This window comes from Cohnella cellulosilytica, assembly GCF_042431195.1.
GTDB classification, from domain to species: Bacteria; Bacillota; Bacilli; order Paenibacillales; family Paenibacillaceae; genus Cohnella; species Cohnella cellulosilytica.
On the sequence record NZ_JBHMDN010000030.1, the window covers coordinates 1 to 57,671 of the forward strand.

Genomic DNA, 57,671 nt, shown 5'->3' on the forward strand with positions numbered 1-57,671 from the left:
CCTGTCACAGCCCCATACTCCGCGTCCCACGCGGTCTTCCCGCTCTTACTCTTCCCCCGTCGCAATCGGATTCTCCTCATACGTAATCCAGTCGCTCCAGCTCCCCGCATAAAGCTTCACCTTCCCGAAGCCCGCCTCCTGCAGGGCGAGCACGTTCGGGGTGGCGGTGACGCCGGAGCCGCAGTAGACGACAATCTCGTCGTCCGGGGACAAGCCCGCGCCGGCGAAGCGCTCAAGCTGCTCGTCGGCGTTCTTCCAGCTGCCGTCCCCGCGACGGCCTTCCGCCCAGAACAGATTTTTGGCGCCGGGGATATGACCGGCCACCGGATCGAGCGGCTCGACTTCGCCGCGATAGCGAGGAGCTTCGCGGGAGTCGATCAGGACGTAATGCCCCGTTTCCAGCGATTCGCGAACCTCCTCGACCTCGACCAGCATGTTGTGCTGAACCGTCGCCAGGAATTGCGCGGGTACAGTCACCTGCTGCTCCACGGACACCGGGCATCCGGCCGCCTTCCAGGCCGAGAAGCCGCCGTCCATCACGAATACGTTCTCGTGACCCAAGTATTTCAGCAGCCACCACAGGCGAGAAGCCATTGCCCCGCCCTGATCGTCGTAAGCGACGACGCGAGTATCGTTGCCGATGCCCGCCTTTCCGAACGCAGCGGCCAGCTCGGCCGCGTCCGGAAGCGGATGACGGCCCCCGTGCTCGCCGATCGGCCCGGACAGATCCTTCTCCAAGTCCATGTAGATCGCGCCCGGAATATGCGACTCCTCGTACGCCGATCTCCCGGCTTCCGGCTGCCCCAGCTGGAAACGGCAATCGACCACGACCAAATCCGGCTCGAACAATCGCGCCAATACCCATCTTACGGAAACGATATTTTTCATCCTAACGACCGCCTTTCGTTCCTTATTCGATTCCTACAACTTGCCCACCGCGACCGCAGCAGCGGAACGAGCCCGTCCCAACGCTTTCGCGGACAGCAGCGCCCATACGATTATCGCGAGCATGAGAACGGCAAAACCCGCGAACAGCCAGCGAGTCGCTTCCTCTCCGTTCTCGTCCAGGAACCAGCCCGTCAGCTTCGGCATCAGCGCGCCGCCGATTCCCCCGAACGCCATCAGCAGGCTTGTCGTCCGTTCGGTCATCCCCGGTACGGCGCGGTTGGCGAAGACGAGCGCAATCGCGAACATCCCCGACATTGCCAATCCCGCAAGGAACGTCAAGGCGAAGGTGCTCCATGTGCCGCCTACCCCGCCCAGCAGCGTGAAGATCAGAGCCGCGGCGACGCAGGTCACCAGCATGTAGACGCCCCCGCCCCAACGGTCCGCCGCTTGCCCTGACACCATTCTCCCGATCGTCATCGCCCCCCAGAACAAGCTAAGCGACAAAGAAGCCGTCGACTCCGAAAGCCCGTTCTGGTTAACGAGTAGGGACGGAAGATAATGCACAAAGCTCATCTCCAAGCCGACATAGACGGCGAAGAACGCGGAGCAGGCGGCCAGCACGACCAATGCCAGCCCCCGGTGGGGCATGCGCCGCAGTCCGGCTTCCGAATGGACCGTATGTTCAACCGGACGATCCAGAATCGTCGGCCAGAAGATCAGCCAGGCCACCAGCGTAACCGCGGCCAATCCTCCGACAAGCCCGAACGCCGAATCCCAGTACCCGCCCGAGATAAGAGCCGCGCCCGCGAACGGCATAAGCAGCGCGCCTACGCCGAAGAAAATCTCAACCCGGCTCATCGCCACGTTCGCGTTGCCCAGGGCCGACCCGATAATGAATGAACCTACGACCGCTTCCGTCGTTCCGAAGCCGAATCCGGCGAACGGCGCCGTCGTCAGCATGACGCTCCACTTCGGATGCAACGTGTATATGAACTCGGCCGCGGCCATGATCCCAAGCGCGCCCAACAGTAAAGGCTTCTTGCCGATTTTCCCCATCAGCCAGGGGGCAAGCGCGATTCCGATCAAGCCGCCCAGAAATTGATTCATGACCAGTTGTCCGCCGTCGCCGTATTTGATGCCGTACGACGCGACCATCGGTTCCATGACCGTGCCTACAACCAACTGTCCGATTCCCACTACCAAGTAGGCGATACACCCCAAGAGGACCAGTCTACCCACGATACGCTATCTCCTTTTTCTCCATTCAACTCCCCTATCATACCACGTTCCTCGTCATCTATAATAGAACGTAGAATCGTCGCGAAATCCAATGCGAATTCGGAAAGGAGAGAAATAATGAGCGTCAATGCAGTACCCTCGCTCAGGCTGGAGCCGATGACCGAGCAGGATGGACGGGCGATATGCGACTGGCGTTACCCGGAGCCCTACCATCTGTTCAGATGGCCCGCCTGGGAGGACATGGTCAAGCAAGAGAAGGAGTTTGGAGATCCCCTGATTCGCGACCGCCAATATTTGGCCGCCCGGAAGGACGGGCAGCTGGTCGGGTACGTGCAGCTGTTCCCGATGGAACGGACGGTCCGGATCGGGATGGGCTTGCGCCCCGACTGCTGCGACCGCGGCTGGGGAACCCATCTGACCCGGCTGGTCGTCCAGGAGGCTTCCCGGAGGCAGCCCTCCGCCGAGATCGACCTCGAAGTGGAGAAATGGAATCGCAGGGCGATCCGCACCTATGAGAAAGCGGGATTCGTCGTCGCCGATCAATACGACCGGAGAGCCGTGCACGGCATCGTCAGCGTATATTGCATGGTGCATCGGGGGATGGCATAACCGCCAAGCTCCCTTCATAAAACTATAGAGTACAACCAAGAATGAGTTTGCTCCTGTCATGCAGTTTCACCAGAAAAGGGCGTTAAACCCCCATTAAGGAGGCTGTAACTGAATGAAGGCGCTAAACGTCATTAGCCTGATCCTTGTGATCCTGGGAGGGTTGAACTGGCTGTCGGTCGGCTTGTTCGAATACGACGTCGTCAGCGAGCTCTTCGGAGGCGCGGATGAGGTCGGTTCGAAGATCGTGTACATCATCGTCGGCATTGCGGCGCTGTACGCGATCGCCCTCTTCCCGAAGGTCGCCAAAGACGACTAGATGGGAGCAAACCGGGCTGCGGAATTCTCCTTCGGCTTGCCGCCGGAGGAGACCGCAGTCCCTTTGTTTTTTAAAGGCGGTCGTAAGCTTGCGCCGATTCGACGTCCAGCGAGGTCAATCCCCCCGAATGCCACGTCGTCAGCCGCAGCGTGACCCGTTTGTAATCGATGCCGATCAACGGGTGATGGTTCATCTCCTCCGCGACGACCGCAACCTTGTCTACGAACGCGATCGCCTCCATGAAGGTCGGGAATACCCGGCTGCGGACGAGCCATTTGCCCTCCTCTTCGAGCCTCCACCCTTCCAATGCCGGCCATGCGTCCTCCAACTCTTTTTCCGTTAACAACGGATATTTCGCCATCTTCGGCCTCCTTCCCAGTCTCCCTTTCTTCCCTCTCGTTCGCCTCGAATTCGGCTTGCTTTCAGGCTTGTCCCTGCGACGAATTTGCGAAAAAGGGGGCTTATCTCTAAAGCTTTCGACCTGATCTGTCGATAAACCTATTATCGTGTCGGTTGCAAATGCATTTTCCTGTCGCGTACATAACATTCTTCCATATGCCGGGGTGTACGATGAAAAACTCAACGATTATTGGTTTGGTTCTAGGTCTGGTAGCTCTTATTTTCGGAATGTACCTGAAAGGCGCTCCGATCGTAAGCTTGGTCAACAATCCGGCTGCATACGTCATCATTCTCGTCGGGACCGCGGCTTCCGTCTTCATGGCTTTCCCGATGTCCGAGCTCTCCAAGGTGCCGAAATTGTTCAAGCTGGTATTCTCCGAGCCGAAGCTCCTGCCCCGTCAGGATCTGATCGGCATGTTCATGGAATGGGCGACGATTACGCGCCGCGAAGGCTTGCTTGCTCTGGAAGCCCGCGTAGACGAGATCGAGGACCCTTTCCTGAAAAACGGCATGCGCATGATCATCGACGGCAACGAGCAAGACTTCGTCCGGGACGTTCTGCTGGAAGATATTTCGGCCACGGAAGAACGCCATCGCGGCGGCGCCCAGATTTTCTCCCAGGCGGGCATGTACGCTCCGACCCTCGGGGTATTAGGCGCCGTTATCGGACTTGTCGCCGCTCTCGGAAACCTGGAGGAGATGTCCAAGCTGGCCCACGCCGTAGCCGCCGCGTTCATCGCGACGCTGCTCGGTATTTTTACGGGTTACGTGCTCTGGCACCCGATCGCCAATAAATTGAAGCGGCTTTCCAAGCGCGAGATCGACTTGAAGCTGATGATGGTCGAAGGACTGCTCTCGATTCAATCCGGCGTATCCACGATCGCCATTCAGCAGAAGCTTCTGGTGTTCCTGACTCCTACGGAGCGTCTGGCGTTCGCCGAGAAGGAGGAAGAAGAGCGTGAGCAAAAAACGGCATGAGCCTCACGAGGAACACGCGGACGAATCCTGGCTCCTTCCCTATTCCGACCTGATGACCTTGCTGTTGGCGCTGTTCATCGTCCTGTATGCGGCCAGCTCGGCCAATACGTCGAAGTTCGAAGAATTGAGCAAAGCCTTCAAGTCCGCTCTGAACTCCGGAATCGGGATTCTGGACGCCGGAGGCGTTACCGAAGACAACCAGTTGAAGCGGCGTACCGACGATACCCAGGACCGCCTCGACAACGGGCGGAAGAGCAAAACCCGCGAAGCCTTGAAGCAGGAAGAACAGCAGAATCTGGAGAAGCTGAAGCAGGACCTGGACAAGTACATCCAGAAGAACGGATTGTCCACGCAGCTGGAGACGCAGCTTAACCAGTCGCAGCTCCTGATCACGATCCGGGATAACGCGTTGTTCGCTTCCGGCAGCGCCACCGTCAAGACCGAGTCGCAGAAGCTGGCCGTCGCCATCGGCAACATGCTGCAGCAGTATCCGGATTACGAGATTCTGGTTACCGGACATACCGACAATCAGCCGATCAATACGTACGAATTCCCGTCCAACTGGGAGCTCAGCTCCAAACGTGCCATCAACTTTATGAAAATATTGCTCCAGAACGAAGCCTTCGATCCGAAGCGGTTCAGCGCGATCGGCTACGGGGAATTCCGTCCCCTGGAGAGCAACGATACCGAAGCCGGCAGAGCCGTGAATCGCAGAGTCGAAGTCTCCATTCTGCGCAATTACGTTGAACCGGCCGAAGGCGGCCAGGAGCTCGCGCTGAACGCGATAGCGGGCGAAGGCCATGCCGCGAATTGACTTTTCGGAACGCCCGGAGCTTCTCTCCGCGGCGTTCTTCTTCTTTTCAAGCGGATATTCGTCTGCTTCGTATACGGATACGAATACTTCGAGCTCCCACCCGGTATTTACCCGACTCCGGCCGAATCCGTCTTCTGCTTCCGGATGGCTTGCTCTCTCATTTCTTCTTTCTCGAGGGACATCTCCTTCTCCTCCATTGTATCGGCAATGGCCCGATCTTCCCATTGTCGGAGCAGGACGGCCAGCTCTTCCCACGTCACCTTGCGTTCCGGGTGCGGCGCCGGATCGGGCAGGAGACGGCGGTTGTGAAGCCATTTCATCTGGTCGCTGAAGAAGGAGGACCAGTCTACCAGGCCGGGCTTCCGCGCAGCCGCCCGGACAGAGGGCTCCTGCTCCTGACGATAGACGGGCAGCTTGGCCGGGACGCCGATCCCGTTCCACTCCAGTACGCCGCGCCACATCGCCACAATGTACTGTCCGTAACGAGAGTTGCCGTAATGCGACCATTTGCCGTTCAGGTCCTCCCAGCAAGGCGCTTTGCCTCTCCAGCCGGCGCGTTCGATATGAACGATCGGCCTGTCGTCCGACAGCTTCGTCTCGGCCGGCCACGGCTGCGCCGCCGCGAAGGCGTACAGCATCTGGATGCGCGAGGCAATCGCGGCTTCCTCCTCCCACTGCGCCCGCACCTGCGGCGCCCAGTCCGGACCGGAAAGCTCGGCGGTCCACCATCTCGTATCGTACGCCGCCTGACAATAAGCCACGTCCCCGCGAACGCCGTATTGTCGTCCAAGCCGAATATAGCTCTCCGCCACGTCCGGCGCCTGCGGATTTCTTCTCCTCGCATACGCGAGCAAACGATCCGCGGAACAGGTCGGCTCCCCGAGCACGGTCAGCTTGCCCGTCGGTTCAAACTCGGGATGTCTTCGAAAGACCGAATCCACCGTTTCCATCCGAGATGCCCTCCTCGATTTCCCGGACAGATTGTCCGAGTTGTTCCCTCATCTATATTCGGGAGAACCGCGAATTTGAACTTATTTGCCAACCTGATACAATTATATTCAGTTATTCACACCGTTATAAACATAATCTGTGTATAAGTCTGTGGGTAACTAGGGGTTTATCCACAGACTTGTGCACAGCATGTTAACATCGAATACACGTTCGTGGAGTAAGGGGAATGGACATGAGTACGGTTGAGGATGAAATTTGGATGAAGGAAGCGATCCGGCAAGCCCGGTATGCCGAGTCGTTGGGAGAGGTTCCGATCGGCGCCGTGGTTGTTCGCGACGGGGTCGTCGTAGGCGCGGGCTATAACTTAAGGGAGCGCGACCGCGACCCGACCGCGCATGCGGAGATGATCGCCATTCGACAGGCCAGCGAGCATCTCCAAGCTTGGCGGCTGCTGGGGTGCACGTTGTACGTCACCCTTGAGCCGTGCCCGATGTGTGCGGGAGCGATTCTGCAATCCCGCGTGGAGCGCGTCGTATACGGAGCCTCCGATCCGAAAGCCGGCTGCGCGGGCACCTTAATGGATCTGCTGCAGGATTCCCGCTTTAATCACGCTTCTCCCTGGACGTCAGGAGTGCTTCAAGAGGAATGTTCGGCTTTGCTCACCGATTTCTTCCGGAGGCTGCGCAGCCGGTAGCAAGGAAACCGTGCAGGCGTTATTCCGCTTCCGCACGTCCGCCTCCTGCTTGCGCAGACGTTGAAGCTGAACAATCAAGCGATCGGCCTCCTCGCTGACCGCTACGATCTCCGGATCGGTCAGATTGCCGAGGTCGTTCGCCATTTCGCACAATCGGCTCTGCAGCAGTTGGAGGCGCCTTATTAATTCGGTAGTCTCCAATGTCGTCATCTGGCCGCACCTTTCCGCAATCGTTATCGTCGTTGAAATTTGTCATACTTCGTCGCTAACGTTAGGATAATCGAACTATTCTTATTATAGGACAAAAATATCCATTTTTTTGTAGAATGCTGTCGAGCTCAAACGCTCATTTCCACTTAAATTTTCGACAAACCTGGGACTATCAAGCTAGGACCGAAGAATTGCAATTCACGGAAAGGGGCGCTTAAACCTTGAGCCTCCGCATCTTGCTCGTCGAAGACGACGACTCCTTGCATCGCGGCATCGAATTTACCTTGCGCCAGGAGGGCTTCGAGGTCCTCGGCGCGCGCAGCTTGAACGAAGCGAGAACCGCCTTCGCCCTGCACGGCGCCGAGATTCATCTGCTCCTTCTCGACGTCCAGCTTCCCGACGGCAACGGCTTCGACTTCTGCGAGGAAGTCCGCAGGGAACGCGACCTCCCGCTTATTTTCCTGACGGCGAGCGATCAGGAATTCGACATTGTCCGCGGGCTGGACCTGGGCGGCGACGATTACATCACGAAGCCGTTCCGGCTGCGCGAATTCCTCTCGCGTATCCAGGCCGTGCTTCGCCGCAGAGGTCCTGCCGAACGGAAGGAGGATATTGTCGCTTCCGGACCACTGGCGCTCCACGTCGGCGAAATGCGTCTGGAGAAGCTCGGACGGGATATTCCGTTAAGCCTGACGGAATTCCGCCTGCTGCTGCTGTTCATGACGCATCCCCGCGCGGTGCTGTCCAAGGATCAAATTCTTCGCCACGCGTGGCCAGACGGCGCCGAGGTGCTGGATGACAATACGGTGGCGGTCAACATTCGCAGGCTGCGGGAGAAGATCGAAGAAGATCCCCAGAACCCACAATGCATTGTGACCGTCCGAGGAGCCGGATATCGATGGAACGTCTAGACAACGACAAAGCCGAATGGGCCAGGCAGTGGCGCAACCCTCCGAATCGGAGGCTTGCTTTGATATTGTCCGCGCTCCTCCTGCTGTTCCTTGGTTCCTCCCTGCTCTACAGCCATCATTCCGCCGAGAAGCTGAAGAAGGAATGGCTGGACCGCGAAGCCGCTCTGCTCGGCAGCCTGGCGGAGGAGCGCCCGGAATGGGCGGAGGAATGGTTCGCGCTGCTGGCGGCCTCCGAAGAAGCTTCCCCGAGCCTGACGGCGCAGGGTCGACGGCTGCTCGAACGCTACGGCATGAGCGCGGAGACCGACGCCCGCTGGCTTCCCGCAATCGGCGATTATCGCAGCCGAACGACTCGGACCCTGCTGATCGGCGGCGGTCTCTTCTTCGCGCTGGCCGCAGTGCTGCTCTACCGCGAGAACGTGCGCCAATCCCGCGTCCTTCGCAAGCTGGCGGTCGCCATGGAAGACGCGGTGAAACGCAACGAACCGATCTCCTATCGTCTTTACGAGGAAGGAGATATCGGCTTGTTGGCCAGCGGAGCCCAAGAGCTCTCCCAGCGGCTGAAGGAGACGATCGACCAGCTTCGCCGGGAGAAGCTGTTCCTGAAAGAAACCGTGGCGGACATTTCCCATCAATTGAAAACGCCTCTGGCCTCGCTGATGATCTACACCGATCTGCTTCAGGAGACCCAACTCGACGAGCTTCATGCCGCCGAGTTTATCGGCAGGTGCCGCCGCGAGCTCGATCGCATGGAGTGGTTGACTCAGACCTTGCTCAAGCTGGCCCGGCTGGAAGCCGACGCGCTGGAGCTGAACGTGAAGACGGCCCCGCTAATCGATACCGTGAAGCAATCGATCCATTCCGTGCAGAGGCTCGCGGAAGATAAGAGCATTCGCATCCTCGTCGGAGACTCCGACCTTTCGCTCTCAATCCCTCATGACGCCCATTGGCTGGGGGAGGCGCTGTCCAATCTGCTTAAGAATGCGATCGAGCACGGGCCGCCCGGTAGCGACATCGTCGTCGAGTGGGAGCAGACGCTGACGTTCACCCATCTTCAAGTCAAGGATCAGGGGCCGGGAATCGACCCGCTCCACCTTCCCCATATTTTCAAGAAATTTTACCGGACGTCCGGCGAAGGCAGCGGAGTCGGCCTGGGACTGCCTCTCGCCCGCCTGATTCTGGAGAAGCACGGAGGCGTCTTGTCCGCGACCTCCGGCGCAGCGGGGGGCACCATTTTCCACGCGACGCTGCCGCTTCACCCTTTTCCGTCGAAGACGGCGAATCTTACGAAACTGTAAGCGGGCTCCCCTTCAGCCTGTAAGACGGCGTCGCTATACTGGATTCACAGTCGGGAAGCCGGCCAGGCTTCGCGCGAATCCAACACCGGAGGAGCAGAAACATGAACGTCATCAGCGTAGACGGTTTAAGCAAGAGCTACGGCAAAGGAACGATGCAGGTCGACGCGCTTCAACAGGTTTCCTTCCAGATCAATCAGGGGGAATTCGTGGCCGTGGTGGGCGCGAGCGGCTCGGGCAAGAGCACCCTGCTGCACCTGCTCGGCGGCTTGGACAAGCCCAGCGGCGGTTACGTGCACATCGACGGGGAAGATCTCTATTCTTTAAAAGAGAAGGAGCGGGCGGTGTTCCGGCGGCGCAAAATCGGGTTTATTTTTCAATCGTACAATCTGATTCCCGTGCTGAACGTGGAGGAAAATATTCGGCTCCCGCTTCTTCTCGATCACCGGCAGCCCGACAGAGCGTACATTGACGATCTGATCCACACGCTCGGCCTTCACGAGAGACGGAAGCATCTGCCCTCCGAGCTGTCCGGCGGCCAGCAGCAGAGGGTCGCCATCGGGAGAGCGCTCGCTTACCGGCCCGCGATCATCCTTGCGGACGAGCCTACCGGCAATCTGGACACCGCGAACGGCCGGGAAGTGATCGAGCTGCTGAAGCTGGCGGTGCGGCAGTATCATCAGACCGTCGTTATCATCACCCACGACATGAACATCGCCTCCGAAGCCGATCGGGTGCTTCATCTTCAAGACGGCAAGCTCCTGAGCGACACGCAAGGTCGCGGGAGGGACGCATGAGAAGCTACGGCGCGATGGCGGGAAAATATTTAAGACAGCAGCGCAAGCGGACGATTCTGACGATCGTCGGCATCGTCTTGTCCGCGGCCTTGATCAGCGCGCTCGGGACGATGGGACAGACGCTTAAAGACAACTCGATCCGGAACGTGAAATACGAAGAAGGCGCTTTTCATTTCGCCTACAGCGAGCCGACCTCCGAGCTTTACGCCTCCTTGCGGAAGCATGTGCTCGTAGACCAATTAGGGTATTACCGCCATGGGGAGAGCAGTCCGCTGGAGGATTCGGTTGCCGTCACGGTCGAAGAAGCGGATAGCGAAGCCCTGCAGCTGCTGCCTATCCATCTGAATAAAGGGCGGCTTCCGGCGTCGCCCGACGAGCTTGCGGTAGAGCAATGGATCCTGGAACGACTCCCGGGAAATCCCGGTCTGGACGGCTCGGCGCAATTGACCGATCCGAACGGAAACCAGCGGAATTACCGCATCGTGGGGATTCTCAACAACAAGAAAAACAGTCAGGTTAACGGCAATTCCAGTGCGTTTACGTTGGCGGATTCCGCGAGCCGGACGATCGACGAGAGGGCGATGCTCCTTCTGACGTTCAAGTCCGGAGTGGATATCAGCGCGCAGATCGACGACTTTACCGGACTGAATTCCAGTCTGTTCACGAATAACACCCTGCTCGCCTATCTCGGAGAATCGGAAGACGACAGTCTGAACACGGCGCTCGCCGTCATTTTCGGCATCTTGATCGGTCTTGTCGTACTGTCGACCGTCGCCGTAATCTATAACGCCTTCCATATCGCCGTTCTGGAACGCGTCCGCCAGTTCGGCCTGCTCCGCACGCTGGGCGCCACGCCGGCGCAAATCCGCAGCCTGGTCCTGCGCGAAGCGACCGTTCTCTCCACGATCGGCGTTCCCGCCGGCCTGCTGATCGGAGGGTTCGGACTTTGGTTGGCGTTATGGCTGATGATGCAGGCCGGATTGAAAATTCTGATGATGGAGACGTTCGAGCTGACGTTCCATTGGTGGATTTTCGCAGGCAGCCTCGCGATCGGCTACATCGCCGTCTATCTGGCCGCTTGGCTCCCGGCGCGCAAGGCATCCGGCGTCTCGCCGGTCGACGCGGCCAAAGGCGCGGGAGGGATCGTTCGGGAAACGTATCGCAAGCTGCGGATTCCTTCGCTCCTGAATCTGGCCGGAATCGAAGGCCGCATGGCGTCAAACAACATTCGGCGCAATCGGACGAAATTTCGGATTACTACCTTCTCGATCGTGATCAGCATCCTGTTGTTTATCGTGTTCCACTATTTTACGCAGCAGGCCTTGACCCTAACGACAACGACGAACGAGGACGATAGAATCGCCTTCCGGTTGACCAGGACCGCGCTCCCGGACAAGAGCGGAAACGTTCCTGCGCCCGGCGAACGGATTCCCGATGCGCTGATGGAAGAGATCGCCGCATTGCCCGGAGTCGAAGCCGTCTACGGCGTCTACGACAGAATGAGCCTGTTCTCTCTCGTGCCGGAGCCGAAGTTGGGCGGCGGCATCCGAACGATCACAGAAACGGATTACGAGAAAACGAATGTCGGAGGCGAAGAAAACAGCCGAATTCCGACCCGGGTGCTGGTTTACGACGAGGCAAGGCTGAAGCAGGCTTCCAAATACTTGCGTTCGGGGACGACGGATCCGGCACGGCTGGCGGAAGGCGACAACGTGCTGCTCCTCCAGACGATCAAGCCCTTCACGAACAATGGCAAAAAAGCGATTATGGACTTGACCCGCTACCGGGTCGGAGATCGAATCGCCGTCTGGGCCAACGCCGGTTCGGCCGAAGAGGACCCGGACATCCGGGAGGTGACGGTAGCGGGCATACTGACGGAATCGCCGTTCGATGCGTCCTACTCCAGCAGCATGTTAACGATTATCGGGACGCGATCGACATTCGCCGAGCTGCTGGAAGGGGCGGCCGGGGAATATCCTCCCTCCGATTACGACGCCGAGCGGCGCGGCTTGGAGGTTGCGCTTCGAGACGGAGCGGACGCGGAGCCGATTCGCGCGAAGCTGCGGGAAATTGCGCGCTCGCATCCCGGCAGCCAACTGATCGATTATGCCGAAGCCCAGAAGCAGACGCGCAACTTCAACTTGCAAATGCGAATCTTCGTCTACGGCTTCCTGGCTGTCATCGGCGTCATCGGCAGTCTCAACATTATCAACACCGTACAGACGAATCTGCTGCTTCGCCGCCGGGAGATCGGTCTGCTGCAGGCCGTCGGCATGACGATGGGGCAGATTCGCAAGATGGCGACCGCGGAAGGCGTCTGGTTCGGCGTCATCGGCAGCTTCTGGGGCATCCTGCTCGGAGCCGGATTGTGCTACCTGCTTTATGGGCAGCTGAGCGGCAGCGTTCAAGACTTCCCGTTCGAATTCCCTTGGAGAGCGTCGTTGATCGCTTGCGGGGCCGCCCTGCTTGTCGGCGTAATCTCGGTTCAAGGACCGCTCAGAAGAATGGAGAAGGCGAACCTGCTCGAGGAATTGCGCGAGGAAGCTTAGTCGCGACTATTCTGCCTTCGGCGTTCTTGCGAATAGGATCCTTACGTTGCCGCCCTAACAAAAAGGCGATCCCCCGACCGCTCTCCGCACATGGAGACGCTGGGGGATCGCCTTATTCGCCTAATCTAATCGGCTTTGGCCGGACCGCACGAATCGCGCACGACCAGCTCCGTCTGTACGATCGCCGCGGGAGGGTCAAGCGTCTCGTCGGTAATGAGCGCGTCCAGTTGCTCGATCACCTTCCGGCCGATCGCGATCATATCCTGGCGCACCGTCGTCAGCGCCGGCCTCACGTATCCGGCCAGCTCGATATCGTCGAATCCGAGCACCGAGAAGTCCTCCGGCACGGACATCCCCGCCTCCCGGATCGCTTCGATCGCCCCGATCGCGCTCATGTCCGAGCAGCAGACGACAGCCGTCGGCGGCTCCGGCAGGGCCAGCAAGCGCTGCATCGCCGCATATCCCGCCTCCTGGGTGAAATCCCCTTCCGCCGTGTACTCCTGACGATAGGGAATGCCGGCTTGCTCCAATCCCGCCCGGAACCCTGCGAACCGATGGATATCCACGTAGGAATCCTTGTTGCCGCTTATGTACGCCAATCTGCGATGCCGCAGCTTGGCCAAGTAAGCGACAGCCCGCTCCGTCGCTTCCCGGTTGTCCGAGCTGATGAATCCGGCGCGCCCTTCCCGAATGTCCAGATCGATGAACATGGCGGGAATGTCGGATTCGATCAGCTCTCCGAAATCCGTAACCTCATGCTGGAAGCCGAAGACGACAACCCCTTCGACATTGCGGCTCTGACAATGCCGAACAAAGCTGTACTCCTTGCCCCAGGACATCTGGGCCAGATAGATCAGATCGTAGCCTTTCGCCTGCAGAGCTTGCTCCATTCCCACCAGAATCCGGGCGAAGAACGGGTGGGCCAATCCCGTCGTCAGGAAAATCCCGATCGTCATCGAACGGCGGCCGACCAGGGACCTGGCCGCCTGGTTCGGCCGGAACTGCAGCTCCTTCACGTATTTCAACACTTTCTCTTTCGTCTGCTCGTTAACCGTCGTATAGCCGTTCAATACTTTGGACACGGTCGCCACCGACACGCCGGCCGCTTTCGCCACATCCCGTATGTTGGTCGCCATTCTCCGTCCCCCCGCTTTATCCGCCGCTCTCTTCCCTTGATGTTACCACAAGGGTTGCCGATGTTTCCACAGGCAGCAGAGAACCTCCCGGATCGCATGCGCGAGCGTATCCTGCGAACCGGCCGGCCTAGGGGGAGCGGCTGCAGCCGGCGATGTCCGGATCAAGGCCGAACGTAAGCTTTGATCGTGGCAATCTTCTTGCCTTCGCTCGGGCCGCTGGGACGGATCGTATAGCTGGCAATAGAAGCCGGGATGATGAAGGTTTCCGCAAACCGGACGACGAAGGGCTCGAAATCTCCGTTCGGGCTTTCCACGACCGCCTCTTCGCCTTCGATGAGATTCAGCATATGAACGCTTCCGTTCGACTCGTGCAGGACCGGTTCGGAAAACCAGTGGCGCCGGGTTTCAATGAACTGAAATTCGTGCATCCCCGTTCTTTCCTCGCTCCAGCCCGCACCCTCTCCGACTTGATCGACCCGGTTGATAAGCTGCTCTTCGACCCACGACGTCGTACGGTCCCACTGTAAAACCTTCTCGCCATGCTCGAGATGAACGGGACGAGGCTTGCCGTCCAGGCCGATCTGGCCCCAGTCCCACAGCTTAAAGGTGAAAATGTAAGGCGTCGCGCTGATCTCCAGCACCATGCAATCCGCCGCCGAACAGTGAATCGTTCCCGCCGGAATGAGGAAGTGGTCGTGCTTGTTGGCCGGATAGGTATTCACGTATCGTTCGGCCGGGAACGACAGCTCTCCGGCCTGCGCGCGCCGCAAGTCCCGCATCATCTCCTCGGGGTTGACGTCCTCCTTCAAGCCAAGGTACACAAGCGCTCCCGGCTTGGAGTCGAGAATATAGTAGCTCTCATCCTGCGTATAGGGCATTCCGAACGTCTGGCGGATATAGTCCGTCGTCGGGTGAACCTGCAGGCTCAGGTTGCCGCCCCCGATCGTATCCAGGAAGTCGAACCGGATCGGGAACTCCGCTCCGAAGCGGGCGTACACCCGGTCTCCGAGAAGCTCGCGAGGCTGGAAAAACACCAGATTGAGGGACGGCAGCTCCACGCGAACCGGGCCGTATTGGAAATACAGGCTGTTCTCCTCGGGGACGCCGTCGAAGCCCCATGCGTACGGCTTCTCTTTCGGCGGCAGATCGATATGCTCCTCCAGCCATGTGCCTCCCCATACGCCGGGGTCAAAATAGGGAACCAGACGGAACGGCTGGGAAGCCGTCTGCCGAAGCCCGGCCGTCAACGCCTCCCGGGTGACCATCTTCGGATCGTCTTTCACATTCGTGTCCAGGTAATAATCGATTCGGGAGAAAAGCTTGCGTTTCAGACGGTCCGCCATTCGCCATTCGAAGAAGAAGCCGGCTTTATATTTGCGAAGCGTGTCCTCCTCCCGGTTGTCCATACGCCAATTGCCGAACTCCTTGGACCGATAGCGCTGCTGAATTTCCCAGCGGGCAATGTCGGCGTAGACGAGAATATCTCCCTCCGCGACCAAGGAAGCGCCGAAGCCGATCACGACCACGAGTCCGTCCGTAACCGAGCTTACTTCGCCTCTTAGCTCCTCCAGCCGATCCTGCGGATAAAACTCATCGATCGTATACGGCGACAGATGGCCGAATACCCGATCGTCCGTCAAATAACGCTGAACTCGCGCTTTGATTTGTTCCCCGGTCATCGCCGCCTCATCGGAACGGACGATCTTCGCGGGGTTCAGCCGCGAGCGGATCGCCTGCACAATCTCCTCCTGGCGCACGGTCGGATAACATTCGATTACGAGAACCGCAGCGCGATGCGACAAGCCGTCGATCCGAGCTTGAAGCTCTTTCGCAATCGAGTCGTAGCCCTGCCACGCATAGGAGTCCATATGTTTGACTTGTACGGCCGGCGCCAAGTTATAATTTTTCTTTTTTGCGTTCTCTGTTAACATTTGTGTGGTTTCCTCCTTATAATCAAATCCATCCGATCACATTGTAACACATATTATCATTTTATAACATCGTTATTCAAATAAAAACGCCTTCGTCGTCTTTAGGACGGTGAACGCGTTCTTATCGGAGATAATTCAGACAAGACCCCTCTATACGAGATGCAGAGGAATGCCGCGGCGATTGAAATACTCTGCGAGGTCAGCCGGGATGCCGCTATCCGTAATCACCGCGGACACCTCCGGCGCCATGACGGTCGTCGTGAACGATCTGGCCCCGAATTTGGACGAGTCCAGCACCATGACGGTTTGCCGGGCGGAACGAATCATCGCCTGCTTCACCCGGGTATCCAGCAAATTCGGGTCCGTAAAGCCGGTCTCCGGCGTGAACCCCAATCCGGACAGGAACACGGTGTCGGCATGGAATTGATCGAAGAACGATTCCGCGACGGGACCGACGAACGTCCCGGACTGCTCCCGAAGCGTTCCTCCGCAGCACAGCACGACATGCCGTCCGGCTTCCTCCCTTAGCGAGTTCAGCGTGCTTAATCCGTTCGTCAGCACGGTTAACTGGGAGAACCCCCCCAGATACGAAGCCATTCGGGAGACAGTTGTCCCCCCTTCGAGAACAAGCACGTCCCCGTCTTTCACGAAATGCTCTACGGCATAAGAAGCCAACCGTTCCTTGACGTCCCGATTCCGGTTTTCTTTATCGAGCGCCTTCGGTTCCTTCACATAATCCGGAGCGAGCACAGCCCCGCCGTGCGACAGAATCACGCTGCCGCCGGCTTCCAGCTGCTTCAGGTCCCGGCGAATCGTCATCTCCGACACGTTCAAGATCCCGCTAAGCTGCTTAATCGTACAGCCGCCTTCATTGGACAAATATTCGATAATCGCGGATTTGCGTTGAATGGGAAGCAAGTCATGCACCTCGACTTTCAATTTCAATCATAATATAACATGTTATTTCATGCGTATGAAAGCAAAAAAGAGGAAATAAGAGCAAAATGGATCACATTGCTCTTCCCCATTATAGCAAATCGTTCCAATTGCCGGCTTCTTCCGCCTGACGCTTGCCCGCCCTTGTTTTGATCGCTTATACTTAACTTTATAACTCGGATTAGTAGGCTATAAAAGGAGACGATCACCTGTGACAGAACATCTGATTGGCCAATGGCATCGGGAAATCGAGGACAGGCTCGGCAGCCGGATTGTGAGCTGGCGCAGATATTTGCACCAGCGGCCCGAGCTGTCCTTCGAGGAAAAGCACACCCCCGCCTTTATCGCCGCGGAGCTGGAGAAGCTCGGGCTTGAGGTGCGGACGGGAGTCGGCGGAGGCGGCGTAGTTGGCGTGCTGCGCGGCGCCGGTCCGGGCCCGACGATTGCGCTCCGGGCCGACTTCGACGCGCTTCCGATCCAGGACGAGAAGGACGTCGAGTACGCCTCCACCGTTCCCGGAGTCATGCATGCCTGCGGACACGACGGCCATACCTCCTCGCTGCTTGGCGTCGCCACCCTGCTCAGCGAGCAGCGGGAGAAGCTGCGCGGCTCGATCGTCTTCCTGTTCCAGCATGCGGAGGAGAAGCCGCCGGGAGGCGCCCAAGCCATGATTGCCGACGGCTGCCTGGACGGGGTCGATGCCGTGTTCGGCATCCACTTGGCCACCGAGCTGCCCGTCGGCCAGATCGGACTGTGCGACGGCACCTTCATGGCGAACGTGGACGCCTTTACGATCCATGTCGAGGGCAAAGGCGGGCACGCCGCGCGTCCGCACGAATCCGTCGATTCCATCGTGATCGCCTGCGAGCTCGTCGGACAGCTGCAGCAGATCGTCAGCCGCAGAGTCGGTCCGATGCATCCGGCCGTCGTCAGCGTCGGCAAAATCCAGGGCGGCACCGCCTTTAACGTCATCGCCGGCAGAACGATGCTCGAAGGCACCGTCCGCACCTTCGATCCCCAAGTCAGAGCGCTGATCGAGCAAGAGGTGCGGATCATTGCCGAAGGCGTCGCCCGCTCCTCCCACGCGTCCATCCGCGTCGATTATATGAACGGTTATCCGTCTCTCGTCAATCATAGCAAGGAAACCGCCATCGTTCGCGAAGCTGTCGCCGGCACCCTGCCGGATGCCGCGATCGTCGACCTGGAGAAGCGCATGGGAGCCGAGGATTTCGCATATTATCTGCAGCACAAGCCGGGCTCCTTCCTGTACGTCGGCGCAAGAGGAGAAGACGAGCGGACGCATTATCCGCATCACCATCCCCGCTTCGACATCGACGAGCGCGCTCTTCTGCAGTCGGCCAAGGTGTTCTTGAGCATCGTCGGGCGTTATTTGACGGAACCTTCGTAAAGAAGAGCCTATTATGAAGAGGCTGTCCTCCAAGCAGTTGGCTTGCGGACAGCCTCTTTTTGGCGATTCGAGAAAAAGCGACGAAAGAAACCCTGCCGATGGACCCTTGCCATTGCCTGCTCCATTCGTTAAAATAAGAACAAATGTTCCTGTCATGGAGTTGATTCCTTCTGGTGAATTCATCGGTTATCGAGAAGTGCGTCGGACAAAAGGTCGATTTGATTTACGTAGACACAAGCGGCAAGTTCACGATGCGCCGGGTCGATCTGTTCTCGATCCGCAACGGCAAGGCGCGCGTGTACGACGTCCGGAAGCGCGGCTTCCGCACGCTGGTCGTCGACCGGATCTTGGCGGTCCAGGCTTGCTCTCCCGTCGGAAACTAAGAGAACCGCGCCTCCGATCGATAGATGCAACCTGACAATCGGAGGCGCGGTTCATGCGCGGTTTTTCATCCTTGCAGACGGACCAAACCATGAACAAAAAGCGATTGACAGGCAAATGGAAAATATCCTATATTTAAATGCGAACGTTCGCATAAACCGGACGCTCGCTGCCTGGGAAGCTGGCCGTCGAAGACCGGCTGGGCGTACCCCTATGCTAAAGCGCTTTCAGGAGGACGTGCGTATGAGCCTGTTCGAAGGATTGAGAAAGTCTGCCCGGCATGCGCGGAGCAGCACGTTCGCCAAGCTGCTGCTGTCCTTCATGCTGATTAATTTGCTGAACGTGCTGTTCGCCTTCGGCTTTTACTATTGGCGGGCCGAACGCGTCATGAAGGACGAGATCGACGCGCTTTCACGCAAGCTGCTGGCCCAGACCCAGAACATCTCCAATTACCTCTACACCTCCACCGTCAAGGGCGGCTACGGGCTGTATTACGACGACAGCATTTTTCCGGCCATGTTTTCGGGAGACGAGCTCGACGTCTATGACCAGAACAAATTGACGACGCGAATGAACCGTTTCATCCAGATGAACCCGATCGTCCATTCCATCTACTTATACAACCTACAATTGGATACCGTCATTTCCTCGCGCTATCCCAACTCGGACCTCGAACGTTTTCCCGACCGGGAAATGACCGATATCGTAAGAAATTTCAGCTACAGCTCGCCCCGCATTCCGTATCTTCTGCGGGACGCGATGCCCGGCTTGCCCCAAGGCGTTCCCGCCCTCTCGTTGATCGTGACCGAGCCGTCCTCGGTCAGCGGGCATGTGCTCGGAGCGATGATCATCAATCTGGACGGCGGCCAGCTCCGAAGCCTCGTCTCCGAGATGGCCGACGACCCGTGGAACCGGCTCGTCATCCTGCAGCAGGACGGCCGTTTCGTGACGGCCGCGGACGAAGCGTCCTTCGCCGATGAGACGTCGCGGTTCCGCTATCGCGGCCGAATCGAAGCTTCCGGCGAAGCCGCCTCGGGCAGCTTCATCGAGAAGGTCGAAGGAGAACAATATGTATTCACCTGGCAGAGAACGAATCTGGAGAGCACCGGATTCGTTTTCGTCAGCATTTATCCTTATACGACGATGTTCAAAAGCCTGATCGACATCCGCAACCTGACGCTGATCGGAGGCGCCTGCCTGATTGCGGCCAGCTTTGCCGCGTCGGTGCTGCTCTCCCGCAAAATCTATTTTCCGATCCGCTCTCTGACCCTGCTGGCGGTCAAGCAGTTGAAGGGCATGGGCCACGCGGCCCCGGACGGAGACATCGGCACGGTCTCGCGGGTGCTGGAGGTCATGGTGGAAAAAAACGAAACGCTGGAAAGCTTCTCCCGCCGTACCCGGAAGCTGCTGCGAGACCAACTGCTCCGCAGTCTGCTGCTCGGTCACGATGCGACCCGGTCCTCCCGGCAGATTCCGGTCAAGGATCACGATCTGCCGTTCGGCGAATCGGATCGGATACAGGTCGTCCTGCTGCGGATCGATCGTTATCGGCAGTTCGAGGCAACGTACGACGGGGAACATCGCTATCTATTGAGATACGCCATGGCCAACATCGCGGAGGAGACATTGTCCGGGCGCTGCCGGGCGGTCTGCGTCGACATCGGCGAAGATCACATTGCCGCGATTCTCGGGCTCGCTCCCGGCGGCGAGGCGAACCTCGCGATAGCGCTGGAGACGGTTCAGCGCCATATTCAGCAATATTTGAAGCTTAGCGTCACGATCGGCATCGGCGAGCCTGCGGCATCGTTGGCGGAAGCGGCCTTTTCCTACGAAGGGGCGCTGTCGGCCACCCACTACCGGATTTTCCGCGGTCCCGGGGCCGCGATCGCCTTCGGCGACCTGCCGGCACTGCACGCCGAGGAGTATCCGCATGACAAGGAGAAGGCCGTGCTCGACGAGCTTAGACTGTGCCGTCCCCGCAAGGTGGCGGAGGCGATCGACGGACTGCTGGCGCATTTGCAAGACTGCTTCTACAAAGATGTCTACGCGATAATAGCGCAATCGGCGGCAAACATCATGAAGAGCGCCCGCACGCTCCCTAACCAAGGACGGCCGCCGGCTCCGCTGCGTTACGACGCAGCTTACGCCCGGCTTGCGGGCATGGAGTCCGCGGCCGAAATACGAGATTGGCTGCTTGGCCTGTTCTCCGGCGCGCTGAGCGACAAGGCCGAGGCGAAAAGAAGCAAAAACGCCGCAACCGTGGACAAGGGACTCAAAATGATCGAAGAGCATTACCGCCGCGTCGACTTCTCGGTGTCGGACGTCTCCGAGCGGCTCCAATACTCCGTCAGCCATCTGAACAAGCTGTTTACGGAAGCAACGGGCTTCACCGTTCACGAGCTGGTCAACCGCAGTCGGCTGAATAAAGCCGAAGAGCTCGTCCGCAGCTCCGACATGCTCGTTCACGACATCGCCGAAGCCGCGGGCTTTAGCTCCAGTAACTATTTTTACTACGTGTTCAAGAAGGAATTCGGCACGACCCCGATCGCCTATCGCAAGCTGCAAAGCGAATCCGCACCGGGCCGCGCCGAAGGCCCCGAATCCCGAGCCGAACGGATTCCATAATATTTTCGGCAGGGCGGCGCGATGCAATTGCTGTCGCGCTGCCTGACAGCCCAATCTCCCTTATAGCATCCTGAGGAAACCTTCGCTGCGCACGTTCCACGATCCGTCTTGCGGGAAGCCGGGCGCATGCGCGTCCGGACCGTTGTCCCATCCTCCGGCCATCATCGCCACCGCGGTCAGCAATCCGCCGTTGCCCGGCAAATAGACCGACAGATCGGGCCGCTGATAATTGTGACCGTTGGGCAAATACGTATTTTTCCCGCGCTCCATCAGCAGCGCGTCGACCGCCAGATTGCCTTCCCCCAGCCGGGCCGCGGTCATCGCGGTCAGCGGATAGTCCCAGCCCCATGTATGGTCCCAGGTCCATCTGCGCATCACTTCGTGCAGCGTGCGCCGCATCGTTTCCGGGTCGGCCTGGCCTCCCGGCAGCATGCCGAGCGGAGCCAGCATCGTCGGGTGATCGATCAGATCCGCGCCGGTCTCGTCCCGGAACGTGTCCGGAGCGGTTTCGGCCGCGGCGTACAGCCCGTCGGTCGTCGGCAGCTCCGCCAGGGCGGCGGCGACTTGGGTCCATTTGTCGACGGGCGGCAGTCCGAGCCGCTCCCTCCACGCCAAGGCGACCGTCAGCCCGAACGCCCAGTAGCTCAGCTCGAACGTCGGGTTGACGGTCGAACCGTGATCGTAAATTTCCTGCGCCGGGGCGACCGGCGGTCCCAGCACGTAACGCCGTCCCCGTTCGTCCCATTCGGCGAACGAAGCCATGAAATCGGCCGTCGCGAACACCAGCTCGCCGTAACGCTCCAGCGCCGACCGGCCGCCGCTCCGATAGGCCAGCTCGGCATAATAGATCGGATGCGGCTGCTGCCAGATGAGGAACGGCTCGATGTAACAGGGGCCGTTGACACCGTCTGGGCCGACGCACTTGGGCCAGCGGGCGCCCTCGTACCCTTGCGCCGCGGCCAAAGCCCGCGCTTGGGGCATAATGTCCATATACCAGACCAGACTGTTCTCCAGCAGCTCCGTCCGCCCCCACAGCGCGAAGTGGACCGCATGCCACCAATGCATCTCCAGATGAAACTTGCCGTACCAGCTGTTGTGCGTCAGCCCCGATTCCTGGGGCGGCAGCTTGCCCGAAGACTGGACGGCGGTCAAATATTGCGACAGCACGACGCGCCGCTCCAGCTCGAACGCCCGGGGGTCGGCGCTTCCGGCCAGCTCCAACGCCGCGCCCCCGCGCCAGAACGCTTCCCAATACCGGGCGCTGGCCGCTTCGGTCTCCGCATAGCCGGGCAGCGCGCCTCCGGCCCCGGAGGAAGCCGTCCGGAAAACGAACTCGAAATGTTCTCCGCCATCTTCGCTGTCAGGATCCGCGCCCCCCTCCCGGCCGCCGGCCCCGCCATTCTCCCAATCGCCCGATTCAGGCGTAAGCAGGAACAAGTGGGGATCGTCGGAGGAGCCGCGGGCGAATGCGCCGCCGGAGAAGGCCACTGCCATCTCGTATGCCGTGCTGTCGAGCGTTCTCCGCAGCAGCGCGGCGCGAGGCGAGATATCGGCCAATTCCGTCGTGTGCGCTTCCGGCCGCTGCCATTCCGGCGGGGCGGAGAAGGAGCCGCTGCCGTACGGGAAACGGAATGCGATCTGCAGCGCTCCGGCGCCGATCAGTTCGGAACGAATCCGCACCGCGATCAAGTCCGATTCGGGATGGCAGCAGGTGCGCACGGTCGTTCGTCGTCCGCCCACGCTGAACCGGCTGACGATCACGCCGGTCCACAGGTCGAGCGTCTGGCGGATGTCGGTCAGATGCGCGGCCGCGGCTTCCCCGCCGTCCGGCAGCCGCAAGCGGAAGCCGACTCGGCCCAGATGCAGCCGATGCGGATTCGCCTGCAGCCAATCGTACTCCGCAGTGCGCTCCGCTCCGCGCGGCGCGTACGGAAACCCGACGCTGCGTCCGTTAAACGTGCGGAAGTGCGTCGGCTTAAACGTCTCCATCCGATAGCCTTCCGGGTTCGGAAAAGTATGCCAGCCCCAGTTGGACAAATGGCCGAGCGGTACGCCGCCGTTCTCGTACAGTGCGGGAAAGGTTTGCAGCCCCGTCGCGTCGACGGTAAACGCGTAGTCGCCGTTGCCGACCGTCAGGGAGGCGCCCGGGTCGAAACGGTCGACGACGGGATTATGACGGCGCACGAGCGCTAAACGATCGATTGGCATGCCGGATATCGCTCCTCATTGTGAATTTGCAGGCCCGCTGGAAGAGAAGCGTCGGCCAAATCGCCGCCGCCCGCTTCGTTTCCGGCAGGCCTGTCGCCTGTATATTACCGCCCGCGGCGCGGGATGGAAAGCGCAGGCGGACAACTACGCGGCAAATGCGTATTTTCGGCAGACGCATATCGGTTCGGGCGCTGCGGCGGCGGCTCAATCTAAAGCCGTGCACAAGCCGAAAGCGTTTGCACATCGTCGAAAAAAGGCTGCTGCACATTTTCGGGAACTTCACCTTGCCAGTTTCGTAAGCGTTTTCTTATACTCAATCGTGTCACGGCCGATGACGCAGCAACAGACGCAATAACAGACGGAGCCTTGAAGAGGTTCGGAGATTCGAAGGGAGGTGTTCGACAACATGGTTTCCGGCACGAGAGCGGGTTTCGCGCAAACGCTCAGGCAGATGGCCAAAGTCTGGCAGCTGTACGCGCTGATTGCGCTGCCGCTCGCCTACATTGTAATCTTCAAGTACGGACCGATGTACGGCGCGCAGATCGCATTCAAGGATTTTTCGGTCACCAGGGGAATTCTGGGCAGCGGTTGGGTGGGCTTCGAGCACTTCGAACGCTTTTTCCGCTCGTACGAGTTCGGAAGAATTTTACGGAATACGGTAGGGCTCAGCTTGTACAGTCTGCTTGCCGGATTTCCGCTGCCGATCATTTTCGCTTTGAGTTTAAACTACGCGGGCAAACGCCTGTTCAAAAAATCCGTGCAAATGATCACGTTCGCGCCGTATTTTATCTCCGTCGTTGTGCTGGCGGGCATCATTCTGCAGTTTCTCGCCATGCGCACCGGCATCGTGAACCTGATCATCGGCTGGCTGGGCTTCGAGCACGTCAATTTCATGGGCACGCCGGGATACTTCAAGACGATTTATGTCGTATCGGAAATTTGGCAGACGATCGGCTTCAATTGCGTGATCTACATTGCCGCGTTGGCCGGCATCGATCCGTCCCAGCACGAGGCGGCGATCGTCGACGGCGCGAGCAAGCTGCAGCGCATTCTCTACGTCGACTTGCCGGGCATTCTGCCGATCGCGGTGACGCTGTTCATTCTGAACACCGGACATGTGCTCGACATCGGGTTCGAGAAAGTGCTGCTGCTGCAAAATCCGTTGAATTTGCGCACGTCGGAAGTCATCGACACTTACGTTTACAAACAGGGACTGACCGCGATGGTGCCCCAATACGATTACACGGCCGCCATCGGCCTGTTCAAATCCGTGATCGGCCTGGCATTGCTGCTGACTGTAAACAAGGTGGCCAAAAAAATCGGACAAACCGGTTTGTGGTAGAAAGGCGAACTCATGGACTATCCTTTTGCGAAGCAATCGTTGGGAGACCGGAGCTTTACGGTCGTGAACTACTTCTTTCTCTGCTTTATGGCGCTGATCGTGCTGTATCCGCTCATCTACATTTTAAGCGCCTCCTTCAGCGACTCGGACGCGGTGATCTCGGGCCGCGTCTGGCTGTGGCCGGTCGAGCCGAACGTGGAAGGCTACAAGGCGATCTTCAAGAACGGCATGATCGGCACCGGCTTCCTGAATTCGCTTCTTTATACGGCGGCCGGCACGGCGATCAACGTCGCGCTGACGGTGCTGGCGGCTTACCCGCTGTCCAGGCATGATTTTGTGGGACGCACTCCGCTGTTGTTTGTATTTTTGTTTACCATGATGTTCACCGGGGGGCTCATTCCGACCTACCTGCTCGTGCAGGACCTCGGGCTGATGGATACGCGCTGGGCGCTGCTGCTGCCGACGGCCATGTCGGTATGGAACATGATCATCACGCGCACCTACTTCCAGACGACGCTACCTCGGGAAATGCTGGAGGCGGCGCATCTGGACGGCTGCAGCGACTTCAAGTATCTGTGGAAAATCGTCATCCCGCTCTCGGGTCCGATTCTGGCGGTCATTACGCTGTTCTATGCGGTTGGCCACTGGAACCAATACTTTAATGCGCTGCTGTACCTGAAGAGCCGCGACCTGCTGCCGTTGCAGATCGTCCTGCGGGAAATACTTGTACAGAACCAGTTGGACCTGAGCATGCTGACCGATGTCGAAGAGGCGGCCAAGCGGGAAGGGCTGCGCGAGCTGCTGAAATATTCGCTGATCGTCGTCTCGTCCGCTCCGATGCTGCTCATTTATCCGTTCGTTCAGAAATTTTTCGTCAAAGGCATTATGATCGGCTCGATCAAGGGCTGATCGCCTACAATTTGAGATCAGGGGGTTCATCCATGAGAAAGTCGGTAAAAACAAGTGGGCTGGCGCTGCTCTGTCTGGCGTTGGCGCTGGCGGGCTGCTCGGGAGGCAACAACAATAAGGGGAACGGCGCAAGCGCGGTGCCTTCCGGAAGCGCTGCGGCGGGCGACGGCGACATCGCGGCTCCGGCCGGCGAGTTCCCGATCGTCGCGGAGAAAACGACGCTTAAAGTTATGGTCATGGGCGACGCCAACGTGGAATCGTTCGAGGACAACGAGTTCACCCGCTGGTACGAGGAGAAGACGAACGTCCATGTGGAATGGGAAGTCGTTCCTCCCTCCAATGCGCTCGACAAGCTGAACCTGACGCTGACGAGCGGCAATCTGCCGGACGTGATCATGAACTTTAACGTGCCCGCGGCACAGCAGGCGATCTACGGCCAGGAAGGCGTTTTTGTGGAATTGACCGATCTCATCGAGAAATTCGGCACGGAGACGAAGAAGATGTTCGCTTCCGATCCGCTGATCAAGCAGATCGCCACCGCTCCGGACGGAAAAATCTATGCGCTGCCCTATGTAAGCGATTGCTATCACTGCACCGTCATCCAGAAGCTGTGGATCTACACGCCTTGGCTGGAGAAGCTTGCCCTGGACATGCCGACGACAACCGAGGAATTTCACCATGTGCTCAAAGCGTTCAAGGAGCAGGACCCGAACGGGAACGGCAAAGCGGACGAAATCCCGTTCGCCGGCTCGATCGCCACTCCGGGCAACAACATCGACAATTTCGTCATGAACGCTTTCATCTACGATAACATCACGCACGATAATTTCGGCTTGCTGCTCAAGGACGGAAAGATCGACGCCGCGTTTAACAAGCCGGAATGGAAGGAAGGACTCCTTTACCTTCACCAGCTGTATGCCGACGGCTTGATCGCTCCCGAATCGCTCACCATGGACAACTCCCAGCTCAAGCAGCTCGGCGAGAACCCGGACGTGCCGCTGCTCGGCGTCGTCTCCGGCCTGCATATGGGCAACTTTACGCAATTTTACGGCGAGAGCGGCCGCTGGCTGGAATACAAGGCAATCCCGCCGCTCAAGGGACCGCAAGGCGTGCAGATCGCCAGCAACACGCCGTATACGGCGGTCAGCGGCCGCTACATCATTACGAATGCGGCCAAGCATCCGGACGTGGCGATGCGTTGGGCGGACGCCTTCTACACGCAGGAAGTGCTGCTGAACGGCAAATACGGCCGGGAAGGCATCGAATGGAGCAAGGCCGACGCGGACCAGATGGGAATCGACGGCAAGCCGGCGCTGTTCCAGGCGCTTACGCCGACCAGCGGCGCGCAGAAGATTCACTGGTACAACAGCTTCCCGATGAACGAAACGAACGAATTCCGCCTTGGATGGGCCGTGACGGACCCCGATTCGGTCGAGCCGATCCTGTATGCCGAGACGCAGAAATACGAAGCGTTCAAAAACCCGAACGAGGACGTCATTCCGCCGCTTTACTTCACGACCGAGCAATCCAACGAGATCGCGAATCTGAAATCGACGATCGACGGACAAGTGCGCGAGATGAACGCCCGGTTCATTCTCGGCGACGCCAAGCTGGACAGCGAATGGGACGCGTACGTCGAGCGTCTGAACAGCATGAACCTGAAGCGGATGCTGGAGATTTATCAGGAAGCCTACGACACGATGAAGCGGAACCAGGCCGGTTGATCGTCGTCGGGAAAACAAGATAAAGAGTAGCCGGCTGAAGTCTCGGCCGTTCACGGAGAGCGACGATCGGCGTTGCTCTCCGCAAATTTACAGGACGCGGGGGACTAAGCATGAATGGTCAAAGGACGCCCGAAGGCGCAACCTTCAGGGCGATCGAACGGGCGGCTCTGCATCCGATTGTCTGTTCGCGGATCGCGCCGGATTTTTTCTCCGGAGGACTGCTGGGCAACGGCGGCATGGGCGTCGTCGTCACGACCCGGCCGGATGCGGTCGTGCTTTATTTCGGACACAACGGCGTGTGGGACCAGCGGATCGCGGAGCTCGATCCGGCCCGCGTCGGCACGTTCGAGGACGTGTTCCGCAGACTGCGGGAGCTGCCGGCGGATCTGGATTCGCTGGTGGAGGACGAGTGGTACCGGGAATATTGTTTGATGCTCAAGGAGCCTTACAACAAGCCGTATCCCCGGCCGATGCCGTGCGGGTCCGTCGTTCTCGGCTTCGACCGCCGGAAGGCGGAAATCGTCGGGCACACGGTCGACATCGCCCGCGGGACGTGCGAAGTCGGGTTTCTCGTCGGAGGCGAGCCGGCGACGCTGCGCCTATTCGCGGAGCCGACGGACGACCGGCTGTGGCTGAGCTTCGAAGGGGCGGACGGCCTTCCGGCGGCCGCGCCGTTTAACCGGGTCCGGCTCATGCCGGACCCCTCCACGCCGTCCGACATTCCGGCCGCGGAGCGAACGGTTGACCCGGCCGCCGGCACGCTGTCTTTCCGGCAGACGCTGCCCTATTCGGAAGCCGCCGGAGTGCGGCACGGGAAGGACAAAGCGTTTCGCCTGACGGTTACGCTGTCCGACGCGCTGGAGCCGCTGCGCGTCAACAACATGACGCGGAACGGCATTGTGGCCACGCATCTCGACGATTACATGGACAAGGACGGCGGCGACCGGCTCGAGCGCGCGCTCCGGCCGGCCGGCGTCTTCCTCGCCGCGGTCGAGCTCGAGCATGGATGGGACCGGGACGTGTCCTCCGCTGCCAAGCCGGCGCGCGGGAAGGCCGCTGCGGAAGCCGGGGACAACGGTCTCGGCGAGCAAGCGCTGCAGGACGCGCGGGAACGGACCCGCGAAGCGTACGAATCGTTCTGGAGCCGCTCGGGCGTGAAGCTGGACGATGAGGCGCTGGAGCGGACGTGGTACCGGAACCTGTACTTTTTCCAATGCGGCGTCCGGGAAGGCGTCACTTGTCCGGGTTTGTTCGCCAACTGGCTGCACGACAGGATCGGATCGGCGTGGCACGGCGACTATCATCTGGATTACAATACGCAGCAGCCGTTCTGGCTCGCTTTTTCCGCCAACCATGCCGAACGCCATTTGCCTTATGTGGAGATGGTTCACCATATCACGCCGGTCAGCCGCAAGTGGGCCGAGGAGTATTACGGGCTGCCGGGCGCGTTCTACCCGGTGTCGGCTTATCCCGTCGACATGACGATCAACCCGAACGCGGGACCGCCCTTCGGCTGGGTCATGTGCACGACGCCGTGGGTCGTGCAAAGCCTGTGGTGGCATTACCTGTATACGATGGACCTCTCTTTCCTGCGGCACCGGGGCTTCGAACCGATCCGGCTGGCCGCGCAGTTCATGGCCGCCTACATGAGACGGCCGGACGCGCGGCGGGAGAACGACGGCGTCTATCGCATCTTCCCGACCGTGCCGCCCGAACTGTACGGGCTGACGCCCGGCCTTGCTCTGAACGCCGACAGCCTGACGGACATCACGCTGTTCCGCTTTGTGTTCCGCGCCTATCTTCAAGCGTGCGAGGCGCTGGACGTCGTGGAGGCGGAGGCGGATCTGATGGCCGAAGTCGCCGACGCGCTGGCGCATATGCCCGAGCACCCGACCGCGGAAACGGCGGACGGCGGGCGGGTGTTCGTGTCCGTGCCGGACGAAAACCCGGAGATGGTCTACAACACGCCCAACAGCGCCTTTACGGTGTTTCCCGGCGAGGAGCACGGCCTTCATTCGCCGCCGGAATTGTACGAGCTGGCCTGCCGTTCGTACTTGAACCACCGCAACGAAGGCGGCAACGAGCTTGTATTCTATCATCTGCAAGGGGCCCGGCTGGGCATCCTCGATCTTGAGAAGTTCAAGCGGCAGATCGAATACTGCCTGATGCCCAACGGCGCGTGCACGGATATGGTGCTGCAAACCGGCGGCCGCTACGAGGATTCCCTGCGCTTCGACTTCATGTCCCGGATGGGCGTCTGGTTCGAAAACACCGCGCTGCCCGTCGTCATCAACGAATGTCTGCTGCAAAGCTACAACGGCGTGCTGCGGCTGTTCCCGAACTGGCCGGCCGGGCGATCCGCGGAATTCCGCACCTTGCGGGCCGTGGGCGGCTTCCTGGTCAGCGCGGAACGGCGCGACGGGCGGACGGAATGGGTCGAGGTGCTGTCCGAAGCGGGCGGCAGGCTGCGCATGTACGCCCCCTGGCCCGAAGGCGCGATGTGCAGCCGCGGCGGAGCGGCGGCAACGGCCATTGACGGAGAGATCGGGCTGGATACCGCGCCGGGAGAGACGCTCCGGTTCGTCCGGCTGCGGCATACGGAGGAGAAGCAATGAACATTACGCCCTATTTGACCCCGTACAAGTACGGCCGACCGGTGCTGACCGGCTCCGGCAAGCCGGGCAGCTTCGACAGCAGCGCGGTCGATTGTCCGTTCGTGTTCCGGCACCTGGACCGGTTCTTCATGATGTACGTCGGCTTCGACGGCGTCGGATACCAGACGGCGCTGGCGACGAGCGGCGATCTGCTGAACTGGGAGCCGTACGGCGTCATTCTGGAGCGCAACGGGTCGGGAAACTGGGATTCCAAAAATGTTGCCGGAACGTGGATGATGCGGGACAACGAGCTGAGCGGACCGGCGACGCTGAAAAAATGGGACGGCAAGTATTGGCTCGTCTACCACAGCTACCCCGAGGACGGCTACGAGGAAGGCGCGGCCCGGATCGGCATCGCCTGGTCCGAGGACGAGCGCCTGCTGGAATGGCATCGGCTGCCCGAGCCGATTCTGACGCCCGAGACGGGCGCCGATTGGGAGCGCGGAGGCTTGTACAAGGAATGTCTGGTCGAGCACGACGGCACGTTCTACCTGTTCTACAACGCGAAAAATCAAAATACGCCGGGATGGGTCGAGCAGACCGGCGTGGCGACATCGAACGATCTCGCCAATTGGACCCGCCACGCCGGCAACCCGGTGCTGCGCGTCGACGAGATCGGGTGGAAGCGCGGATTCGTCAGCGATCCGTGCGTGCTGAGGAACGGCGGCGAATGGGTGATGTTTTTCTTCGGCTACGATTACCGGAAAGCCGAAGAAGGCGTGGCCGTCTCGGCCGATCTGCTGCGCTGGGAGGCCCATCCGGACCCGATCGTCCCGGTAGGCGCGGCAGGCGAGCTGGATGAGACTTACGCCCACAAGCCTTCGGTCGTCATGCACGACGGCGTGCTGTACCACTTTTACTGCGCCGTGCGGCCTTCCCGCGAAGACGACCCGGCCAGCAGCAACAACGGGCGCGAATTCCGCACGATCGCCGTCGCCGCCTCCCGCGACCTGAGCCGGGAACGGTCCGCGTCGTCCGGCGCGAGTACAAACGAGGAGGGTCCGGAATGAAACTTCAATATATCGAACCCGCCCGCAGATGGACCGAAGCGCTTCCGATCGGCAACGGCCGGCTCGGCGCGATGATCCACGGCCATGTGGAGTCCGAACTGCTGCAGCTGAACGAGGATTCGCTCTGGTCGGGCGGCCGCAAGGAGTGGGAAGCGCCCGGCGCCAAGGCGTCGCTGCAGGCGGTGCGCGAGCTGCTCGCTTCGGGCAAATACGCGGAAGCGAGCCTGCGCTGCAAGGAGCTGATGGGTCCGTACAACGAGGCCTATATGCCGCTCGGAGATTTGCGCCTTCATTTCGAGCACGGCAACCTGGCTTCGGAGTATGAGCGATCGCTCGATCTGCGCGACGGCATCTCCCGCGTCGGCTATACGATCGGCGGCGTGCGGCATACGCGGGAAATATTCGCTTCTTATCCGGACAAGGCAATCGTCGTCCGGCTGGAGGCGAGCGAGCCGGGGAGGCTCACGTTCCATGCGCGGCTGGGCAGCCCGCTCCGCCACCGAACGCTCTCGGAGGCCGGGAGCCTGATCCTGCGGGGCAGCGCGCCGGAATATTGCGCTCCGAATCACCAGAACCCGGACGAGCCGATCCGCTACGGCGAGTACGACACGACGACGGCGATCCGCTTCGAGGGCCGGCTCGGGGCGCGGTGCGAAGGCGGCGCGGCGTCGGTCGACCACGACGGCCTGCACGTCCGCGGCGCGACCGCGGCCACGCTCGTCTTCTGCGCGGCGACCAGCTTCAACGGCTTCGACCGCTCGCCGCTGACCGAAGGCCGCGATCCCGCGGCGCTGTCCGCGGGCCATCTGGCGGATGCGCTGGAGCGGGATTACGCGGAGCTGCACCGCAGCCATGTCGACGACTACCGCGCGCTGTTCGACCGCGTCGAGCTGCGGCTCGGCGAGCCGCTCGCGCCGGCCGGCATGCCGACCGGCAAGCGAATCGAAGCATACGGCGGCGGCGATCTCGGATTGGTGGAGCTGCTGTTCCAGTACGGCCGCTATCTGACGATCGCCAGCTCGCGGCCGGGTTCCCTGGCGTCCAACCTCCAAGGCATCTGGAACAAGGACACCCGCCCGACGTGGAGCAGCAATTATACGATCAACATCAATACGCAGATGAACTACTGGCCGGCGCTGACGGGCAACCTGGCCAGCTGCCACGAGCCGATGCTGGCGTTCGTCGCCGACATGGCCGCCAGCGGCCGCAAGACGGCCGCAACATACGGCATGCGCGGCTGGATGGCGCATCATTGCACGGACGTCTGGTGCATCACGTCGCCGAGCGGCGGCTACGGGAACGGCGAGGCGCACTGGGCCAGCTGGACGATGGCCGGCCCTTGGCTCTCCCGGCATCTGTGGGAGCATTACGAATTTCTGGACGACCTGCGGTTTCTTCGCGAGCGGGCTTATCCGATCATGAAAGAAGCCGCGGTATTCTGCCTCGATTGGCTGTACGAGGACGAAGACGGCTATCTGGTGACCGGACCGTCCACTTCGCCGGAGCACCGGTTCCATGCCGCCGACGGACTGGCCGGCGTGAGTCGGGCTTCCACGATGGACATGCAGCTCATCTGGGACCTGTTCACCAACTGCATCTCCGCTTCCGAAGCGCTGGACAGCGACTGCGAATTTCGCGACCGGCTGGTATCGGCCCGCGCTCGGCTGTATCCGATGCGAGTCGGCCGGCATGGACAGCTGCAGGAATGGTCGGTCGATTTCGAGGAGCACGACGTTCATCACCGCCACATCGCGCATATGTACGGGGTCTATCCCGGCCGCCAGCTGACGCGCCGGGAGACGCCCGAGCTGTTCGCTGCCGCTCGGCGCGCCCTCGAGCGGCGCGGCGACGACGGGACCGGCTGGAGCCTTGCCTGGAAGATCGGCCTGTGGGCCCGCTTCGGCGACGGAAACCGCGCGATGACGTTCGTCCGCAAGCTGATGCAGCTGTGCGAGACCGAGGAGAAGAACTATCATTCCGGCGGCATCTACGCCAACCTGTTCGACGCGCATCCGCCGTTCCAGATCGACGGCAATTTCGGCTTCACCGCCAGTCTGATCGAGCTGCTGGTCGGCTCGCATCAGGGCTTCATCGAGCTCTTGCCCGCCCTGCCCGACGACTGGCCGGCGGGCTTCATCAAGGGCGTGCGGGCACGCGGCGGGTTCGAGGTGTCGCTGCGCTGGACGGACGGCAAGCCGACGGAGGCGGCAATCGTCTCTCACGCCGGCAGGACATGCCGGCTTTACGCCCCCCGTCCGCTGACCGTCGAGGAATCCGGCGGCGCGACGGTGGAGACTACGGCCGAAGGCGGCGATCTCGTCGCGTTCGCCACCGAACGCGGACGCACGTACCGGATTCGCTTCGACGGCTGACCGGTTCGCCGCGCGATCGGCATTTGAATATTAATGTGCAATTGCCAATAATCCTTCCCGCCGGCCGGTGAACATCCTTCCGCGATTGTGGTATCCTTGTGAAACGGCAAACCAAACGAGTCGCATATCGACTGGTAAGCGTTTTCAATCGACGGTGGGTCATACCGGTTGCGGGAGGGACGGCATATGCTGGCGAAAATGAGAGAGAAAAACAAGTCGATCTGGCTGCGCTTTTTTATACCGTATTTGATCATTCTGGTCGTCCCGCTGCTGATCGGTCTGTTTATGTATTACAAAACGTCCGAAATGATGTCGAACGAGGCCAGCAAGTCCAATCTGATCCTGTTGAATCAGGCCAAGGCGGCAATCGACGGCCGGCTGTCGGAGATCGAGCTGTTCACGCAGCAGATCCGCGCGAAATCGAGCGTCGTCGGTTTCTTGAGCGTGCAAGAACCGTATCGCGGCTCCAATCTGATCCGCCTGATGGAGCTGCGCGACAGCCTGGCCGATTACGGGCTGTACAACAATTTTGTACTCGAGTACGCGCTGCTGTTCAAGAACAGCGAGATCGCGCTGACTTCGCACAAGACTTACACGATTCCCAAGCTGTACGAGCATTACCTGAATTTCGAAGGCATGGCATACGCGGCATGGTACGAGCGGCTGCTGGACGACTATCACAACCGCGACTATTTACCGGCCCAGTCCGTCGTCCTCGACGGCAAGAGCTACGCCGCGGTGCCGTACATCCAATCGTTCGGGCTGTCATCCAATTCGCAGGGCGCGGTCCTGATGCTGATCGACGACCGGGCGATCCGGCAGCTGCTCGGCGGCATTGACGTATCGAACGGCGGATGGGCGTACATTGCCGACCGCGACGGCACGGTCATCACCTCGCTCGCGGGCGGGGACGGCATGCGGGCGGCGCCGGTGGCGCTCGGGGACGGGCAGACGTCCGGCTTCGCCAACCGCAGGATCGACGGCAAGCCGATGAGCGTCACCTACACGACTTCGGACTACAACGGCTGGCAATACGTCGCCGTGCAGCCGACGTTTGTCGTCATGAACAAAGTCAATTACATCAAGCGGATGACGTCGACCGTGCTGGGCGTATCGCTGCTGATCGGCCTGTTCTGCGCGCTGTATTTGTCCTACCGGAACAGCTGGCCGGTGCGGACGATGGTCGCCCGCCTGTCGGACATGCTGTCGTTCGAGCAGGGACTGACGAAGGACGTCTACGGAGCGATCGAGAATACCATTGTGCGGCTCGCCTCCAACAACAAGGAGCTCAAGACGGAGATCGAGGCGCAGATGCCGTTCCTCCGCACGGCGTTCCTGCAGCGGCTGCTGACGGAAAACTTCATGACCATGGAGGAAATCGCGGCCCAGCAAAGACATATCGGCATCGATCTGGACGGCGGCTTGTATTACGTCGCGGTTATGCAGTTCGACCGGGACAGCCTGATCGACGACGCGGCGATGCTCGAGGAGCTCGACGTCAAGCGGGTCGTGGCCAAGGAAATCGTGCGCGCCGTATCCGAAACGGACGTCTATTTCCACGATGTCGGCGAGAACAAAACGGCGATGCTGTTCGTCTGCGCCGGCGCCGACGGAGCGGCTTGCAGGCGGATGCTGGACGCCGATCTGGAGCGCGCGGAGCAGCTGTTCCGGCAGAAATGCGAAGATCGGCTGAGCTTCGCCGTCGGCAGCGGCTATTCCAACCTGCTCGAGGTGCCGCGCTCCTTCGAAGAAGCGAAGCGGGCGCTCAACTTCCTGCGCCGCGAGCTTGAGGAGGGCATTCTCTGGTATGCCGACCTGCCCGCGTCGAACGACAACTACGTATATCCCGGCGACCTGGAGATCCGGCTGATCAATTACGCCAAAGCGGGCAGCCGCAGAGAGGCCGGCGACATTCTAGCCCAGCTGCGCAAATGGAATTTGCGCGACCGGCAGCTTACTCCGTACATGTTCCGGCTGTTCCTGTACGACCTGGCGGGCAGCTTCATCAAGCTGGTCGACCAGGCGCCCGTCGCCGAGGCGGAAATTCGCGACTTTGTGCAGCGGATGGTGGAGGAAGACGAAGTGCTCGACCAGGACGCCATGTTCGCGCTGGTGACCGAGATGTTTCTGAAAATTTGCGATACCGTGGAAAGCCGCAAAAAAAGCCACAACAGCACGATGATCCGGGATATTCTCGCCTTCCTGGACACCGCCTACCCGGACGAATCGCTGAATCTGATCGCGGTGGCGGATCGTTTTCATATATCGGAGATGTATTTGTCGCAGTTTTTCAAGGAGCAGACCGGCGTCAACTTCTCCAGCTACGTCGAGGAGCTGCGGATGGAGCGGGCGCGCCAGTTGCTTGCTGCTACCAAGCTGTCCGTTAACGAAATTGCCTTGGCCGTCGGCTACAATTCGTCCAACACCTTCTGCCGCGCATTCAAGCGCATCCATGCGACGACGCCGCTGGTTTACCGGAAAAATGCGCCGAAGAAACCGGACGCGCTCGCCTCGCGCGATCAATGACAAATCCAAGAAAGCTGAAGAGGTGCCTGAGAAAATGAATCGCCATATCAACGACAACAACGGCGAACACGTCGGCTACGGCGCCGGACTGAAGTTCGGCGTCGATTATTACCCCGAGCATTGCCCGCGCGAAGCGTGGGAATGGGACGCGGACGGGATGCGGGATATGGGCATCGACCTGGCGCGGCTGGCCGAATTCGCATGGGCGAAGCTGGAGCCGGAAGAAGGCCGGTTCGACTTCGCCTGGCTCGACGAGTCGATCCGCATTCTGCATGAACGGGGGATCAAGATCGTGCTGGGGACGCCGACCGCCGCTCCGCCCGTCTGGCTGATGGAGCGCAGTCCGGACGTGTACCCGGTGACGGCAGACGGCCGAACGATGAGCTTCGGCGGCCGGCATCACGATTGCCAGTCCAACGCGACGTATCGCGCGGACGTCCGCCGGATCGTGAGGGCGATGGCGGAGCACTACAAGGACAACCCGGCCGTCGTCGGTTGGCAGACCGACAACGAGCTGGGCAACAGCCACCAGCCGCTGTGCTATTGCGATTCCTGCCAAAGCCGCTTCCAGCAATGGCTGGCCGAACGCTACGGCACGATCGAGGCGCTGAACGCCGCCTGGGGAACGATTTTCTGGAGTCAGACGTACGCCCGTTTCGAACAGATACCCGCGCCGAAGCCGACGCCGAATTCGCATAACCCGTCGCATCTGCTCGCCTGGAAAAGGTTCTGCTCCGATCTGGTCGTCGACTTCCAGAAGGAGCAGGTGCGGATTTTGCGCGAGGTTTGCCCTCGTCATTTCGTTACGCACAATTTCATGGGCTTTTTCGACAAGACCGATTACTTCGAGCTGGCCAAGGATCTCGATTTCGCTTCCCACGATCAGTATCCGATGCTGTTCCTCGAGGAACGGATTCAGCGCAGCTCTCCCTCCCACCTCGGCATGGCGCTCGATCTGATGCGGGGAACGAAGGAGCGGCCTTTCTGGATCATGGAGCAGCTGGCGGGCCCGACCGGCACGGAAATTCTCGGCTCGACGCCGCGTCCCGGGCAGATGCGCCTGTGGACGTACCAGTCGGTCGCGCACGGCGCCGACGCGATCGTCTATTTCCGCTGGGATACGGCGCTCGTCGGCAGCGAGCAATATTGGCACGGCATTCTGCCGCACAGCCGCGTTCCGGGCCGCCGGCACGCGGAGCTCAAGCGGACGATCGCCGAGCTGTCTCCGCACATGGACGCCTTCCGCGGCGCGATGCCGGAAGCCGAAGTCGGCATCCTGTTCAGCTACGACCAGGAGTGGGCCATGCAAATTCAGCCCCACCACCCGTCGCTGCACTATGTCAAACATCTGCACCGCTACTACCATGCGTTCTTCGAACGGAACGTGCCGGTCGATCTCGTGTCCGAGCACGCGGACTTGTCGAGGTACAAGGCGCTGGTCGCTCCGCTGATGTTTCTGACCCGGCCGGAGCTCGTCGGGAAGCTGCGCGACTATGCCGCGTCCGGCGGCCGTCTGCTGCTCGACATGCGCGCAGGGGTGAAGGATTGGGACAACGCGGTCGTTCCCTTGACGCTGCCCGGCGAATACGCCGAGATGGCAGGCATCCGCATCGAAGACTACGACTGCTTGCGGCAGTTCGGACAGGCCGTGCGCTGGCTCGGAGACGCGGCGGACAAGACGGACGAGGCAGACGAGGCAGCCAATCTGTGGTGCGACATCGTTACGCTCGACGGAGCCGAAGCGCTTGCCGAGTATACGCTCGATTACTACGCGAATACGCCGGCGGTTACCCGCAACGCGTTCCGCGACGGGCTTGTCTACTACGTCGGCACGCAGCTGGGGCCGGCGATGATGGCCAACCTGGCCGCGGAGCTGATTCGCGATTCCGGAATTGCGCCCATCGCCGAAGCCGCGGAGGGAGTTGAATGGGTGCGACGCAGAGGCCGGGACGGCGATCACCTTTTCGCCCTGAACCATCGAGCCGAGCCTGCCCAACTCCATATCCCCGAGCATTATAAAATGCTGGCCGGCGACGGCGCGCCCCGCGATGGCCGACTGGCCCTCCCTGCCTATGGAACGGCGCTGCTCTACGCACCGGCCAGCCAAAGTTAAATCATAGCCGCCATCGTCGACTTAGAACCGCCTGATCGGACTCCAAAAAAGTCCGATTAGGCGGTTTTCTTAGTTTTAAGCGATTTTTAAACTTTATTTTCCGAACGCGGGAAAGCAAGATGGGAGTACGGCCGCGGCGGAATACGAGCGGCTCGGGCGGCCCGGACCAATCGGCCGCGGAATCCACGGAAGACAGAGGAGGAGATCCATGAATCGGGCGCTCTATTATATGGCGCTGCCAGGGCTTTTGTATTTTTTCGTATTTTGCTATTTGCCGATGTTCGGAGTTGTAATCGCCTTTAAAAATTACAACTTCACCGACGGCATCTTCCGCAGTCCGTGGGCGGGCTTCGACAACTTCGAGTTTTTTTTCACCTCGCCGGACTTGTTCCGGGTGACGTACAACACGTTGTTCCTGAACGGCTTGTTCATTACCGTCGGAACGGCGGTCGCCGTCGCCGTCGCGGTGCTGCTTAACGAGATTCGCGGCAAATACGGCGCGCGGACGTTCCAGACGCTCATTTTTTTCCCTTATTTTATTTCGTGGATCGTCGTGTCGCTGTTTCTCGGGACATTCCTTGCTTACGAGAAGGGGATCATCAACAAGCTGCTGACCGGTTTCGGACTGGAGCGGGTCGACTTTATGAACAGTCCGGAGCTGTGGCCCGCCATCCTCGTCATCGTCTACTTGTGGAAAACGACCGGCTACGGCGTCATCATCTACTTGGCCGCGATCGCCGGCGTCAATCCGGAATATTACGAAGCCGCCCGCATCGACGGGGCGAGCCGGCTGCAGCAAATCATGCGGATTTTGCTACCGCAGCTTCGCCCGACGATTCTGGTGCTGCTCATCTTGGCGGTGGGGCGCATTTTCTACGGAGATTTCGGCATGATTTACGCGCTTGTCGGCGACAACGGCCAGCTGTATTCGACGACCGACGTCATCGACACTTACGTATTCCGCTCCATGCGAACGCTTGGAGACATGGGCATGACCTCGGCGGTCGGCCTGTATCAGTCCTTCATGGGACTGATCATGGTTCTGATCACGAACTGGATTTCCAAAAAGCTGAGCGACGACAACAAGGGCGTTCTCTTCTGACACGGAGGATTATAAGGAATGGTCGAATATAAAACCTTCGGGTTTCGCCTGTTTAACGCAGCCAACTACGCGCTGTTCGCGCTGCTCGGAATCGTCTGCCTGGTGCCGTTCCTGATCGTGCTCGGCAGCTCGTTCGAAACCGAGCAGGTGCTGAAAGACAATGGATTTTCGCTTATACCGAAGCAGTTCACCTTATACGCTTACAGCACCGTCTTCCAGTTGAACACCGTCGTCCAGTCGTTTCTGGTCAGCATATCAGTTACGCTTCTCGGCACGCTGATGGCGATTACCGTCACCGCGCTGCTCGCCTATCCGCTGGCGCAGAAAGAGATGAAAGGGCGCGGGGCGCTGCTTGCCTTCGTCCTGTTGACCATGCTGTTCAACGGGGGAATCGTTCCCTGGTACATTTTGATCAGCAAATATTTGCAACTGAAGGACACGCTGTGGGTGCTCATCCTGCCGTATCTGGTCAACCCGTTTAATATGTTCGTGCTCAAAAGCTTCTTCGAGACGATTCCGAAGGAAATCGGCGAATCGGCCCGAATCGACGGCGCCGGACATCTGCGGACGTTTCTGAGCATCGTCGCACCGCTCTCGATGCCGGGCCTGGCGACGATTTCCCTGTTCTACGCGCTCGGTTATTGGAACGACTGGTGGCTGTCGCTGAATTTCATCGAGTCGGACCGACTCGTTCCCGTGCAACTGCTGCTGAAGAAAATGATTTCCAACCTGACGTTCATCTCCAGTCAGATCGATACATCGAAATTCATTCAAGTGCCCGCCAACGGCGTTCAGATGGCGACCACGATCATCTCGATCGGTCCGATCATCGCGGCCTACCCTTACATCCAGAGGTACTTCGTGAAAGGGTTGACCATCGGGGGCATCAAGGGCTAATACGGTCTCAACGATCGACGGCTACTCACCGATTATCGGTATAGCATACAACTCACGGGAGGTTATTCATTTGCTAAAGAGAGAACGCTTCATTCCGGCTCTAACGCTTCTGCTGGCTCTGCTGATCGCGCTCGCCGGCTGCTCGTCGGGAGGAGGGAACGAGGCACCGGCCGCCTCGTCGTCGGCATCTGGCTCTGCTCCGTCCTCGGAGGCTTCACCGTCGGCGTCCGCGGAGGAAAAGCTCGAACAGGTCGAATTGAAGCTCATCTTGCCCGGCGACAAGCCCCAGCGCTACGACGAGGTCATCAAGGCGCTGAACGAGCGGCTGACGGCGGAAATCCAGGCTACGCTGAACATCCAGTACATTCCGTGGGACAGCTATAAGGACCAGATTCTGGTCAAGCTGGCGGCAGGCGAAAACTTCGATTTCTTCTACCATGGCTGGTGGATTCAGTATGCTCAAGTGCTGGCCAAAGGCGGAGCGATGGACATTACCGATCTGTTCCCGAAGTACGCACCTGATCTGTATAACGGGTTGACCGCGGAGTACGTCGATACGAACCGCTACCAGGACAAAATCTATGGCATTCCGGTTCCCGGACCGCTAGAGTACCCGCAGGGCTACAATTTCCGTGCCGATCTGGCGGAGAAATACGGCTATAGTCCTGAAGATTTCCAAACGATCGAGGATACGATCGAATTCGGTCGTACGGTCATGGCCGCGGACAAGTCGAGAGTCATGGGGCGGTTTAACGGGGAATATTCGGGCAACTACCAGTCCGTGGCGTTCCTCGGCATGCAGCGGGAGTATATTCCGAGCAACGACTTCAATTCGCCCGGCATCTTGCTGAACAACGAACCGCAGGTCGTCAACCAGTTCGAGACGCAGCAGTACAGGGACTTCTTGAAGCTGCAGAGTCAGGTATGGAACGAAGGGCTCGTCGACAAGGATTCGCTATCCAGCAAATCGAACGTCGTGACCGATGCCAACACGGACATCAGCGTCATCGGAGGCATGGGCAACCCTCCCGAAGGCTGGCTCGGCGACCGGACGGAGGCTCTGTCGAAGATCGAGCCCGGGGCGCGCATCAACTTCGTGTTTCTGGAGAAGGGCGCGAAGATGGTCAGCTCGTTCAAAGCCGGCAACTTCACCGTCATTTCTCCCTCTTCCAAGAAGCCCGAACGCGTTCTCATGTTCCTTAATTTGCTCTACAAGGACAAATCGTTCCGGGACCTGTATCTGTACGGAGTCGAGGGCCAAGATTTTATCGCGATTGGCGACGACCAGTTCAAATACCCCGACGGCCTGGATAAAACGAATGTGTTCTTCAACGAATGGTGGATGGTAACGCCATGGTCCAATACCCGCATTTCTGCAAACGCCACTGAGACGGATAAGAAAACGATCTCGTTCCTGACCGATCCGGCCAACTTCGAGAAATCGATCATCGCCGGCTTCGAATTCAATCCGGATGCGGTTAAATCGGAAATCTCCAAAGTATCGGCCGTCGTATCCGAGTACCGCAAGGTGCTGGAAAGCGGCTCGGGCAGCCCTCAGCAGCAGGATGCGAAGTATGCGGAGTTTATCGATAAGATGAAGCGGGCCGGCGTCGACAAAATCATCGAGGAAAAGCAGAGGCAAATCGACGAGTTCCTGGCGCAGTAACGTACGGGACGCACGTCGGAGGCCGTCCTGTAGCTAAGCCGAGCGTAACAGCTCGACCGCTGACGGGGCGGCCTCTTTATCGCGCGTCTTCGGTGCATTCCGGAGAGGTGGTGGTGTCGGCACAGATGGGCTAAGCGGCGCATACAGCGCCGACAGACGAACAGGCAAGAAAGGCCAATTCGGAGAGGAGGCAGGATTATTGAAAACGAAGGACTGGAAAAAAGGCTGGCGCAAGACGCTGACCATGCTGACGGGCGCTGCCTTGCTCGCGGCGTCGCTTTCGATCGCCCCAGCATCGGCAAGTCCGACCTCGCACGCCTTCAACGCGACGACGGGAATGCTGAACGTCGATTACGCCGCGTATTTGTCCAAGCACGATGTCGTGTACAATTCGCCGAACACCGATCCTAAGAGCGGACTTCCCGTAGGCAACGGCCGCGTGGGCGCAATGGTGTGGCACGCCGAGAACGGACTGACGATGCAGGTATCCGGCGTGGATGCTTCGCAGGAAGGCTTCGCCTCGCAAGGACTTGTCCGCTTGTCCACGAATCCGGACATGGATGCCGGATATACGACGTACCAGCAGCGGCTGAACCTGTATGACGGTACGCTGACGACGACTTACGACAGCAACCGGACGATCACGGTAATGGGCTCTCCGAATTCGGAGGTCATCGGCATTCACATCGAGGACAGCAGGACCAATGTCACGGGCGTTTCACTCGAGCTAAGCCTATGGGACGTGACCGGCTTCGGAGGTGGAGACGTACCGGACATCAACACGTGGCGCACGGTGTCCACGTTCATCGAGCCGACGGTCGCAGGCTTCAGCCGCGGCCAGACGGATGCCGACAACTTCGGGTATACGCTTGCGGCTACGGTGGAGGGAGCCAGCTTCACGACGCAGGCCGTCGATTCGCGCCGGGTACGGCTGAACATTTCTCCTTCCGCAAGCTATACGATTTGGATCGCTTCCGCCAGCAGGTTAAACGCGCCTGGCCATCAATCCGTCAACCAAGCGAAGACGCTTCTGACCGATATCAGCAATACGGGTTACACGGCAACGATGACCGCCTACAAGAACTGGTGGCACGGCTTCTGGAACAAATCGTTCGTCCAGTATGCCAATCCGTCCGGCGACGCCGATTATATGGAGAATATTTATTACCTCACTACGTATATGATCGCAGCGGGCGGCTATGGCAATTATCCGTTCCATTTCATCAACGGCGTTTTCAGCGCGGTGCGGGACGACGACAGCAACAAATGGAGCAACGCATATTGGTACTGGAACCAGAGGGACATCTACAACTCGTTCCTGGCCTCCAACCATGCGGACATGATGAACGTGTTCAACCATTTGTACAGTCGCAACTTCAACACGCTGAAAGCCTACACGATGACCCGCTACGGCATCGACGGCATATGGGTTCCCGAGACGATGGGCTGGAACGGCAGTGCCGCCGGCACGATTAACAGCGACTTCGTCAACGATACGCTGTCGACCGGAGCGGAAGCGGCGCTGAATATGTACGACCAGTACAGGTACACGAACGATGCCGCTTATTTGGCCGAGACCGCCTACCCTTTCATGAAGGAAGTCGCCAAGTTCTATACCGCCATGCTGAGCTACGACAGCGGTACGGGCAAATTCTACATGGAGAGCTCAAATGCGCATGAAACCTACTGGGACGTCGAAAACGCGATTACCGATCTGGCGGCCGTTCGCAGTCTGTTTCCGAAGGCGATCCAGATCAGCCAGCAGCTCGGCGTCGATGCGTCGATGCGCGCCCAGTGGCAGAACGTGCTGGACAATCTGGTCGCCTACCCGGTCGATCCCGGCGATCCGAACAAGTATTTCCCGCATTCACCCCCGGCAGCCACGATCCGCAATGGGGAAAACGTCGTTCTGGAGCTGCTGTGGCCCTACAGCGTCAGCGGCATAGGAGCGCCCGACTATGCGATGCTGTTGAACAACTTCAACAGTCGTATTTTCACCTACGGAGCGATCTGGGACCCAGGCGCGATCCAGGCGGCCAGGTTGGGACTCGGCAACGCCGCTTACCAGGGCATGAAGACGATGCTGCAGCGCTACCAGACGCTGCCCAACGGACGAACGAACGACACGAACGGCGAATTCGAATATTTGGGCGTGCATCTGTCGGCGATGAACGAATCACTCCTGCAAAGTTATAACGATAAAATCCGCGTCTTCCCGGCAGTGCCGACCGAATCGGGCTTCGTCGCGAAGTTCTCGCTGCTCGCCGCCGGCGGCTTCCTCGTCAGCTCGGAGCGCGAGGCGGGCGAAATCAAGTACGTCGGCATTCGCAGCCAGTACGGCAATCCCGCGACCGTCGTCAACCCGTGGGGAACACAGCAAATCCGGGTAAGACGGGCCTCAGACAACGCGATTGTACTAACGGCGTCAAGCGCGGAGTTCAACTTCGCGACAGCGGCCGACACCGTCTATATTGTCGAACGGACGGCCAAGACGCTGAGCGACTATGCGCCGGAGACGCTCTCCGGGACGGCGAACCAAACCGCGAAGACGCTCAGCGGCACGAATCGCAAGCTCGGCTCGTCAGAAGGTGGAACCGATCCAAATTGGAGCATGGTTAACGACGATGCCGCCGGCTTCAGCTACGGCAGCGGTTGGCTGTACAGCGGTAACCGCGGGTACGGCGATTACAACGACGATCTCCACTATACGGTAACGAACGGCGCGACGGCCGAATATACGTTCGTCGGAACCGGCATTGACTACTACAGCGAGAAGAACGGCGACATGGGGAACGTAGACGTCTATATCGACGACGTACTTCAGCAAAATGTCGATTTGTACGTCTCGGGTCCGCGCCAAGTCCAGCAGGTCGTGTTCAGCAAAACCGGTCTGTCCCCGGGAACGCATACGATCAAAATCGTCAGCAAAACGTCTCAGGTGGCGGCGATCGACGCGTTCAGGGTGTACACGTCCGGCAGCGGCGGGCCTGGAGGAGGCGCGGCGCCAATCGGATCGGTCATCGCGATCCAGGCGGCAATCAACGACCTGTTCGTGGCGGCGGAGAACGCGGGAACAGAGCCCTTGATCGCCGATCGGGCGTCGGTCGGTTCCTGGGAGCAACTCCTGATCGTGGACGCCGGGGACGGGACGATCGCCCTGCAGGCGATGATCGACAACCAGTTCGTGACCGCGGGCGCATCGAGTCTCATCGCTGACGCGAACGCGATCGGAGAAGCTCAGAAGTTCCGTTGGATCGTCAACGATGACGATACGTTCTCGCTTCAGGCGGTCGTGAACGACCGATACGTATGCGCGGAAAGTGCCGGGACGCAGCCGCTGATCGCCGATCGGACGGCGATCGGTCCGTGGGAAAAGTTCCGCTGGCAGCTTGCTTGAACGGCACAACCGCAATCCGACTATCAAACGATGGAGGTTATGAACAATGAATGTTGGCCGCAAATTTCTGTTGGGCGTACTAGCCGCGTTGATCGCCCTGCCCGTCTGGGCGAACGGCGCGCGCTCCGTCGAAGCTTCGACGCCCGAGTTCGGAGAGACGATCGCGCTTAAAGCGGTGCAAAACAGTCAGTATGTATGCGCCGAGGGCGCGGGCGCGGAGCCGCTCATCGCCAATCGGGCCGCAGTCGGCATCTGGGAGCAATTCGTCGTCCGCGACGCAGACGGCGGTCTGTACGCGCTGCAGGCTAACGCTAACGGAAAATACGTCTCGAAGCAGCCCGACAATCGGCTGATCGCCAGCGCCGCGACGATCGGGACAAACGAGAAGTTCGAGATCGTCGACGCCGGAGGCGACCACGTTCGGCTGCGCTCGGCGGCGAACGACCGGTTTGTCTCCGCGAACGCGAATACGGCGATTCCGCTGTCGGCCGGCAGCGTCACGGCCGGCCAGTGGGAACTGTTCGAGCGGGTCGTCGTCGCCGGTCCGCCGAACACGGAAGGACCGCATTATCTGGGCGTTACGTTCGGCTTCTCGGACAGAACGCTGCACGGCGGACCGTACGACAACCAGGGCAATCAAATCTTTAACCTGCCCCTGTTCAAGGCAACCACGGACGAGGCCAAGTTCTGGGACAACTATGTGGAAGAGCTGCTGTCTGCGGGCGTCGACTTCGTCGCGCCGACGATCCGCGGCTATCTGGACCCGCCGCTCAGCGCCAACAGCGGCGGCGATACACGGAAGCTGAGCGGACTGGTCGACGCGATCAATCGCAGGGGAGCGGCCGACAAGCTGAAAATCAGCGCGCTCGACGATACGCCGGCCTCGATGACCGACAAGAAAAACGCGTTTAAGCACGGCACGGGCGGCTACAACCCTCCGTTCGATATCGGGGACGAAGACGGAACCGGGGAAGGCGGCTACCACTATATGTGGGACAATAATCTGCGCGCCTTTTTCGAAGCCGTTCCGGACAGCATGCGCTTCAAGATCGACGGCCGTCCCGTCATTTACGAATGGGGTGTCGGCGACTTCGCGTTCACCAACCAAGGCAACGGCAACCTGAAGAAGCTGGTCGAGTACGTCCGGGAGCAGGCGATGGAGGAATTCGGAGTGGATCCGTATTTCATCGTCGACCAGTCGTGGCTGTCGGAGGATCCGACCGTGGCGTCCGTCGTCGATGGTATCAACGGCTGGTTCCCGGTGCCGGGCGGGCGGACGGTGCAATCGTTCAACGGCCATAATTTCGGCGTTGCCGTGCCTTCGTTCCGCTTCGTCGTCGGCTCTACGTTCATGGAGATCGATCCGGACCACGGCCAGACGTTCGAGGACAATCTGGCGTTTACGGTACCGAACAGTCTGGTGACGCTGGTCGAAGGATTCTCCGATTGGGAGGAGAACGCCGCGACGTGGAGAGGCCGGGAAGGCGCGTATGCGCAAACGAAGTATGACTATCCGAACCAAATGATCAACATTTTACGGCGGTTCTCGCAAAATCCGTTCCCGGAGGACCTTCGCGTAGAGGCCGAAAGCGCGGACGCCTATTCCGACACGACTCCGGGCAATTTGTGGGGCCTGTACCGGGATGGAGACATGGACGTGGAAAATTCGGGAGATACGGGGGGAGGCTGGAACGTAGGCGCCATCGCCGCGGGCGAATGGCTCGAGTGGAAGGAAATCCCGCTGCAGGGAACGGTTACGCTGAAGGTCCGCGCAGCTACGATCAACAGCAACAAGCGGCTCCGCTTCGTCATCGACGGCGTCGCCGGCCCGACCGTGACGATTCCGAACACCGGCGGCTGGCAGACGTACGAGACCGTCGACGCGGGCACGTTCACTTTCCCGGCGGGCTCCTATCATACGGTCAGACTGGAGTTTCTCGACAACGACTTTAACGTAAACTACTGGACGAACTGATACGAAGAGCAAGGGATGTCCCCGGTCCTCTTATAGGACCTCCGGGACATCCCTTCTCTTTATTGCACTTGCCGGATTACAAGCTTGCGAGCCGAATCAGGCGACCGTCCTTAGCCGGAACGACGAAGGTGGCGGCCGGAGCGCCATCGGCGCCCAAGCGAATAGAGCCTTCGAATTCGCCGTGATTCACAATCGCCAGATACCGGGCTCCCTCCGCTTCGAACAGGCGATACAGCATACGATCGCCAAGCGCGCCTACGTGGATGCCGGGGTATGCCTGCGCTTCGAGCTGCGCGACGATGAACCGCCGCGCTCCGTCGTCCCCGAATCGGCGGTAGGCGACGGAAGGCAGCGTCCCCGTCCAGACGACGGTTCCGCTCCCGTGCGCGATCCGGCAGAGCGCCGGACCGCCGTCGGGAAAGTGGCCGACCACGTCGATACGGGAGGCGGTGCCCATCATATCCTGCCGGTAACGAGCTCCCGCCGCCGCGACCGGGCGGCCCGAAGCGTCCGCCCACTCCCATGCGACGCGATCCTCGATCGAGACCTCGAGCGCCTCTACGCCGAACAGATCATGAACGAGCGACCGCTCGCGAATTGTCCCCCGCTCGTCGTACATGCCGGCGCACGCTTCCAGTACCAGCGTGCCTCCGCCCGCCGCGAATTCCGCCAGCATGCGCGTCTCCTCCCCGCTCAAGGAGAATGCCGCGGGTACATAAAGCACCGACAGTTTTTCCGACGCTTCCTTAAGTCGATCGCCGTGCACGAACCGAACCGGCACGCCAGCCGAATAGGCGGCCTCGTAGGCACCGTACAGCGCTTGCGCGTACAGCTTCTCTCCCCTTCCCGCGGCGAAGGCGAACAGGTCCGCGTTACGCGAGACGTAGATGCCGTTGACGGAGAGCGCCGCCATCGCGCCGTGGAAGCCGGATTCCGCCAGAATCGACCTTGCGACCTCTCCGGCCGCGACGGTCCGTTCGGAAGGTCCGCCGTCCAGAGCGGTCAGTCCGAATCCGGGAGATTCCAATCCCGACGGCTCCGGACGCCACTGCCAGTACAGCACGCCCTTCGCCCCTCCGGCCAGGGCGTTCCAATTCCACAGCCGGATCTCCTCGGGCAGCGCCACCGGATTTCCCTCGATGCCCCACAGCCCGCCGCCGGACTGCAGCTCGCTTTGCCAGAACGGCTTGCCGCCTGAGGCGGCCGCGACCAGTTCGACGTGCATCAGATGCTGCACGAAGTCGTTGCCCATCAGCCACTTCGGAAAGCTCGTCAGTCCGAACTGCTCGACCCGGTCGGCCAGCAGAAATTCGTCCGTCAGCGTCTGACCCAGGCCTCCCTCTCCGCATTGGCCCAAATAGCCGCTGAAGGGGACGTGCGTCATCGCCGCCTTGTTCGGCGCGGTGGCCTTAACGGCTTCCGCTCGCGAAGACAGCCAATCGGCATGGTTCTCCAACCAGAAACGCCGCCAATCGATCATGTCCGGATACGTGCCGAACCGGATGGGCGCGCCGGCGTCCTCCCAATCCGCATAAGCCCGATGCCAAGCGCGGTTTAACTGCTCCACCGTGCCGTATTCGCCGCGAAGCCATCCCGCGAATTTCGCCCTGGAATGGTCGCAATAACAGAACAGGTCATCCGGATAGTCGAAAGCCGGATCGATGTGCGGCTCGTTCCAGACGTCGAAGCCGATGACCGCATCGACCTCCGCGTATCTGGCCGCCACGGCCGCAAGGAACCGATTGGCGAGCGCCTCTACCTCCGCCTTGTCGCGGCACAGGCCGGGCCAGCCTCCGGACGGCAGATTGGCCGCTCCGCTGAACCCGAGCCGCTTGCCGTCGTGGCTGCAATAACGCGCATCGGGATGAAGCCGCTCGAGCCAGTAAGGAGCGCCCTCCGGAATCAGATTCAAGACAACCTTCAGGCCGAGCGCGGCGCACTTCTCCACCAGCCGGTCCAGATCCTCGAACGCGTACTCCTCCGGCCTGCGTTCGATCCACGACCAGACCGCCCACAGCTTGACCAGGTTGAAGCCGGTATCGGCGATAAGCGCAAGATCCTTGTCCCAATCGGCCGATCCGGGAAAAGGAGGACGGTAATATTGCGTTCCGAAATACATGATGCTGCCTCCTCGGCGTAATTTTGATCAAGCGACGGGTTACCCTTTGACCGCTCCTCCCGTCGTCCCTTCGGCCAGATGCTTCTGGATGAAAAAGCCGATAATGATGATCGGAAGCATCGTGATCGTAGCGGCCGCGCTGCTCTTGCCCCAGTCTACGGAGACCGAGCCGACGAACCTGGAGATGCCGACCGGCAGCGTATACGTGTCCATATCGGTCAGCTGCATGGAGAACACGAGCTCGTTCCAGGAATATTGCATCGACAGAATGGCCGCGGCGACAACGCCGGGAAGGATGATCGGGAAAATGATTTTACGGAACGCCTGCATCCGGGTACAGCCGTCGATCAAGGCCGACTGCTCCAGTTCCTTCGGCAGGTCCTTGATGAAGCTGATCGCAAGCCATACGACGAAGGGAAGATTAACCGCCGTATGCGCGAGAATCGGTCCGACATACGTGCCGAGCAGGCCGACCGATTGCAGCAGCACGAACATCGGGAGCAGCATCGTCACGGCCGGAACCAGCTTGCCCAGCATGAAGAAGTTCGTTATCGCCCGCGACCGTTTAAGGCCGAACGACGTTAGACCGTAAGCGCACAGCGTGCCCAGGCCGACGGACAGCAGCGAAGAGACGATCGCAACCGCGCCGCTGTTCAGAAAATACAGCCCGAAATCTCCATTGGAGAACGCTTTGGCGTAATTGTCGAAGGTCGGCTGGAACGTCCACTTGACCGGTACGGTGAAAATATCTTTCTGTTTTTTGAAGGAGGTCATCACAACCATCCAGATCGGGATCACGGTCCACAGGGCGAACAACGCGAGGATCAAGCCCTTGCCCCCGTTGCGCAACATTTTGCTCGGCATGCCAGTCCCCTCCTTATTCCTTGACCATGAACGACGACCGTTTCACGAGAGGCGCGAACAGCACGATCAGAATCAGCATCGTGATCAGCGAGATCGCCATCGCGTAACCCATCTCGTATTGCTCGAAGCCTTTTTTGAACGCGAGTATGCTGAGCGACATCGTAGAATTGGCCGGGCCCCCGTTCGTAAGCGCGTAGATGATGTCAAACACCCGGAACGCATCCGTGCCGCGGATAAGCGTAAGCAGCAGAATCACCTTGCCGATCATCGGCAGCGTAATCCGGACGAGCGTGCGCAGAAATCCCGAGCCGTCCATGCGAGCGGCTTCGTAAATCTCGCTCGGAATCGTCGACAAGCCCGAGGTGACGACAAGCAGAATGAAGGGCGTCGTCTGCCATACGTCCGCGACGATAATGCTGAAGAGCGCGGAGCCCGGCTTGGCCAGCCCGCCAAAATCGTCGGCCAGGCCGACGGCGCCGAGCCATTGATAGAGCAGGCCGAAGGTCGGGTCGTACAGATACCGCCAGATCAGCCCCACGATAATCGGGGAGACGAGCAGCGGCATCGAATAGATCGCGCGCAGCGGCTTGGACAAGCGCTCGGGGATTCCGGAGAGCAGGACGGCGATGCCGATGCCGAGCCCAAGCTCCAGCGCCAGCGCGATGACGGTGAAGGCCAGCGTAATGTACAGCGAGTGAAGCGCGACGCCGTCTTGGAAAAACGCGATATAGTATTTGAGGCCGACGAACGTGCCGGAGTTTTCCCTGCCGATCTGGAAGTCGAACAAGCTCATGACCGCCGCGTAGCCCAGGGGTACGATCATCGCCAGGAACACGACGGCGACGGCCGGCAGTACGAGAAATCCGGCCAGATAGGAACGGTTGGATCGGGTCATCGGGCGACTCCCCCCTTTTCTCGATGTCGGATGCGGAAAACCGGCGCGCGGAGCCGATAGCGGCAAGCCGCGCGCCGGAACGGATTACGGGTATACGGCTTGCAGATCCTGCTGCGCCTGCTCCAGAATCCGCTGCGGCTCGGAGCTGCCGACGGCCAGCGCGGACAACGCCGTTTGCAGCTTCTCCATCAGCTTCGGCGCGTTCGGATCGAGCGGCTGGGTGTCCGCCTGCGCGAGCGATTCCCCGACGGCCGGGAAGAACGGGAACTGCTTGACGAGATCGGCGTCGTTGAACAGCGATTGCCGCGCCGCGATCTGGCCGTTCTTCTGGCTGAGTGCCTTTTCCGTGCTCTTGCTCGTCAGCCATGCCGCCAGCCGGTAAGCCTCCTCCGGATGCTTGCTGTCCGCCGTCACGCACCAGTTCCAGACCGACAGCGTTCCGTAAGGCTTCTTGGCGTAAGGAAGGGGCGCATAGCCGATTTTCCCGGCCACGTTGGAGGCTTCCGCATCCTCCAGGCTTCCCGCCAGGCCGGAAATCGTAATACCGATCGGAGCCTGGCCGGATTGCACCGCCTTGTTCACTTCATCGAAGTGCCAGTTGGCGCTGCCGTTCATCGACACGGCGGCCAGCTCCTGCCAGAATGCGGCGGCTTCGGCCACGGCCGGCTGGACGAGCGCAAGCTTCCCGTTGGAATCGAAGTAATCCCCGTCGTTGGAGCGCACCAGCGAAGTGAAGATGTCGACGGCGGCCTGGCCCTGCTTGGCCGGAAGGGCGATCCCGGTTCCCTTGTCGCGGAAATGCTTGGCTACGGCCAGCGTCTCCTCCCAGGTGCTCGGGGCCTTCAGGCCTTCCGCGTCCAGCATGTCCTTGTTGTACACCATGATCGGCAGCTGGATGAACGTCGGCAGGCCGTAAAGCTTGCCGTCGCTTGTCAGAATGGAGATCAGGCTAGCGCTGTAATCTTCGAAGTCGAAATCCTGCGGATTCAGCGTATCGTTGGAAACGTACGAATCGATCGGAAGCAGGTAACCGGATTTGATATACTCGGGAATCCAGATTTCCTGCGCCCAGACCAGGTCGTATTCTCCCGTTTTCGTCGACATGTTCAGCGTCTGTTTCTGCTGCAGCTGTCCGTAATCGACATCGTCCATCTTGACGGCGATGCCCGTTTCCTCTTCGAACTGCTTCAGCAGCTCCTTCTGATCGTCCGCGTGCGGACCGGCCCAGCGGGAAATCGTGAGCGTCACTTTCTCTCCGGACGAAGCTTCTCCGCCGCCCTTGTTCGAAGAGCATGCCGATAACGCCGTCGTCACTAAAGCCAAAGCCAAGACCCATTGAATATTACGCAGTTTCATTTGCAAAACCTCCCCTGTTTTGGTTCTGCTCCGTTCCTCCTACCCAATCTCGATCCACTTTCTCTCTTTAGCGGATTGATAGCCGGCTTCCGTGACCTTGGCCACATGCAAGCCGTCCCTGAAATCGACGCGGAACGGCCGGTCCTGCCGCAAGCAAGCGATGATGTCCGTCACTTCCCGCTTATAATGCTGCGCGTGTGTCGGCCACCCTTGATAGTCGTGCGGCTCCGCTTCCCCGGGCTTGATATGCGGCTCGAACCAGCTGCCGTTCGCCAGTCCTCCCAGATGCTCCGAATACACTTGAAGCTTCGGATGCTTGCTGGTCAATTCCAGCGAGATCGTCCCTTCCGTGCCGTACAGCTCAAGCGTGTTGCGCATGCCGACGTCGATATGCATGCTCCACAGCGTGTTCAGCGTGCCGAGCGCTCCGCTCGCGAATTGCAGCGCCGTCGCCGCGTTATCCTCCACCTGCAGGGCCGGCTTGTCGTTATTGGCCGTCACGCTCGATACCGCCTTAATGTCGCCGGCATACCAGCGCAGCAAATCGATAGCGTGCGCCCCTTCGTCGATCAAGGCGCCGCCGCCCCCGCGAACCGGATCGACCATCCAATCCACCATATAGTCGGGGCAGCCGATCTCCGCGATGCCCGCCAAGCCGATGACGGCGCGGACGCCGATCATCCTTCCGATCAGGCCGCTGTCCAGCACTTCCTTCGCCCGCTCGGCCTCCGGTATGAACCGGCTGCAGAAGCCCAGCGTATTGCGCAGTCCGGCCCGCTCCACGGCCTCGGTCATCGACTGCGCGTCGGCGGCACGGGTTGCCATCGGCTTTTCGCAGAACAAATGTTTTCCCGCCGCCGCCGTCTCCAGCACCATCTCCGGATGAGCCGAGTTGGCCGAATGAATGAAGACGAAGTCGATGTCCTTGCGGGAGAGAAGCTGACGATAATCCGCATAATACGCTCCGCCGTAACGCGAGACGGCCGCCTCCCCGCGCTTGGCATCGTCGTCCGCAATGGCGACGATCTCCACGTCCTCCATCTCGCTCAGCGCTTTCGAACGAAAGTCGGCGTGCACGTGCTCGTAGCTGATCATTCCGACGCGTAGTTTGGTCATCTCTGTCCTGTCTCCTTTTGAATTACGATTGGAATAGCGCGGGCACGCCCGTTCGAACCGAACGATACGCCGCGTCTACCCACTGCATGATTTCGTAGCCTTCCGCTCCGGCAGATCGGCACGGCGTGCCGTTCAGCAGACTGTCCCGGAAGTGGGCCATCATGTTCAGGTGCCCATCCTTGACGAAGTGATCGTCCACCGGATGCAGCAGAGAAACCGCGGCTCCTCCTTCCGCCGAGCTTCCGACCGCCGAGCGGATCGGATGGCCGTAGAGCAAGTCTACGAGGGCATGGCCCTTCGTGCCGAACACCTCGAACCTGGAATCGTAGCCTCCGGCCAGCGACCAGCTGTCCTCCGTCTGGCCGATCGAGCCGTCTTCGAAACGGATCACGATAACCGAAGTGTCCTCCGACTGCTGCCGATGAACGAAGGTCCCGGCCTCCGCATGGATTTTCGCCGCCTTCTTCCCGTTCGCCATCCATTGCAGAAAACTGAGCCCGTGCACCGCCATGTCGATAATCGAGCCTCCTCCGACGCGCTCCGGGTCGGAGAACCAGGAAGCGTGCAGCGAACCGATGCCCTCGCACGCCTTGTAACGGAAGAGATTGCCGTACAGCCCTTCGTCGATCAAGCGCTTCAGCCGTTCGAGCGCCGGGATGAACGGCACGTTCTCGGCGTAGAGCAGCCTGCGGCCCCGCTTCTCCGCTTCATTGACCATCCGGTACGCATCCTGCAGCGTCGTCGCCAGCGGTTTGATGCAAATCACGTCTTTGCCTTCGGCGAAAGCGGCCAGCGCGATCTCCGCGTGAAGATGATTCGGCGTGCAAATATCGACGACCTGCACGTCCGGGTCCCGCACCAGCGACAAGTAATCGCGATGAACCGCCGGTATTCCGTATTCCCGCGAGGCGCTGTGCGCGTTCGCTTCGCTTCCCGAAGCAACCGCTTTCAGTTCGAACCCGTCCAGCGTCGCGAATGCCGGCAGGTGCGTCATCCGCGCCCAGAAGCCGGTTCCTACCACTCCGATCCCGATCATCGATTTTCCCGCTCCTTTCACACCTTCAGCACCGCGGCTTGGCGGATCGACCGGTCGGCCAGCATCGCCAGCTTTTGCGCCTCGACCGCGTCCGCGCCGGTCGCCGAAGGAGGAACTCGGCCGAGAATGCTGTGGGTGAATTGCCGGGCCTCCTGCTGGTACCCGAACTTCCACAGCACGCCGAGGTTGTTCCAGCCCTCCGCGGGGGACGGCGCTTGCTTGTCTTTCTTGATAAAGGCCCGTCCCCCCTGCGCCTCCATCAGATCGATGAAGAACGAGCCCTTCGTGCCGTAAATCTCCAAAGTTTTATCCCCGTAACCGCTCGACCAGCTCCCGTAGATGCTGCCCATCGCCCCGTTCCGGAACTTCAGCGAGCACATGACGTTATCCGGCGTGCCGTGCTTGCGGGCTCCCTCGAAGACGTAAGCGCCTCCGTCGGCGTAGATCGTCTCGACCTCCCCGGCATACCAACGGTACAGATCGAACGTATGGATGATCGTATCGATCAACAAGCCCCCGCCTTGCTCCGGATCGTAAAACCATTCCGCCGTCGGCTCCCATCCGAATACCGCCGACCGGATCGCGATAAGGTCTCCGATCTCGCCGCTATCGATCCGTTCCTTCACTTCCGCGAACGGAGGCGTGAACCGGATCATGAATCCGACTTGCAAAACAACGCCGTTGCGAACCGCCGCTTCGTTCATCCGCTCGCATTGTTCCAGCGTCAGAGCCATCGGCTTCTGACAGAACACGTGCTTCCCGGCGTTAGCCGCGTCGATGACGATCCGCTCGTGCAGAAACGTCGGCGTACAGACGAGAACGGCGTCGATCTCGTCCGAGGCGAGCAGCTCCTGATAGCTGTCGTAGATTCGCGGAATTCCGAATTTCTCCGCCAGACGTTCCGAAGCTCCTCTGACGACGTCGAACACGCCGACAAGCCTGGACTCGGGTACCTGCGCATGAGCCGCGGCCATGACGTGGGAAATCCTTCCCGCGCCGATCACGCCGATACGCGCTTCGTTCATGTTGATCTTCTCCTTCCGATTAACCGAGTTGAACAATCCGCCCGGATTCCGACGAACGATACGCGCCTTCGATTACCCTGAGCGCCTTGAGCCCGTCCGAGCCGCCGACCGTTACCGTCCTGGCTCCGCGCACGACTTCGGCGAATTCAGCCAAGCATTCCTTATAGCAAATCTCGTAGCGATCGTCGCCTTGCCAGTCGTAGTACTCCCGTCCGTCGATGCCGACCCCGGATACCTCCATCTGCGGGCTCTTCTGATAGTGAATGTGGATTTCGCCTTCCGTTCCGACGATCAGGCACTCCTCCTGGCTCGTCGCCGGAGCGTACCAGCCCGGCGCGTGCCAGGTGCTCTCGATCGTGACGATCTCTCCTCCGTCCATGTTGACGACGCAGACGCCGTAATCGTCGACTTCCAGCTCCCGGTGCTTCAGCTTGGCTACTTGCCCGAATACGCTGGTCGGCTCGCTGCCGAGCAAATACCGCATAATGTCGGTGTAGTGAATGCCGTGATCGTTGAATCCGCCGTAACCGCCTCTCTTCGGATCCACGTACCAGCCCGGTTCCTTTGTGTCCGGGGAATCGGTAATGAAACCGAGCGGACAGCGGATCGAAATCTTCATCGTCAGCGGCCTGCCGATAACGCCCTGTTCGATCAACCGGCGGGCTTTAACATATGGCGGCAAGTAGCGGATCAAATAGGCCATCATGAATGGAACGTTGGCCTCCTCCGCCGCCTTCACCATCCGCTCCGCCTGAGCGACCGTGATCGAGATCGGCTTGTCGAGCAAAATCGGCTTCCCGTGCGCCGCGCAGGCCAGCACGTCTTCCTCGTGCGCTCCCGTATCGCTCATTACCAGTACCGCGTCCACTTCCGGATCCGCGAACAGCTCCTCTTTCGACGAATACGCCCGCGTCAGGCCGTACTGTTCCGCGAACCGCTGCGCCTGCCCGGTCCGCTCGTCGTAGACACCCGCCCACTTGAGACCGGGAACCGCTCCTTGCGCAATGTAATGGGCCATCGGGTAGATGTGGTAATGATTGTGCAAGCCGAGAACGGCTACACGTAGGCTCTCCTGGCTCATTCAAGTCTCATCTCCGTTCATTGTAACGTTAACTCAAATAAAACAATTATAGCGCTGTCATATCTTGTATTCATTAATGCGAACGTTCGCATAAATAATATATGCGATCCCCTGCGATTCTGTCAATTGCTTTTTTTGAACTGCCCGAATAAAGGAAAAAGCGCAGATGATCTCGCACCCGCGCCTTGGCTTGTTCGAACATAACGTTTATTGATCTATCCGCTGTGGCCGGATTCGGCCGGACCGGTGGATTGGCGAACGATCAGATTGGGGCTGAACGTCGTCTTCAGACGCACCTCGTCCCCCTTTTTCTCCGAGCCGATCTGCTCGACCAGAAACCGCATGGCCGAGTCCGCAAGCTGCCTGAGCGGTATTTTCACCGTTGTCAGCGGGGGATGCAGGAACCTGCATACGTCCAGATCGTCGTATCCGATCACCGATACGTCCTCCGGAATCCGCAATCCGAGCTCGGCGATCGCCCGGCACGCGCCGAACGCGAGCATATCATTCTGCGCGAACAGCGCGGTCGGCTTGTCCGCGGACGCTTCGCCGAACCAGGCCTTCGCCACACGGTAACCGTAGAGCGGATCGTCCTCCTCCAAGGCGGTCCAACGCGCCGGATCGGACAGCCCGTATTCCGCAACCGAATCCCGATACGCTCCCAGCCGCTGGCGCTTGATCGAGCTGTCTTCCTTGGAGCCGATATAGCCGATCCTTTCGTGCCCCAGCTCCCGCAGATGACGCATCGCTTTGCGGGCTCCGTCGTAATCGTCCGTCGTCACGCAGTTGACGTTCATATGGCTGAAATGATTAAAGAAGACGACGGGAATCTCCATCTGGGCCAGCTCGTCGTAGAATGGCTCGTTCGCGGCGGCTTCCGTCGCATAGACAAGCAGACCGTCGATGCCTCGGGACAGGAAGCTCTCGCATCCGGCGCGCTCCCGTTCGGCATTCTTCTGGCTGCTGTAAATTAATACGGAATAGCCCTGACTCTCCGCGGCATTCTGGATATTCTCGGCCAATTCGCTGAAGAACGACCAGGACAGATTATCGACCAGAAACCCTATCGTAAAGGTGCGATTGCTGACCAGGCTCTTGGCCATCAGGTTCGGCCGATACCCCATTTTCCTCGCCAGCTTCTTTACCTTTTCCCGGACCTCCTTGGATATACGCGCATCGTCCTTGAGCGAACGCGATACCGTCGTAGCGGAGATCCC

Annotated in this window: 44 protein-coding genes (1 of these 44 running past the window's edge); 26 read left to right on the plus strand and 18 right to left on the minus strand. The window is 60.0% G+C overall.

Annotated features, from left to right (window positions below):
* Positions 1-45: 45 nt before the first annotated feature.
* Both ACFFT4_RS21470 and ACFFT4_RS21475 read right to left on the minus strand, forming a co-directional pair.
* Positions 46-888: a sulfurtransferase gene (locus tag ACFFT4_RS21470; protein WP_378050871.1), complete on the minus strand. Its 843-nt coding sequence runs from the start codon at positions 886-888 to the stop codon at positions 46-48.
* Positions 889-921: 33 nt separating this feature from the next.
* Positions 922-2,127: an MFS transporter gene (locus ACFFT4_RS21475; protein WP_378050872.1), complete on the minus strand. Its 1,206-nt coding sequence runs from the start codon at positions 2,125-2,127 to the stop codon at positions 922-924.
* A gap of 117 nt (positions 2,128-2,244) precedes the next feature.
* Here ACFFT4_RS21475 and ACFFT4_RS21480 point away from each other — a divergent pair, with 117 nt between their 5' ends.
* Together ACFFT4_RS21480 and ACFFT4_RS21485 are read left to right on the plus strand one after the other, a co-directional pair.
* Positions 2,245-2,736 carry a GNAT family N-acetyltransferase gene (locus tag ACFFT4_RS21480; RefSeq protein WP_378050873.1) on the plus strand — a complete coding sequence of 164 codons (492 nt, stop codon included), beginning with the start codon at positions 2,245-2,247 and terminating at the stop codon, positions 2,734-2,736.
* Between the two features lie 112 nt (positions 2,737-2,848).
* A complete protein-coding gene (locus ACFFT4_RS21485; protein WP_378050874.1) occupies positions 2,849-3,052 on the plus strand; it encodes a DUF378 domain-containing protein in 204 nt (67 codons plus the stop codon).
* Positions 3,053-3,122: 70 nt separating this feature from the next.
* Here the strand turns inward: ACFFT4_RS21485 and ACFFT4_RS21490 are convergent, their stop codons facing one another.
* On the minus strand, positions 3,123-3,413 hold the full coding sequence (locus ACFFT4_RS21490) for a 4a-hydroxytetrahydrobiopterin dehydratase (RefSeq protein ID WP_378050875.1): 291 nt from the start codon (positions 3,411-3,413) through the stop codon (positions 3,123-3,125).
* A 209-nt stretch (positions 3,414-3,622) separates the two neighbouring features.
* Here ACFFT4_RS21490 and motA point away from each other — a divergent pair, with 209 nt between their 5' ends.
* A complete protein-coding gene (motA, locus tag ACFFT4_RS21495) occupies positions 3,623-4,429 on the plus strand; it encodes a flagellar motor stator protein MotA (protein ID WP_378050876.1) in 807 nt (268 codons plus the stop codon).
* Positions 4,410-5,243 (plus strand): flagellar motor protein MotB, encoded by an 834-nt coding sequence (locus ACFFT4_RS21500; protein WP_378050877.1) that lies wholly within the window; start codon positions 4,410-4,412, stop codon positions 5,241-5,243. Before motA ends, ACFFT4_RS21500 begins: the two co-directional genes overlap by 20 nt.
* Before the next feature lie 107 nt (positions 5,244-5,350).
* On the opposite strand, the gene ACFFT4_RS21505 is transcribed toward ACFFT4_RS21500, so the two are convergent.
* The gene (locus ACFFT4_RS21505) at positions 5,351-6,193 is read right to left on the minus strand and encodes a hypothetical protein (protein ID WP_378050878.1); all 843 of its coding nucleotides are present in this window, start codon (positions 6,191-6,193) and stop codon (positions 5,351-5,353) included.
* A gap of 233 nt (positions 6,194-6,426) precedes the next feature.
* On the opposite strand from ACFFT4_RS21505, the gene tadA reads away from it, so the two are divergent.
* The gene (gene tadA / locus ACFFT4_RS21510) at positions 6,427-6,888 is read left to right on the plus strand and encodes a tRNA adenosine(34) deaminase TadA (RefSeq protein ID WP_378050879.1); all 462 of its coding nucleotides are present in this window, start codon (positions 6,427-6,429) and stop codon (positions 6,886-6,888) included.
* Here the strand turns inward: tadA and ACFFT4_RS21515 are convergent.
* On the minus strand, positions 6,820-7,098 hold the full coding sequence (locus tag ACFFT4_RS21515) for a Spo0E family sporulation regulatory protein-aspartic acid phosphatase (protein WP_378050880.1): 279 nt from the start codon (positions 7,096-7,098) through the stop codon (positions 6,820-6,822). The two genes, tadA and ACFFT4_RS21515, sit on opposite strands and share 69 nt — an antisense overlap.
* Positions 7,099-7,319: 221 nt before the next feature.
* On the opposite strand from ACFFT4_RS21515, the gene ACFFT4_RS21520 reads away from it, so the two are divergent.
* From ACFFT4_RS21520 to ACFFT4_RS21535, 4 genes are all read left to right on the plus strand, one after another.
* Positions 7,320-8,009 (plus strand): response regulator transcription factor, encoded by a 690-nt coding sequence (locus tag ACFFT4_RS21520; protein WP_378050881.1) that lies wholly within the window; start codon positions 7,320-7,322, stop codon positions 8,007-8,009.
* Complete coding sequence (locus ACFFT4_RS21525) at positions 7,997-9,307, plus strand: sensor histidine kinase (protein ID WP_378050882.1); 1,311 nt, start codon at positions 7,997-7,999, stop codon at positions 9,305-9,307. The genes ACFFT4_RS21520 and ACFFT4_RS21525 overlap by 13 nt, the downstream gene beginning before the upstream one ends.
* 101 nt (positions 9,308-9,408) lie before the next feature.
* Positions 9,409-10,101 (plus strand): ABC transporter ATP-binding protein, encoded by a 693-nt coding sequence (locus ACFFT4_RS21530; RefSeq protein WP_378050883.1) that lies wholly within the window; start codon positions 9,409-9,411, stop codon positions 10,099-10,101.
* Positions 10,098-12,650, plus strand: a complete 2,553-nt coding sequence (locus ACFFT4_RS21535) for an ABC transporter permease (RefSeq protein WP_378050884.1) — start codon at positions 10,098-10,100, stop codon at positions 12,648-12,650. Before ACFFT4_RS21530 ends, ACFFT4_RS21535 begins: the two co-directional genes overlap by 4 nt.
* Positions 12,651-12,775: 125 nt before the next feature.
* Here the strand turns inward: ACFFT4_RS21535 and ACFFT4_RS21540 are convergent, their stop codons facing one another.
* The 3 genes from ACFFT4_RS21540 to ACFFT4_RS21550 form a co-directional block, all read right to left on the minus strand.
* The gene (locus ACFFT4_RS21540) at positions 12,776-13,786 is read right to left on the minus strand and encodes a LacI family DNA-binding transcriptional regulator (protein ID WP_378050885.1); all 1,011 of its coding nucleotides are present in this window, start codon (positions 13,784-13,786) and stop codon (positions 12,776-12,778) included.
* A 161-nt stretch (positions 13,787-13,947) separates the two neighbouring features.
* Positions 13,948-15,717, minus strand: coding sequence for a class I mannose-6-phosphate isomerase (locus ACFFT4_RS21545; protein ID WP_378050886.1), 1,770 nt, complete (start codon positions 15,715-15,717; stop codon positions 13,948-13,950).
* Between the two features lie 150 nt (positions 15,718-15,867).
* Positions 15,868-16,635: a DeoR/GlpR family DNA-binding transcription regulator gene (locus tag ACFFT4_RS21550; protein ID WP_378050887.1), complete on the minus strand. Its 768-nt coding sequence runs from the start codon at positions 16,633-16,635 to the stop codon at positions 15,868-15,870.
* 241 nt (positions 16,636-16,876) lie between these two features.
* On the opposite strand from ACFFT4_RS21550, the gene ACFFT4_RS21555 reads away from it, so the two are divergent.
* The 3 genes from ACFFT4_RS21555 to ACFFT4_RS21565 all read left to right on the plus strand — a co-directional run bounded on the left by ACFFT4_RS21555 (position 16,877) and on the right by ACFFT4_RS21565 (position 21,067).
* Positions 16,877-18,061: a M20 metallopeptidase family protein gene (locus tag ACFFT4_RS21555; protein ID WP_378050915.1), complete on the plus strand. Its 1,185-nt coding sequence runs from the start codon at positions 16,877-16,879 to the stop codon at positions 18,059-18,061.
* Between the two features lie 173 nt (positions 18,062-18,234).
* The gene (locus ACFFT4_RS21560) at positions 18,235-18,444 is read left to right on the plus strand and encodes a hypothetical protein (protein ID WP_378050888.1); all 210 of its coding nucleotides are present in this window, start codon (positions 18,235-18,237) and stop codon (positions 18,442-18,444) included.
* Positions 18,445-18,685: 241 nt separating this feature from the next.
* Positions 18,686-21,067: a helix-turn-helix domain-containing protein gene (locus tag ACFFT4_RS21565; protein WP_378050889.1), complete on the plus strand. Its 2,382-nt coding sequence runs from the start codon at positions 18,686-18,688 to the stop codon at positions 21,065-21,067.
* A gap of 60 nt (positions 21,068-21,127) precedes the next feature.
* On the opposite strand, the gene ACFFT4_RS21570 is transcribed toward ACFFT4_RS21565, so the two are convergent.
* Entirely contained in the window at positions 21,128-23,275 is a 2,148-nt protein-coding gene (locus ACFFT4_RS21570; protein WP_378050890.1) for a glycoside hydrolase family 65, read from the minus strand.
* On the opposite strand from ACFFT4_RS21570, the gene ACFFT4_RS21575 reads away from it, so the two are divergent.
* The 14 genes from ACFFT4_RS21575 (at position 23,274) to ACFFT4_RS21640 (ending at position 46,962) form a co-directional block, all read left to right on the plus strand.
* Positions 23,274-23,630: a hypothetical protein gene (locus ACFFT4_RS21575; RefSeq protein WP_378050891.1), complete on the plus strand. Its 357-nt coding sequence runs from the start codon at positions 23,274-23,276 to the stop codon at positions 23,628-23,630. The genes ACFFT4_RS21570 and ACFFT4_RS21575 overlap by 2 nt on opposite strands.
* A gap of 51 nt (positions 23,631-23,681) precedes the next feature.
* Positions 23,682-24,617: an ABC transporter permease gene (locus ACFFT4_RS21580; protein WP_378050892.1), complete on the plus strand. Its 936-nt coding sequence runs from the start codon at positions 23,682-23,684 to the stop codon at positions 24,615-24,617.
* Between the two features lie 12 nt (positions 24,618-24,629).
* Entirely contained in the window at positions 24,630-25,526 is an 897-nt protein-coding gene (locus ACFFT4_RS21585; protein WP_378050893.1) for a carbohydrate ABC transporter permease, read from the plus strand.
* 32 nt (positions 25,527-25,558) lie between these two features.
* The gene (locus ACFFT4_RS21590) at positions 25,559-27,250 is read left to right on the plus strand and encodes an ABC transporter substrate-binding protein (RefSeq protein WP_378050894.1); all 1,692 of its coding nucleotides are present in this window, start codon (positions 25,559-25,561) and stop codon (positions 27,248-27,250) included.
* A 110-nt stretch (positions 27,251-27,360) separates the two neighbouring features.
* Positions 27,361-29,865, plus strand: a complete 2,505-nt coding sequence (locus ACFFT4_RS21595) for a glycosyl hydrolase family 95 catalytic domain-containing protein (protein WP_378050895.1) — start codon at positions 27,361-27,363, stop codon at positions 29,863-29,865.
* Positions 29,862-30,914 (plus strand): family 43 glycosylhydrolase, encoded by a 1,053-nt coding sequence (locus ACFFT4_RS21600; protein WP_378050896.1) that lies wholly within the window; start codon positions 29,862-29,864, stop codon positions 30,912-30,914. The genes ACFFT4_RS21595 and ACFFT4_RS21600 overlap by 4 nt, the downstream gene beginning before the upstream one ends.
* On the plus strand, positions 30,911-33,286 hold the full coding sequence (locus tag ACFFT4_RS21605; protein ID WP_378050897.1) for a glycoside hydrolase family 95 protein: 2,376 nt from the start codon (positions 30,911-30,913) through the stop codon (positions 33,284-33,286). The genes ACFFT4_RS21600 and ACFFT4_RS21605 overlap by 4 nt, the downstream gene beginning before the upstream one ends.
* Positions 33,287-33,472: 186 nt before the next feature.
* On the plus strand, positions 33,473-35,812 hold the full coding sequence (locus tag ACFFT4_RS21610) for a helix-turn-helix domain-containing protein (protein ID WP_378050898.1): 2,340 nt from the start codon (positions 33,473-33,475) through the stop codon (positions 35,810-35,812).
* Between the two features lie 34 nt (positions 35,813-35,846).
* Positions 35,847-37,925 carry a beta-galactosidase gene (locus ACFFT4_RS21615; RefSeq protein ID WP_378050899.1) on the plus strand — a complete coding sequence of 693 codons (2,079 nt, stop codon included), beginning with the start codon at positions 35,847-35,849 and terminating at the stop codon, positions 37,923-37,925.
* A 208-nt stretch (positions 37,926-38,133) separates the two neighbouring features.
* A complete protein-coding gene (locus ACFFT4_RS21620; protein ID WP_378050900.1) occupies positions 38,134-39,027 on the plus strand; it encodes an ABC transporter permease in 894 nt (297 codons plus the stop codon).
* Positions 39,028-39,045: 18 nt separating this feature from the next.
* A complete protein-coding gene (locus ACFFT4_RS21625; RefSeq protein ID WP_378050901.1) occupies positions 39,046-39,924 on the plus strand; it encodes a carbohydrate ABC transporter permease in 879 nt (292 codons plus the stop codon).
* A 70-nt stretch (positions 39,925-39,994) separates the two neighbouring features.
* A complete protein-coding gene (locus ACFFT4_RS21630; protein ID WP_378050902.1) occupies positions 39,995-41,590 on the plus strand; it encodes an ABC transporter substrate-binding protein in 1,596 nt (531 codons plus the stop codon).
* Between the two features lie 199 nt (positions 41,591-41,789).
* Entirely contained in the window at positions 41,790-44,987 is a 3,198-nt protein-coding gene (locus ACFFT4_RS21635; protein WP_378050903.1) for a glycosyl hydrolase family 95 catalytic domain-containing protein, read from the plus strand.
* 46 nt (positions 44,988-45,033) lie between these two features.
* Positions 45,034-46,962: a DUF5010 domain-containing protein gene (locus tag ACFFT4_RS21640; RefSeq protein ID WP_378050904.1), complete on the plus strand. Its 1,929-nt coding sequence runs from the start codon at positions 45,034-45,036 to the stop codon at positions 46,960-46,962.
* 76 nt (positions 46,963-47,038) lie between these two features.
* Here ACFFT4_RS21640 and ACFFT4_RS21645 read toward each other — a convergent pair whose 3' ends face one another.
* The 9 genes from ACFFT4_RS21645 to ACFFT4_RS21685 all read right to left on the minus strand — a co-directional run.
* Positions 47,039-49,081 carry a beta-galactosidase gene (locus ACFFT4_RS21645; protein ID WP_378050905.1) on the minus strand — a complete coding sequence of 681 codons (2,043 nt, stop codon included), beginning with the start codon at positions 49,079-49,081 and terminating at the stop codon, positions 47,039-47,041.
* Between the two features lie 39 nt (positions 49,082-49,120).
* Positions 49,121-49,945: a carbohydrate ABC transporter permease gene (locus tag ACFFT4_RS21650; protein WP_378050906.1), complete on the minus strand. Its 825-nt coding sequence runs from the start codon at positions 49,943-49,945 to the stop codon at positions 49,121-49,123.
* A gap of 13 nt (positions 49,946-49,958) precedes the next feature.
* Entirely contained in the window at positions 49,959-50,840 is an 882-nt protein-coding gene (locus ACFFT4_RS21655; protein WP_378050907.1) for a carbohydrate ABC transporter permease, read from the minus strand.
* Positions 50,841-50,924: 84 nt separating this feature from the next.
* Positions 50,925-52,196, minus strand: coding sequence for an ABC transporter substrate-binding protein (locus ACFFT4_RS21660; protein WP_378050908.1), 1,272 nt, complete (start codon positions 52,194-52,196; stop codon positions 50,925-50,927).
* Positions 52,197-52,235: 39 nt separating this feature from the next.
* The gene (locus ACFFT4_RS21665; RefSeq protein ID WP_378050909.1) at positions 52,236-53,312 is read right to left on the minus strand and encodes a Gfo/Idh/MocA family protein; all 1,077 of its coding nucleotides are present in this window, start codon (positions 53,310-53,312) and stop codon (positions 52,236-52,238) included.
* Between the two features lie 22 nt (positions 53,313-53,334).
* Positions 53,335-54,348, minus strand: coding sequence for a Gfo/Idh/MocA family protein (locus tag ACFFT4_RS21670; RefSeq protein WP_378050910.1), 1,014 nt, complete (start codon positions 54,346-54,348; stop codon positions 53,335-53,337).
* A 17-nt stretch (positions 54,349-54,365) separates the two neighbouring features.
* Positions 54,366-55,373 (minus strand): Gfo/Idh/MocA family protein, encoded by a 1,008-nt coding sequence (locus tag ACFFT4_RS21675; RefSeq protein ID WP_378050911.1) that lies wholly within the window; start codon positions 55,371-55,373, stop codon positions 54,366-54,368.
* A 19-nt stretch (positions 55,374-55,392) separates the two neighbouring features.
* A complete protein-coding gene (locus tag ACFFT4_RS21680; protein ID WP_378050912.1) occupies positions 55,393-56,454 on the minus strand; it encodes a Gfo/Idh/MocA family protein in 1,062 nt (353 codons plus the stop codon).
* Positions 56,455-56,669: 215 nt separating this feature from the next.
* Positions 56,670-57,671, minus strand: the 3' portion of a protein-coding gene (locus tag ACFFT4_RS21685) for a LacI family DNA-binding transcriptional regulator (protein ID WP_378050913.1). 36 nt of this gene lie beyond the right edge of the window; the window shows 1,002 of its 1,038 coding nt (coding positions 37-1,038); the start codon falls outside the window, past its right edge; its stop codon occupies positions 56,670-56,672.

Excerpts from the sequence above, each read along its gene's own strand:
- ACFFT4_RS21565 (WP_378050889.1), top strand. The coding sequence starts at position 18,686 with ATGAGCCTGTTCGAAGGATTGAGAAAGTCTGCCCGGCATGCGCGGAGC.
- ACFFT4_RS21470 (WP_378050871.1), bottom strand. The coding sequence starts at position 888 with ATGAAAAATATCGTTTCCGTAAGATGGGTATTGGCGCGATTGTTCGAG.
- ACFFT4_RS21490 (WP_378050875.1), bottom strand. The coding sequence starts at position 3,413 with ATGGCGAAATATCCGTTGTTAACGGAAAAAGAGTTGGAGGACGCATGG.
- ACFFT4_RS21545 (WP_378050886.1), bottom strand. The coding sequence starts at position 15,717 with ATGTTAACAGAGAACGCAAAAAAGAAAAATTATAACTTGGCGCCGGCC.
- ACFFT4_RS21660 (WP_378050908.1), bottom strand. The coding sequence starts at position 52,196 with ATGAAACTGCGTAATATTCAATGGGTCTTGGCTTTGGCTTTAGTGACG.
- ACFFT4_RS21525 (WP_378050882.1), top strand. The coding sequence starts at position 7,997 with ATGGAACGTCTAGACAACGACAAAGCCGAATGGGCCAGGCAGTGGCGC.
- ACFFT4_RS21515 (WP_378050880.1), bottom strand. The coding sequence starts at position 7,098 with ATGACGACATTGGAGACTACCGAATTAATAAGGCGCCTCCAACTGCTG.
- ACFFT4_RS21665 (WP_378050909.1), bottom strand. The coding sequence starts at position 53,312 with ATGACCAAACTACGCGTCGGAATGATCAGCTACGAGCACGTGCACGCC.
- ACFFT4_RS21535 (WP_378050884.1), top strand. The coding sequence starts at position 10,098 with ATGAGAAGCTACGGCGCGATGGCGGGAAAATATTTAAGACAGCAGCGC.
- ACFFT4_RS21670 (WP_378050910.1), bottom strand. The coding sequence starts at position 54,348 with ATGATCGGGATCGGAGTGGTAGGAACCGGCTTCTGGGCGCGGATGACG.
- ACFFT4_RS21505 (WP_378050878.1), bottom strand. The coding sequence starts at position 6,193 with ATGGAAACGGTGGATTCGGTCTTTCGAAGACATCCCGAGTTTGAACCG.
- ACFFT4_RS21620 (WP_378050900.1), top strand. The coding sequence starts at position 38,134 with ATGAATCGGGCGCTCTATTATATGGCGCTGCCAGGGCTTTTGTATTTT.
- ACFFT4_RS21480 (WP_378050873.1), top strand. The coding sequence starts at position 2,245 with ATGAGCGTCAATGCAGTACCCTCGCTCAGGCTGGAGCCGATGACCGAG.
- tadA (WP_378050879.1), top strand. The coding sequence starts at position 6,427 with ATGAGTACGGTTGAGGATGAAATTTGGATGAAGGAAGCGATCCGGCAA.
- ACFFT4_RS21610 (WP_378050898.1), top strand. The coding sequence starts at position 33,473 with ATGCTGGCGAAAATGAGAGAGAAAAACAAGTCGATCTGGCTGCGCTTT.
- motA (WP_378050876.1), top strand. The coding sequence starts at position 3,623 with ATGAAAAACTCAACGATTATTGGTTTGGTTCTAGGTCTGGTAGCTCTT.
- ACFFT4_RS21575 (WP_378050891.1), top strand. The coding sequence starts at position 23,274 with ATGCCGGATATCGCTCCTCATTGTGAATTTGCAGGCCCGCTGGAAGAG.
- ACFFT4_RS21615 (WP_378050899.1), top strand. The coding sequence starts at position 35,847 with ATGAATCGCCATATCAACGACAACAACGGCGAACACGTCGGCTACGGC.
- ACFFT4_RS21625 (WP_378050901.1), top strand. The coding sequence starts at position 39,046 with ATGGTCGAATATAAAACCTTCGGGTTTCGCCTGTTTAACGCAGCCAAC.
- ACFFT4_RS21600 (WP_378050896.1), top strand. The coding sequence starts at position 29,862 with ATGAACATTACGCCCTATTTGACCCCGTACAAGTACGGCCGACCGGTG.
- ACFFT4_RS21570 (WP_378050890.1), bottom strand. The coding sequence starts at position 23,275 with ATGCCAATCGATCGTTTAGCGCTCGTGCGCCGTCATAATCCCGTCGTC.
- ACFFT4_RS21640 (WP_378050904.1), top strand. The coding sequence starts at position 45,034 with ATGAATGTTGGCCGCAAATTTCTGTTGGGCGTACTAGCCGCGTTGATC.
- ACFFT4_RS21645 (WP_378050905.1), bottom strand. The coding sequence starts at position 49,081 with ATGTATTTCGGAACGCAATATTACCGTCCTCCTTTTCCCGGATCGGCC.
- ACFFT4_RS21605 (WP_378050897.1), top strand. The coding sequence starts at position 30,911 with ATGAAACTTCAATATATCGAACCCGCCCGCAGATGGACCGAAGCGCTT.
- ACFFT4_RS21650 (WP_378050906.1), bottom strand. The coding sequence starts at position 49,945 with ATGCCGAGCAAAATGTTGCGCAACGGGGGCAAGGGCTTGATCCTCGCG.
- ACFFT4_RS21485 (WP_378050874.1), top strand. The coding sequence starts at position 2,849 with ATGAAGGCGCTAAACGTCATTAGCCTGATCCTTGTGATCCTGGGAGGG.
- ACFFT4_RS21540 (WP_378050885.1), bottom strand. The coding sequence starts at position 13,786 with ATGGCGACCAACATACGGGATGTGGCGAAAGCGGCCGGCGTGTCGGTG.
- ACFFT4_RS21675 (WP_378050911.1), bottom strand. The coding sequence starts at position 55,373 with ATGAACGAAGCGCGTATCGGCGTGATCGGCGCGGGAAGGATTTCCCAC.
- ACFFT4_RS21530 (WP_378050883.1), top strand. The coding sequence starts at position 9,409 with ATGAACGTCATCAGCGTAGACGGTTTAAGCAAGAGCTACGGCAAAGGA.
- ACFFT4_RS21595 (WP_378050895.1), top strand. The coding sequence starts at position 27,361 with ATGAATGGTCAAAGGACGCCCGAAGGCGCAACCTTCAGGGCGATCGAA.
- ACFFT4_RS21585 (WP_378050893.1), top strand. The coding sequence starts at position 24,630 with ATGGACTATCCTTTTGCGAAGCAATCGTTGGGAGACCGGAGCTTTACG.
- ACFFT4_RS21655 (WP_378050907.1), bottom strand. The coding sequence starts at position 50,840 with ATGACCCGATCCAACCGTTCCTATCTGGCCGGATTTCTCGTACTGCCG.
- ACFFT4_RS21580 (WP_378050892.1), top strand. The coding sequence starts at position 23,682 with ATGGTTTCCGGCACGAGAGCGGGTTTCGCGCAAACGCTCAGGCAGATG.
- ACFFT4_RS21680 (WP_378050912.1), bottom strand. The coding sequence starts at position 56,454 with ATGAGCCAGGAGAGCCTACGTGTAGCCGTTCTCGGCTTGCACAATCAT.
- ACFFT4_RS21590 (WP_378050894.1), top strand. The coding sequence starts at position 25,559 with ATGAGAAAGTCGGTAAAAACAAGTGGGCTGGCGCTGCTCTGTCTGGCG.